Consider the following 40,568-nt stretch of genomic DNA (forward strand, 5'->3'; position numbering starts at 1 on the left):
CCCAACGGCTTCCGCGCTGTGGCCACGATCCGCAGACCGTACCCAGCCGATACGTCCGGCCCGGCTGCCCCCGGGCGAAGAACCGGCTCCGCCGCCCCCGCGCGCCCCGCCCCCGCCCGCAGCAGCTGCCGCACCAGCCACGCGCACGCGCCCGCCACCGGATCGCAGTCATCGAGCAGTACGGTCAGGCCGAGCCGGGCGCAGTGGGCGGCCAGGGCCTGCGGTGCCGTGTCGTGCGGCAGGCCCGCCGCCCGGCTGAGGGCCGCGGTGACGCCGTCCTCGGCCACATCCTCCCGGCAGCCGACCCGGACGAAGCCGCCGGGGCGGCCGCCGTGCCGCGCGGCCTCCTCCAGAACGGCACGGGCGAGTGTGCTCTTCCCCACGTTCGCGGGGCCGGTCACGGTCACCAGCGGATTCCGGGCGAGCAGCTCGCGCAGGGCGCCGCGCTCCGCCGCGCGGCCCGTGATTCCGGGCGGCGGCGGGTCCTCGGCCCCTGCGCTCATCGGTCATCCCCGTCCGCGGCACCGCACCGTGCCGCGCTGTCGCCAGTCGGAAAAACACGATGCCCGCCGCCCCGGGCGCGAATCAACTGCATCCCGACATACCGATCGAGGGAACCTGAACCCGCCTGTTCGACATCCATATGCCTGGAAGCGCACAACAGGGTGTGCGGCCGTGCCGCCGTGCCACGTGGCGGGCGGCCGGAAACGGTACTCCCCGGGGGAGCGTCGGCCGGCCGACCGGCGGATCTTATTCTGGTGTCTTTCGCCTGATGGGCGGAGGGCGGCACCCGCCGTCCCCACCCGGACATGAGTTTGCGAGGAGTTCGTCCCGATGAAGCGCCTGCGTACCAGTACCGCGGTCGTCGCCGCGGTGAGCCTGCTGGCGATGGGGCTCGCGGCCGGCTGCGGAACCAAGGACCGGGACGAGGTCGACGCCTCTCATGTGCCGCAGCTGCGCCCGCAGGCGCGCGAGGCGATTAGCGGGAACGCCAAGGTGGTCCAGCCCACCGGGCCGCGGTCGAACTTCGTGACCGCGCGCACCACCGGCGACGACGGCACGAAGATAGTCAAGACCCGCTGGCACGGGAAGAAATCCGGGTTCACCGGCGACATATGGTCCTGGGTGCCGCCGCAGTACAACCAGCCGCAGTACGCGAAAAGCGGTTTTCCGGTCCTCATAGCGCTGCCGGGCTCGTACGGCTACCCGAACAACTACTGGATCGGCGGCGACTTCAAGCTGGAGGAAAAGATCGCCGAATGGTCGCAGTCCGGCAAGACGCTGCCGTTCATCCTGGTGATGCCGGTCCTGAACCCGAAGAAGAAGTACTACGACGGCAGTGACATCCCCGGCCAGCCGAAGATGGGCACCTGGCTGACGGAGGACGTCCCGGATTTCGCCCGCGCCAATTACCGTACGTACGACAACCGTGACGGATGGGCGTTCATGGGCTCGTCCTCGGGCGGTTTCGCGGGCCTGAAGGCCGTGCTGAAGAATCCGAAGAAATTCAAGGCGGTCATCGCGAACGGCCCCGACACCCTGCCGGATTCCCCGATGTGGAACGGCCACCCCAAGGAAAAGCGCGCCAACGACCCGCGCTGGCTGGCCGAGCAGCTGAAGGCCAAGGGCGGTCCCGACGTCTATCTCGCCTTCGAGCTGGGCTCGAAGGAGGTGGCCGTGCCGTACGTGAAGAAGTTCATCAAGGAACACACCGGCGGCCCGATCCACCACACGCTGTTCGAGATCCCCGACGGCCGGCACAGCGGTCACACCTACATCCAGCGCATGCCGGAGTCGCTGCACTGGATCAGCGAGCAGATGCTGGGCCCGGTCCCGGCCCAGGCCCGCACCAAGTCCTGAGAGCCCTCGGGGGGCCTTCCCCGCGGCCCGCCTCAAGCGCCCGGTACCGCGTCGCTTAGCCTGCCACCAGGCGCGACGACCGACCCGGCGACGAGGAGTACGGCCATGGAGCAGCGAGCACTGATTGCGGGCGTGGGCGGCAAGGAGCCGGACGTCGATGCGGAGGCCTTTCTGGCGCCGACTTCTGTGGTGGTCGGCGAGGTCACCCTCGCTCCGGGTGCGAGCGTCTGGTATCACGCGGTGCTGCGGGCCGACTGCGGTCCGATCGTGCTGGGCGCGGACAGCAACATTCAGGACAACTGCACGGTGCACGTCGATCCCGGGTTTCCGGTGACGGTCGGTGAGCGGGTCTCGGTGGGGCACAACGCGGTGCTGCACGGATGCACGGTCGAGGACGACGTACTGGTCGGTATGGGGGCCACGGTCCTCAACGGGGCGCATATCGGTGCCGGGGCGCTCGTCGCGGCGCAGGCACTGGTGCCGCAGGGAATGCGGGTGCCGCCGGGGTCGCTCGTCGCCGGAGTTCCGGCCAAGGTCGTACGGCAGCTGACCGAGGAGGAGCGGGACGGTATCCGCCTGAATGCCACGATGTACGTCGAGCTGGCGAAGAGCCACCGCGCGGCGGTCGGGGAGCCGTAGGGTCGCGAGCGCTGCCCGCTCCGCCTGCGCCCCGTACGCGTCGGCACCACCATCGAAGACATGGCCCCCTCCGGCGCACTGCCCACGCTCAGCCCCATGCTCGCCACCCCCGGCCCGCTGCCCGCGGCGGGGGAGGAGCACCAGTGGGCCTTCGAGGCGAAGTGGGACGGGGCGCGCTGCCTCGGCCAGGCGCCGGGCGACGGGACGCTGCGGCTGGTCACCCGGGCCGGGAACGACGCGACGGCGACGTATCCCGAGCTGGCGCCGCTCGGTGAACGGCTGGAGGGCCGGTCCGCGGTGCTGGACGGCGAAGTGGTGGTCCTGGACACGGACGGCCGCCCGGACTTCGGGCTGCTGCAACGCCGGATGGGCGTCACCAGCAGGCGCCGCGCGACGAGCCTGGCCATGGATCACCCGGTGCACCTCGTCCTGTTCGACGTGCTGTACCTCGACGGGCGTCCGCTGCTGGAACTCCCGTACGTGGAGCGCCGCGCCGCCCTGTCGGAGCTGGGGCTCGACGAGGGGCCGCACTGGTCGGTCCCGGCGTATGTGACCGGCCACGCGCGCGAAACGTGGGAGGCGACCCTGGACGCGGGCTTCGAGGGCGTCGTCGCCAAACGGCTGACGTCGCGCTACGCCCCCGGCGTCCGGTCGGCCGAGTGGCGCAAGACGAAGCACCTGGTGACCCTCGACGTGGTCATCGGCGGCTGGACGGAGGGCCGCGGCGGCCTGTCCGGGCTGCCCGGCGCCGTACTGGCGGGCCTGGACGAGCCGGACGGACTGCGCTACGTCGGCTCCGTCGGGTCGGGGCTTTCCGGCCGCGAACGCCGGGAACTCGCCGGGTACTTGGAGGTCGTACGGCGGGACACCCCGCCCTTCGTCGACCCGGTCGACGTGGCGGGCGCCCACTGGGCCGAGCCGCGGCTCGTCGCCGAGGTCACCTTCACCGGCTGGACCTCCGCCGGACGCCTCCGGCAGCCGACCTGGCACCGGCTGCGGCCGGACCTCACCCGACTGGACTGAGAGGGCCGGACAAGGTTCCGGGACGGCGGCCGGAGACGGACCGCACACGCGCCCCGGTTCCGCAACTCGTGCAGCGGGCTTCGCGGTTGCCACCGTGACCGGCTCGGACGGAGGCGCGCGGCGCCGACCAGGCACTTCTTCGCGCGACGGGCGATGCGACCGGGGCGCGGAGGAATCCCGTCGGGCACGACCGGTGGAGTGGTCGCGCTCACCCGGTGGTTTGCCGTTTCGCCGCAGGGTGACCCGTGAAGCTACGTAAAGCTCCAGCCAGCGTGTACGACCGGCAAGGAAGGGAGCGGCCATGCCCTTGCTCGCCGCCCTCTGGCCTTTGGCGATGCTCGGACTCGTGATTGCCCTGGGCCGGTACGAAGAAGCCCTCCTCCGCCCCCGCCGTCCCCGGCGGCCCCCCTCGGCCGAGCCGCAGGCCGCGGTCGTCCGCGGGCGGCAATACCGCAGGCCGGGCCCGTACGGGCGGGCCGCCTCCATCGACCGCTACCGGCACGCCGCGTCCCCCGCCCGGCTGCCTGCCCACCCGCTGGTCTTCAAGGGCGGCGCGCCGCAGCGGCTTCCCCGGCGCCACGGCCACCAGCCGCCCTCCTGAGCGAAGAAAGGGGAAGAGCGGCGCCGGCGGCTGTGTTCTCAACCGGTCCGGCGCCTGCCTTCCGGCGGCCGCTTGCGGAAGGCTGGGGGACGGGTAACTCGCCACACCAGTTGGTAAACACCTCGTTTGTGTGACGGCACGGCCGCGTTCGGCAGCGGTCACGCGGCGGCGAGGGCGTCCGCCAGCGAGCTGTGCAGCGGGATGGTGCGGTGTACACCGGTGAGGCGGAACGCCTTGCGGACCATGGGCCGGTCAGCGGCCACGCTCAGCGTCACGCCGCGCTCCCGCGCGGTCCGCTGGCAGCGCAGCAGGGTTTGCAGCCCGGCCACGGTGATGATGGGCGCGCGCAGGTCGATGACGACGCCGTCGGCCGGGGGCGCGTGCAGGAGGCCCTGCTGGAGGCCGGCGGCCATCTGGTGGTTGTTGGCGATGTCGATGATCTCGGGGACCTCTATCACGAGGCGGTCGGCGACGCGGTAGGTCGACAGGTTCATGGTGACTCCGGCACGGGGCGCGGACGCCCGGTGTGGCTTGATGATGATGGCGGACGGGCGGGGTCCGGGCCCGGTCGGTGTGGTGCGGGCGGCGTGCGGACAAAGCCCGTACGCCGCGGTCTGGCGTCGCCGTACGGGCGGAGCGGCGTCAGTCGGCCGGTGCCCGGTCGGGCGGCGGGCGGTACGGCAGGCGGGATGCCGTACCGCCGCCGGGTCTGGTGCGGGCCGCGGAGGTGCCGTGGCGGAGCACGGCGCCCGGCCACCAGTCGTGACTGCCGTGCTCCAGATGGCGCAGCAGTACGCCTTCGCGCAGCGCCCACGGGCAGACGGTCACCCGGTCGATGCCCATCGCCTTCATCGCCTGATGGGCGACGATGGCCCCGGCGGGCGCCTGGCGGCAGCGGGCGGCGGAGATGCCGGGCAGCGCGGCCCGCTCCTCCGGGGGCAGCGCCGCCAGCTGCCGGACCGCCCGCTTCAGGTCCTTGCGGGCCAGGTGGCGCGCGACGAACGGGCCGTCGCGGCCGGGCGCGGCCCCGCACAGCCGGGCCAGCTGCTGGAACGTACGGGAGGTGGCCACGACCGTGCGCGGCTCCTCCCAGCGCACCCGTGCCGCCACGTCCTTCAGCGACTCGCACACGTAGTGGCGCAGCTCCCGCAGCGCCTCGCGGTCCGGACGGCCGTCGCCGGGCAGGAACTCCCGTGTCAGGCGGCCCGCGCCCAGGGGGAGGGAGAAGGCGAAATCGGGCCGGGCGCCGCGGCCGAACGCGACCTCCAGCGAGCCCCCGCCGATGTCCAGCAGCGCCATCGGGCCGGCTTGCAAGCCCGTCCAGCGCCGTGCCGCGAGGAACGTCAGCTCCGCCTCCACCTCGCCGGGCAGCACCGCGAGCCGCATTCCGCTCTCCGCGCGGACCGTCGCCAGCACCTCGTCCCGGTTGGCGGCGTCCCGGACCACGGCCGTGGCGTACGCGAACAGCCGGTCGCACCGCCAGCGCGCCGCCTGCTCACGGGCCCGCGCCACCGCGCCGGCCAGCCGCCGCGCGCCCTCCGGGGGCACCGTCCCGTCCCTGGTGACGTGCTCGGCCAGGTGCACCCGGTCCTTCAGGGAGTGGGCCGGCAAGGGCACGCCGCCGGCCACTTCGCTGATCAGCAGGTGTACGGAGTTCGATCCGGCGTCCAGGACGGCTAGGCGCATGTTTGTGCGGGTACCCCTTCTGGCGCGATTCAGTGCTCATGTCCCAGCCAGATCCGGCGGCTGACGGCGGACGCGGGCGTTCCGTGCAGGGGCGCTGAGCGCCATGGTGCGCGGCGCGATACGGCCGGGATGCGCCCCGGTGTGCGCCCGTACCCCTGCCGGGCGCTTGACAGGGCCGTTCCGGGATACCCGGGGCCGGCATACCGGTCCGATACCGGCGGCCGGATACGGGCCGCCGAGGGGGGAGCCCGCCATGTCACCGGCCGACAGGGAAGAACACCTGATCGCCGCCCTGCTCGAACTCGCCGACCCGGCCGGCGGACGGGAGGCGGCCGGCCCGGTGGAACGGCTGGCCGCGTACTGCCGGCGGCTGCCGGGGGTGCAGGCGGGCGGTGTGCTGCTCGCCGACGGGCGAAAGCCGCGGGTGGTGGCGGCGGGCCGGGACGACGCGGCCGAGGGACTGGAGCGGGTCCAGGTCGAACTGGACGAGGGCCCCTGCCGGGACGCCTGCCGTACGGGGGTGGGCCTGACCGATGTCCCGCTGTGCCACCCGGACGCCCGTGCCCGCTGGCCGCACTTCACCGCCCGCGCCCTGGAGAAGGGCTACAGCGCCGCCACGGCCCTGCCCGTGCGCTACCGGGACCGCCGCCTGGGCGCCGTCAACCTCTTCCACCAGCACGGCGCGCTGACCCGCAGGGAGGTCGCGGTCGGGCAGGCGCTGGCCGACGCCGTCGGCATCGGGCTGGCGTACCGGCAGGACCTGCACGGACTCCGGGACCGGACCGGGCAGCTCCAGACCGCCCTGATCAGCCGCGTTCTGATCGAACAGGCCAAGGGCGTGCTCGCCGAGCGGCTGGGCCGCACACCGGACGAGGCGTTCGTGCTGATGCGCCGGTACGCCCGCGCGCACCAGACCAAGCTGACCGAGGTCGCCCGCCGGATCATCACCGGTCCCGCGGAATCCGGCCCGTTCGCACGGGCCGGGCGCGGCTGACCGGCGTACCGGTCGCCCGGCCGGCGGTGCGCGCCGTTCGCTCTCGGCTGCGGACCTGTTTCGCGAAAGGGGCAACGGGCACTCCGTAACGCATGGCACGGGAGGGCTGAAACGTGCGGGGCGGGGACGAGGAAAAGCAGTGAGTCCTGGAGGCAGGAAAACAATGGATCACGGTACGAACAAGACCGGCCCGGCCCGGGACGACATGATGAAGAAGCAGCTTCAGGGTGAATTGAAGGCCGACCGCGCACTGCGCGCGGAAGAGGACCACGAAATGGAGCCCGCGGGCGAGGACCAGCCCGCGGTGGACCGGACCGCCGGCGGCCCGGCGCCCGGCAGCACCCCGGACGGCCTGACGCCCGAGGCCGTCGCGGTCCGTACGGAACTCGCCCAGCACCTGGGCCGCAGTGTGTATCCGGCGGACCGCGACACCATCGTCGGCACGCTCCGGCAGAACCACGCCCCGGACCGGCTGGTCGAACTGGCCGAACGCCTTCCGGGCGACGAGCGGTACGAGAACGCACAGCGCATCGTGGAATCGCTGGGCCTCGGCAGGTAACCACAGTCCGTACCGAGGAAACCCCGACCGACCGTCATCGTGCTGGAAAGAGAGCAGCCATGTCCGATGAATCGATGGGCGACGAGGTCTATCAGCCGACCGCGTCCGACAAGCAGGGAACGTCCGACGAACTCGATATGGAAGACGCTCTCGACGAACCGGACTACGACGAGATGCTGGACCAGGGCTATTCACCGCCCGAAAAGCCGCTGGCCGTGAATCAGCCGGGCACCACCGCGAACGAACAGCGGGCGGGCGAGAGCCTCGACGAGCGGCTCGCCAAGGAGCAACCGGACGTCGAGGCGCCGGACGGCGACGGCATCGGCGACCAGCCGGACGCCGAGGGCGAGCCGGTGGACCGCCAGGTGGGTGACGAGCGCGCCGGGCGGATGACCGGCAGCGACGAGGGCGACGCGCTGCGGCTGCGCGACGACGAGGTGGGCCGCGACGTCGGTATCGACGGCGGCGCCGCGTCGGCGGAGGAGGCCGCCGTGCACATCGTGGACGACCCCGACCTGTCGCGCTGAGCCGGGCGGCGGTCAGGAAGCCTTCGCGTGGCTTCGGCCGCCGCCGCTGCCGGTCAGGGCGTCGAGAAGTGCGTCACGCGTCATCGAGGACCGGCCCGGAATGCCGGCCTCGGTGGCGCGTTCGTACAGTTCGGCCTTGTTCAGCTCCGTGAGGTCCTCGGTACGCGAAGCCTTGCGGCCCGTGCCGCCGGAGCGGCCCTTTCCGGTAATGCTTCCGGTACGGCGCCGCCCACTTGTCCCCGATTCCTTTCCCCGCTTCCCCTTCTTCGTGCCCCGGGCCGAATCGACGCTGGCCTGCAAAGCGCTCATCAGATCCACGACATTGGTCGACTCCGGCGGCTCCTGGCCCTTCTCCACCGTCTCGCCCTTGCGCTTGGCCTCGATGAGCCGGCGCACCTGCTCCTGATATGTGTCGTGGTAATCCTCCGGGTGCCACTCGGTGCTCAGCGCCTCGATGAGCTGTGCCGCCGTCTTCAGCTCCCGGTCCGGAATCCTCGTACGGCCGGGCAGGTCGCCGATTTCGTCGTGCGGATCGCGGATCTCGTCCGCCCAGTGCAGGGTGTGCAGCGCCAGGATGTCGGCCTCCGCCTTCACCGCGACCAGATAGGAGCGGTTGCGCATGACGAAGGTGGCGATACCGGCTTTGTTGGTCTCCTGGAGAGCCCGGTGCAGCAGGGCGTAGACCTTGGCGTAATCCTTGCCGCGCGGGCCGAGGTAGTACGTGGTGGCGAAATAGACCGGCGCGACCTCGTCCAGGTCCACGAAACCGCCGATCTCCAGTGCTCTGGACCGGCCGGGCGCGATGTCGTCCAGTTCCTCCGGCTCGACCAGGACGTAGCTGTCGCCCGCGTCGACGCCTTTGACGATCTCCTCGGCGGGCACCTCTTTCCCGGTGCGCTCGTTCACCCGCTTGTTGCGGATCCGGTCGGACGTCCCGCGCTGGATCTGGTGGAAATGCACGGTGTGGCTCTCCGTCGCCGCGTACATGCGTACCGGCAGATTGACCAGCCCGAAGGACAGGGACCCGCTCCAAATGGCTCGTGCCATCGCCTGCACCACCTCCGGGACCATCGCACGCCGGATAGCGGCCGTCCGCATCCCGGCGGCCGGGCGGAAGCGGCCGCACGCGGTACGGAAAGGGGAAATCGCCACGTGTTCGCCGGGGCAGGACGGGTACCGCGTCAGCGTATCCGTATGTGGAGGTATCGACGATGACCGGAAACGACCAGCGCAATCCCGTGGACGAGCACCCGAAGCCGGAATTCCCCCAGCAGGACCAGCCGCATCCCGGCGCCACGGACGCCATGACGCCCCGGCCCGACCACGGCGAGACGTCGTACGAGGGCACCGGCCGGCTGCGCGACCGCCGGACGCTGATCACCGGCGGGGACTCCGGCATCGGCCGGGCCGTCGCGCTGGCCTTCGCCCGCGAAGGGGCGGACGTGGCCTTCACGTACCTGGAGCAAGAGGAGGAGGACGCGAAGGAAACCGTCCGGCTGGTCGAGGACGCGGGACAGCGGGCCCTCGCGGTGTCGTGCGACATCCGCGAGGAGGAGCAGTGCCGCGCCCTGGTGGACCGGGTGGTGCGGGAATTCGGCCGTATCGACGTCCTGGTCAACAACGCGGCGTATCAGATGGCGCAGCCGGACGGTATCGAGGGCATTTCCACGCAGCAGTTCGACCGGGTGCTGCGGACGAATCTCTACGGCATGTTCTGGCTCTGCAAGATGTCACTGCCGCACATTCCGGCAGGCGGCAGCATCATCAACACGACATCCGTCCAGGCGTACCAGCCGAGTCCGCAGCTGCTCGACTACGCGACCACCAAGGGCGCCATCGTCACCTTCACCCACGCACTGGCCGGCCAGCTCGCCGAGCGCGGCATCCGCGTCAACGGGGTGGCTCCGGGCCCGGTCTGGACGCCGCTGATCCCCTCGACGCTGCCGGACACCACCGGATTCGGCAAGCAGAGCCCGCTCCAGCGGGCCGCCCAGCCCGTCGAGATGGCCCCGGCCTACGTCTTCCTCGCGTCCCAGCAGGCCAGTTACATCACCGCGGAAATCGTCAACGCGACCGGCGGCACGCCGCTGCCGTAGCCGGAGCGCCAGGGCCCGCACGGGCCGCCCGATCCCTTACGGAGGTTCCCATGCTCAGTGCCATCGCCGATGTGCTCCGCGCCATCGGGAACGCGATCGCGACCGTCGTCACCCTCCCCTTCCGCGCCCTCGCCCGCCTCTTCGGCGGCGCTTCGCGCGGTGCCCGGTGAGCCGCCGGGACCGGGCCGGGGCGCCGACCGTCGTCGTCACGGGCGCCAGCGCCGGGATCGGCCGGGCGACGGCCCGGCTCTTCGGGGCCCGCGGCGCCGATGTCGTGCTGCTCGCCCGCGGCCGTACGGGACTCGAAGCGGCCGCCGCCGAGGTCGAGGCGCGGGGCGGCCGGGCCCTGGTGGTGCCCACCGACGTGGCCGACCCGGAACAGGTCGAGGCGGCGGCCCAGGCGGCGGAGGACGCCTTCGGGCCGATCGACGTCTGGGTCAACTGCGCGTTCAGCACGGTGTTCGCGCCGTTCACGGAGGTCACGCCGGAGGAGTACCGGCGCGCAACCGAGGTCACGTACTTCGGATTCGTCAACGGCACCCGGGCCGCGCTGCGGCGCATGCTGCCGCGCGACGCGGGCGCGATCGTGCAGGTCGGCTCAGCCCTCGGCTTCCGCTCCGTACCGCTGCAATCGGTCTACTGCGGCGCCAAGCACGCCATCAACGGCTTCACGTCCAGCGTGCGCACCGAACTGCTGCACCGGAAGAGCCGGGTGGCGGTCACCGTCGTCCAGATGCCCGCCGTCAACACGCCGCAATTCGACTGGGTGCTCTCGCGCCTGCCGAAGCACCCGCGGCCGGTGGCCCCGGTCTACCAGCCGGAAGTGGCCGCGCGGGCCGTGGTGCACGCGGCGGACCACCCGCGGCGCAAGCAGTACTACGTCGGCGCCTCCACCGTGGCGACCATCCTCGGCAACCGGATCGCGCCCGCCCTGCTGGACCGCTATCTCGCCCGTACGGGGTACGACGCGCAGCAGATGGAGGAGAGCCCGGGCACCGGGCGGCCGGTGAACCTGTGGGAGCCGGCGGACGGCCCGGACGGCCGGGACCACGGCGCGCACGGCATCTTCGACGACAGTTCCAGCCCGCACGCGCCCCAGGCGGCCCTGGCACGCCACCCCGTCCTCGTGGCGGCTGCCTCGGCGGTGGCGGGTGCCGCACTCGGCGCCGTGCTGAAGCCTGTACGGAACAGTCGGCGCCGCTGAGCCGCGGGAGGCGGCGGCCGGTCAGGACGACGGCGGGTACCCGTACTGGTGCAGCAGCCGCGCCAGGTGCACCGCGTTGACGGCGACCGTGCGCGTCGAGTCCGCCACCGCCTTCGGGCGCTCGTCCAGGTCCTGGAAGTCCGTGGTGTGCTGCGACTCGCCCACCCAGTACGTGACGGCATTGGGCGCCAGCGAGAAGCCCAGGTCGTTGAGGCCCTGGAAGAGGTCGGCGCTGACCTTGTGGGCGCCGTCCTCGTTGCCGACGACGGCCACCGCACCGACCTTGCCGTACATCAGCTGCCGCCCCTGGTCGTCGGTCTCGGCGATGTCCGCGTTCATCCGCTCCAGGACGCGCTGGCACAGGCTGGAGGGGTGGCCGAGCCAGATCGGGGTGGCCAGCAGCACGATGTCGGCCGCCATGAGCTTGTCGCGCAGCCCCGGCCAGGCGTCCCCGTTGCCCATGTCCACGGCGACGCCGGGACGCACGTCATGGTCGGCGACGCGCACGGATTCGCAGGTCACCCCCAGGTCGCCGAGTTCGGCCAGTACCTGGTCCGCCAGCAGTTGGCTGCTGGAGCGGGTGGGGGAGGGGTTCAGGGTGCAGACGAAGGCCAGGGCCCGGATCATGGCGACTCCTCAGAGGTCGGCAGGCGCGCGCACGCCGTGGTGCCCCCGGTGGGACGGTACCCCGGGTTCCCGCGCCCCGCCGTTCGACGCGGGGCGGGGCGGGCGTCACCGCGCGCCGGCGCTCACTTCCTGCCCGCGTACCGGTGCCGGGCCCAGGCCGGCAGCGCGAACCAGCACAGCAGGAACCACACCACCAGGCCCGAGACGATCCACGGGACGGCGCTGTCGTGCAGCGCGACGCGCAGGATCAGCAGGAACGCCGCGACGACGGTGGCCAGCAGGAGCACCAGGCCGACGATGGTCAGCCGGGAGGCCCAGACGACCGTCTCCGGCTTGATGTGCTGCCCGGTGACGAACCGGTGGAAGGCGACCGGGCCGACGAGCGCGCCGGTCGCCGCCGCGCCCAGGCACAGCGTCACCACGTAGATGGCCCGCTCGGTCGGCCCGAGGGTGGCGAAGCGGGGCGTGAAGACGACGGTGAGCAGAAAGCCGAAGAGGATCTGCACGCCCGTCTGGGCCACCCGTACTTCTTGCAGCAGTTCGTTCCACCGTCGGTCGGCGCGTTCCTCGGCCGACTCGTGGCGGCCTTCGGAAGCCTGCCGCTCGGGTGCCATGGACTCACGATAGGCGGACCGCCGGGAACTGTCCCGTCGGCGCCGGGCGGTGCCCGTGGGGTGAAGATCACAGGTGGGGGCGGAGCGGGCGGTGCGCGGGGCTGAGTACGGTGAGCGGGTGCCGAAAAAGCAGAACGTGTTCTCATCCGTGGTGGCCTGGCGCCGCCGGGCCGTGTCCCGCGCGGTGCACCGCGGAGCGCGCTGGGTACGGGAGGCGGGCGCCGTCACCGCCGAGCGCCCGGGGCCGTACCGCTTCCGCCGGCTGGGGAGCGGCGCCCGGCTGGCCTACCCGCAGGGCACGGTCTTCGGCGACCCGTGGATCGAGATCGGCGCGTACTGCATCATCGCCCAGGACGTGACGCTGACCGCCGGCATGATGCCCGACCTCGACCTCGGCCCCGACCCGATCCTCACCCTCGGCAACGGCGTCGTCCTGGGCCGCGGCAGCCATGTGATCGCCGACGTCCGGCTGACCATCGGCGACGACTGCTTCTTCGGCCCCGGCGTGTACGTCACGACCACCAACCACAGCTACGACGACCCCGAACTGCCCGTCGGCAAGCAGTGGCCGCGCAGTGAACCGGTCACCATCGGACCGGGCAGCTGGATCGGCACCGGAGCGGTGATACTCCCGGGCGCCCGGCTGGGCCGCAACGTGGTGGTCGCGGCCGGCGCGGTCGTACGGGGCGAGGTCCCCGACCACTCGGTGGTGGCCGGGGCGCCCGCCAAGGTCGTCCGCTCCTGGGACCCGGAAGCCGGCTGGCAGCCGCCGCTGCGCACCCCCGCGCCGGTGCCGATTCCCGAAGGCGTCACGTCGCGGGAGCTGATGGCGCTGGCGGCGCTGGAGGCGGAGCCGGGCGGCGCGGGGCCGGGGGAGCCGGGGCAGGGGACGGCGGTACCGCGGCCCGCGGACGCGCCGTGAGCTGAGGGCGCGCACCCGGGAGGGCGTGCGCCCAGGCCGCTACCCGCGCCCGGTCGCCGCCCCGCCGAACTCGCGGACCGCGGCGTCCACGACGGCCTCCAGCCGCGCGTGGTGCGCGCCGTGCCAGTACACCCGCTCGCAGACGGTGCACTGCGCGAACACGTCGTACGTACGCCGCGTACCGCCCTCCAGCCGCTCCTCGACCGTGCCCTTCTCGGCCTCCTTGAGCAGCCCGTTGCACGCCGTGCACCGGGTCCACGGCTTGAGCTCCGGCGCGAACCGGCCCAGCACGTCGCGCAGTTGTTCGTCCGGGCGGTCGCTGTAGACGAACGCGCCCGCCCAGTTCTCGCGCCGCCGCAGCAGACCGCGGTCCCGCGACAGCAGCACCCGCCGCTCGGCCGCCGACCGCGCGGCCAGTGCCGGATCGCCGATGTCCGTGCTCTCGTACGCCGCGTCCACGCCCAGCAGCCGCAGCCGCCGCGCGAGCGTCCCCAGATGCACGTCGAGCAGGAACCGCAGCGGAGCGCCCGGCACCCGCTGCGGCCGCCGCACGGCGCACACCTCCACGGACTCGCCGTCCCGCGGCACGTGCGACACCGCCGTCTCCCGCCCGTCCACGAGCAGGCGGCCCACTTCGGTCAGCGGGACGCCGAGCGATTCCACGACGTGTCCGAGGGTGGACGTCCCGTCGGTTCGCAGCGCGGTGCGGCCTTCGCGCCGCTCGGAGGGGACGAAGAGCCGCAGCTCAGGGGCAACAGTGAGGTGGATCTCGGGTCGGTTCACGCCGTCAGCATGCCACCGTGCGGCAGGGCCGCCCGCGCGGGCCCCGGGACGTCGGCGGCCTGCCCCGAGCGGCCCAGTGCCCTCTCGCCACACGGCCGTTCCTGTGGTGTCCTCGTCGGGCGGGGCGGTGCCGGACGGGAGGACCACGGTGCGGTTGACGAGGCGTACGGGGACGGCGACGGCGGCGCTGCTCTGCGCGCTGCTGGCCGGCGCGGCGAGCGGCTGTCAGCAGGGCGGGACCGGCGGGCGTTCACCGTTCACCGGGAAGGCCGCACGGTCCGCTCCGGTCCTCGCCGTGAAGATCGACAACGTACGTGCCGCACGCCCGCAGACGGGCCTCGACGGCGCGGACCTCGTCTACGTGGAGCGGGTCGAGGCCGGGCTCTCCCGGCTGCTGGCCGTCTACTCCTCCCGGCTGCCGGAGTCCGTCGGCCCGGTGCGCAGCGCGCGCGAATCCGACCTGGAACTGCTGCGCCAGTTCGGCCGCCCCGCGTTCGCCTACTCCGGTACGCAGACCAAGCTGGACCCGGTCGTCGAAGCCGCCCCGTTGTATCCGCTGCCGCCCGGCAAGGCGGGCGGCGCCTACTCCCGCAGCAAGGAGCGCACGGCGCCGCACAACCTCTATGTCAGCCCCGCGCGCGCCCTGAAGGCGGCGCCCAACGCGAGCACCGCCCGCGACATCGGCTTCCGTTTCGGCGCCGCGCCGTCGGGCGGCCGCGCCACCTCCTCGTACACGGCCCGGTACCCGTCCGCCCGCTTCACCTTCGACTGGTCGGCGGAACGGCACGGCTGGCTGGTGTCCATGGATGGCGACCCGGTGCGCGCCTCGGGCGGACAGCGGCTCGCGGTGCCCACGGTCGTCGTCCAGGGCGTACGCATCCACGCCTCCCGCTACCACGACCGCATGGGCGCCTACTCCCCGTACACCGAGACCACCGGCGCCGGACCCGCCCGCGTACTGCGCGACGGCAAGGCGTACGAGGCCCGTTGGTCGCGGCCGTCCGCCGACGGCGGCACGGACTTCACCACCGCGTCGGGCACCCGGCTCGCGTTCGCGTCCGGACAGGTGTGGGTGGTGTACGTACCTCAGGACGCGGTGGGCGGCGGGTCTGGTTAGGCGCGCTCATACCGCGACCAGCAGCTCGCGCAGCCCCCGGATCACGAAATTCGGCTTGCGTTCCGGCGTGGCGGCCAGGCGCAGGTCAGGGGCCCGGCGAAGCAACGCCGCCAGTGAGGCGGCCAGTTCGATACGGGCCAGGGGAGCGCCGATGCAGTAGTGGATACCGGCGCTGAAGGAGATGTGCGGGTTGTCCTTGCGGGCGAGGTCGAGCCGTTCGGGGTGGCTGAAGGCCGCCGGGTCGTGGTTGGCCGAGCCGAAGAGCAGCGCCACCTCGCTGCCGCGCGGCACGACCGTACCGGCGATCTCGATGTCGTCCAGCACCCAGCGTTCGAAGAGCTGGAGCGGGGTGTCGTGGCGCAGCAGTTCCTCCACGGCGGTGGGGAGCAGCGCGGTCGGGTCCGCGCGCAGGGCCGCCAGCTGCTCGGGGTGGCGGAAGAGCGCGTACCAGCCGTTGGCCGTCGCGTTGACGGTGGCCTCGTGCCCCGCGTTCAGCAGCAGCACACAGGTGGAGATCATCTCCTGCTCGCTCAGCGACTCGCCCTCGTCGTACGCGGCGATCAGCCCCGAGATCAGGTCGTCTCCGGGCGCGCTGCGCCGAGCGGCGATCAACTCCCGCAGGTAGCCGGAGAATTCCAGTGAAGCGGCCACCGCGCGCCGGGCCGTCTCCTCCGGCGGGTTCAGCTCGTACATCCCACAGATCGCGGCCGACCAGGGGCGCAGCAGCTGCCGGTCGGCCTCGGGAATGCCGAGCATTTCGGCGATCACCGCGACGGGCAGCGGCTCCGCGACCCGCGCCACGAGGTCCCCGCCGCCGTCCGCGACCAGATCCGCGGCCAGCCGGTCCGCCAGGGCTTCGACGTACGGCCGCAGCCGCTCGACCGTACGGGCGGTGAACGCCTTCGAGACCAGACGGCGGATGCGGGTGTGGGCGGGCGCCTCCAGGTCGAGCATGCCGTTGTCGTTGAGCACGTGGAACGGCTCGTGCTCCGGCGGCGGGGCGCTGCGGCCGAACTCCTCGTGCGTGAAGCGGTGCCGGTACGTACGGCCCAGCCGGCGGTCGCGGAGCAGCGCCGCGACGTCCGCGTGGTGCGGGACGAGCCACTGGTCCGACGGCGCGAAGTAGTGCACCCGGCCGCGGGCGCGCAGCTCGGCGTAGGCGGGATACGGGTCGGCGACGAAATCCGGCGACCAGGGATCGAAGACTGCCTGGACTCCTTCCATGCGCGGACGGTAGCCGCCGCCACCCCGGTGTGACCAGCCCGGCGCGTACCGTCCACGTGGACGGCCGAGGGGAAGCGCCGCAGAGATCCTTCCCGTCCGTCGCAGAGATCCTTCCCGTCCGTCCGGTCCGTCAAAGAGGTGTCGAAGTCCGGCCCGGCCGTTCTGTCCCGGTGGCCGGGCCCGTACGGTGTCAGGGGGGATGAGCATGTCCGCGATCACCGCCACGTTCATCAGGGGGACCCGATGGCTTCAGGGGACGCCACCGGCGCGAGAGCCGCGGCACCGGCCGCCCGCCCGTCCGCCACGGCACGCGAACGCATCCTGGAGACGGCGTACGAGCTGTTCTCCCGGCGCGGGATCCGCGCGGTCGGCGTCGACGAGGTCATCGCCCGCTCCCAGGTGGCCAAGGCCACCCTCTACCGCAACTTCCCCTCCAAGGACGAGCTGGTGCTGGAGTTCCTCCGGTGCCGCGAGCGGCGCTGGACGCAGGGCTACGTGGCGGCCGGCGCGCGGCAGCGGGGCACGACCCCGGAGGAGCAGCTGCTCGCCGTCTTCGACGTGTTCGACGAATGGTTTCGTCGGCCCGACTTCGACGCCTGCACCTTCATCAACGTCCTGCTGGAAATGGGCCGGGACCACCCGCTGGGCCGGGCGAGCATCACCTACCTGGAGAACATCCGCGCCTTCGTACGGTCGCTGGCGGAGGAGGCCGGTCTCCGGGACACCGACGCCTTCGCGCGCTCGTGGCACATCCTGATGAAAGGCTCGATCATCTCGGCGGCCGAGGGCGACCGGGAGGCTGCCCGGAGGGCGCAGGGGATGGCCCGGGCGCTTATCGAGCAGCATCGCTGAGGGGCTGTGGGGCTGAGGGTGCTGCGGGGGGCCGGCCGAGCGAACGGCTGACCAGGGGGCGGCGCCGGAGCGGTGCTGAGCTGCGGCGCAGGGGCGGCCGCCCGTCGCAGTACAGTGTGTTGCACGCCGAAGTGCACCACGCGCCACACCGCAGCCCCCCCGCACACCGACCCCTGGACGGACCGGACCGTGACCGACCTCGACCAGCTCACCCAGTCGCTGGCCCGCAACCTCAAGCACTGGCGGTCCGAGCGCGGCTACACGCTCGACGCGCTGGCCGCCCGCGCCGGGGTCAGCCGCGGCATGATCATCCAGATCGAGCAGGCCCGGACCAACCCGAGCGTGGGCACCACCGCCAAGATCGCCGACGCGCTGGGCGTCAGCATCACCACCCTCCTCGACTACGAGCAGGGCCCGGACGTACGGATCGTGGCGCCGGGTGACGCGGTCCGCATGTGGTCCACCGAAGCGGGCAGTTACACCTCCCTCCTGATCGGCGGGGAGGCCCCCGGCCCCTTCGAGCTGTGGCAGTGGCGGCTGATGCCCGGCGAGCAGAGCGCCTCCGACCCGCACCCGCCCGGCTCGGTCGAACTGCTCCACGTCACGGAGGGCGAGCTGACGCTCGTGGTGGACGGCGTGGAGCACACCGTGCCCACGGGCGGTTCGGCGACGTTCGAGGCCAAGGTGGCGCACGGCTACCGCAACGACGGTGACCGCCCGCTGGTGATGACGATGGCGGTCCTCATCCCGCTCACCGGCTGAGACGGCACACCGTACGGCCCGGACGCCCTGTTAGCTTGGGCCGCATGCCCGTGCCCATGGATGCCTTCGACGCGGTCCGCCCCGCCCTCGACTGCCTGGACCTGCTGCCCGAACCGGTCGCCGCCGCGCTCCGCGGCTGGCGGGGGACCGTGCCGGTCGAGCAGTTCCACTACGTGGACACCGACCCGGCGATCGCGGACACCGCCGTCCTCGTGGAGCATCACGGCGCGTGGCTCCTGGAGCAGTCGGCGAACTGCGTGGTCGTGGCGGGCAAGCGGGGCGGCGCCGTCACCCTCGCCGCCTGTGTCGTCCTCTCGCACACCCGGGTCGACGTGAACGGGGCGGTACGCCGCCAACTCGGCGCCCGCAAGGCGTCGTTCGCTCCCATGGACACCGCCGTCGGCGAGACCGGCATGGAGTACGGCGGCATCACCCCGATCGGCCTGCCCGCCGACTGGCCCCTGTTCCTGGACGCCGACGTGGCGGACACCCCGTACGTACTGATCGGCAGCGGCGGCCGGCGCGGCAAGCTCATCGTCCCGGGCAAGGCGCTGGGGGAACTGCCGGGAGCGACGGTTGTCGAAGGGCTGGGCTGTCCGAAAACAGCCGCGGAAGCGGGCTGAACGGCGGTTCGCCCCCGCGCCGTGTCCGGTACTGCCGGAACGATGTCCGGCCTGATGAGCATCCCTGGCCCGAGTGTGTCCGGTCGTTGTCCGATTGCTGTCCGGCCGCTGTCCGGCCGCTGTCCGGAACCGCGCACAGTTGGCGGGTTCTCGTATAGCCGCACCGGGCCGGGTGCCCGATCATTCGCGCCATGGACATCAGGGGGAACACGGATCCGGCCACGGCCCGTGACGTAACGGAATTTCTCGCCATGCTGCGGGACCTCAAGGAGCGCCGCGGCCTCACCTACCGGCAGCTCGAACAGCGCGCCGCCGAGCAGGGCGAGGTGCTGGCGCGCAGCACCCTCGCGGACGTCCTGGGCGGCCGGCGGCTGCCGCGCCCGGAAGTCCTGGCCGTCTTCGTACGCGCCTGCGGGGAGGAGGAGCGGCTGACGGCCTGGCTGGAGGCCCGCGAGAACGTGGCGGCACGGGCCCGTAACCCGATGGGACCGGCGAGTGAGTCAGCGACGGTCAGTGAAGCGGCGTCGACCGAACCGGCAGTGGGTGAACAGGCAATGGCCGGACCCGCGACGGCCCCCAAACGCATCGGCCGCCGCACCCCACTCCTCTTCGCAACGGCGGCCGCCCTTGCCGCGATGGGCGTCACGGCCTGGGCGCTGACTTCCGGGGACGGGGGCTCCCCTGCGGATTCCGCTGCCGTTACGCCCGGCAAGCACGGAACCACGACCGGAGCCCCCACGCCGGACCAGCGGCAGTCCGGACGCGGTGGCGACACGGCAACCGGCGCGAAGGCGGGTGCCCGGCGGGCCGCTCCCGCGGGCTGGATACGAATCCGTCCCGCCGTGGCACCCACCCTCTGCGTGACCGAAGGCCCGGCCCAGGAGGGTCGTTACGGTGGCGTGGTGGCCGTACAACGGCCGTGCGGGGACGTCGCACCGCAGCGCACCAAGCTGGAACCGGCCGGTGCGCACACCTACCGCATCGCCTGGGTGCACCCCGACCCCGCCCGCGGAAAGGGCTGCCTGAAGGCCCTGTCCGGCGGCCCGGCGGACGGGCTGCTGGAACCGCGGAACGCCTGCGGCGAGGCGAGCAGCTTCCGCGTCGAGCGGGAACCGTCCGGTACGGGCGGGGAACACGGCCGGTACGTCTTCCGCGCCGGCGGACAGCGGTGCCTGGGCGTAAGGGACTCCCGTACGGCCGTGGGCGTCGAAGTCATGCTCCAGCGCTGCACGGGGAGCACCGCCCAGAAGTTCCTGATCGACGCCGCGTCCTAGAGGAGCCGACAGGGCACTACCGGCGGACCAGCGAGAGAAAGATCGTATCGACGATCTCCTCGGTCTCTCTCGGTCTCCCCCGATCTCCTCGATCTCCTCGGGACCCGCCGGTCGCAGCGTCATCATCATCTCGCCCCTGAGCAGCTCGAAGGGGAGGTTGGCGATGCGCGGCGTGAGCTTGGCCGGATCGAGTTCGGCGCGCTCGATCGCGCGCCGCATGATCTCGTCGCGTTCGGAGCGGCGGCCGCGACGATCATCTCGCGCAGACCGGCGAAGCTGGGATCGGTCTCGGCGAAGTAGCCGGCGAGCAGCAGGCTGAGTTGAACGAGGAGAGGAACGGTCCCTGTCGCTCGCTCGTCTCGGTGAGGGTGGTGATCAGGTCGCCGCGCAGGGTCCCGGTGTCGGCCGGTGGGACCATTTGATCGGCGTTGCGGCGTACGACTGCGGCCTCGACCAGCTTCTGCTTGTCCGCCCAGCGCCGGTGGAGCACCGGTTTGCTGGTTCCGGCCCGCCGGGCGACGGAGTCGACGGTCAGGTTCGCGTAGCCCCGCTCGCGCAACTCGTCCCAGGCCGCTTCGAGGATTGGGGGAATCAACAGCTTGATGCCCGGCTGACGACATCGTGGCCCGTCCACCGCGGCGGACGGGCCGGTCCACGAGGCCGCCGGACGAGCTACGGCAACGTCTGGACCAGTAGATCTTCTTGCGTGAGCGAGCTGGCGGCCGTGGGGAACCGCCCGTACGGAGACGCGCGTTGAGCGGCTTTCCCGGCGCTCCTACCCTGTTAGGGCCTGCCGGGTTCCTGGCAGGATTGTTCCGGCTGTTCGCCCGGCTGTTCGCCCGGCTGTTCGTACGGCCGAGTGGCCGGAGACGCTCGCGCAGGCTGCCGGATCCGCGCTTCCAACAGCGGACACATGGATCCGGCCGGTGCCCGCCCGTCCCGGGGGCACACTCGCAACCCCGGCCACGACCGGCGCGGCACCCGCCCGGGACGTGGAGAGGAGCCGCGTCCCGGGACGCGAGTCCGCCGACCGGCCACGACGCCGCGTCGGCGCTCCCCGTCCTTCACCGGTACCCGTATGCCCCGGTCTCACGCGCGGAGCCGGACGGATGGGCCGGTCACACCGGCCGAGCCATCCAAACCACGCCCACCATGAGGGCTCTTCGCCATCACGTCACCGCTGTCCCACTCGGCGCGTCACCGTCCCGATGGTCCTTGGGCTCCGCCGCCGGATTCTCCAGCAGGCCCCTGGCCACCAGCCGCTGGCGCGACAGCATGACGACCAGGGCTTCGGATACGAGGCCGCACGCGGCCTGGACTTCACAGGCGGCCGTGAAAGCACCCCGGAGGTCGTCGACCTCCAGGCAGCTTCGGGCCCGCACGGCGGCTTGTGTCATCAGCGCGGCGTGCTCGGCGGCGACCTCGTCGAGCGGCCGCTCGTTCTCGTCCCCGGGCCCGGCGGCAGGCGGGTGGTGGTCCTGCAATGTCATACCGACGGTATGCCCCACGCCTGTTTTCCCTAGACCAGCACTTCGATGAACGGCCACCGAAGCCGCCGTACCTTCCCCGGCGGTAGCAGACGATGCCGGTGCCACAGGGATTCCGGAGTGCGGCAGTGCACGGATGTGCCCCGCGCATCGGTGAAGAGCGTGTGTCCGTTGCGGGGTGACGGTGCGAAAGGCGCACTGCGTGCGACCGATGTCCGGGCCAAGCAACGCCTCGGCTCGTACGCTGCCAGTAACACGTGTCAGGCGTGCGGTGTGCCGGGAAGTCTGGTCGGCGTCGGGTGGGCTGTGCCCCGATCAGCGCTCGGAGGATGCCGGTGGACCTTCATCACGCAGACACGCCATGCGCTGCCGCCGCGCCCCGGGCCCCGCACACCGACGCCGGCCCCGTACCGCCGTACGGGACGTACGTGACACTGCATCACGAGCCCCACCCCCGAAACGGGTACCGCAGCGCACCCTCACGCCCCCCGCCTTCCACCCGGCCCCGGTCCGCACGGGCACGCCGTGCCGACGCCACTCGCCATCGCCCGGGGAAAAGAGGTGACGCCCATGCGACGGCAGCCGCCGCAGGGCCCTCAGCTGGCCGAACCGTCCGACTCACGCCTGGTCATCGACGTGAAGCGCACCCCCGACGGCAGCACGGCCCTGCTCCTCACCGGTGAGTTCGACGTCCACACCGTCAACAGCCTCAGCGACACCATCGTCACCCTGATCGAGTCCGACACCCGCTGCCTGCGACTCGACCTGTCCGGCGTCACCTGGTGCGACAACGGCAGCCTCTACACCCTCCTCGGCCTGAAGGAAGCCGTAGGCGCCGCCGACGGATACCTGGCCCTGTCCTGGACCGGCTGGCCGGTGGCCCAGGCCATCGCACGCAACCGGCTCTGGCAGTTGCTGCGGCGGTGACGTGGGAGCGGACAGGTCGGGTGCCCCGATGCTCAGCCCAGGCGCGGTATTTCGATGGCCGGGCAGCGGTCCATCACCATGTCGAGGCCGGCTTCTCGGGCCTTGGCGTAGGCGGTTTCGTCGATGACGCCGAGTTGGAACCAGAGAGCTTTGGCGCCGATGGTCATGGCCTCGTCGGCTACGGCGCCGGCCAGCTCGCTGTTGACGAAGACGTCCACGACGTCGACGGGGAAAGGGGATGGCGGCCAGGGTCGGGTAGCCCTGTTCGCCGTGGACGGGTTCGGCTTTGGGGTGGACGGGGACGATGCGCTTGCCGTAGCGCCGGAGTACGTCGGCTACGCGGTATGCCGCGCGGTTGCGGTTCGAGAACCGGCTGTAGGGGTTACAGCGTAGGACGGGTCAGGCTGCGGAACCATGGGCAAGCCTTGAACAACTACGGCGAGATCCGGGTGGGGGAGCCGCTCGCGGGGCGTTCACTCGTGCTGACGGGGCGCCGGGTCTGCTCGTGCCTCGCTTTGACCTTGTTCGGGCAGAGGGCCGTCAACGAGACCGGCTCCCCGGCGCCGCTGGGCGGTTCGGGCTGGCCCCATTTGGGTGATTGGCGCTGCGTGAGGTGTCGGCTGCCTGCGGGGGCGGGCAGGTTCACCCGGTTCTTGCTATGCCGAGGCGAGAGGGGCGCAGTGTCCACCATCGAGGAGCGCGTCAAGAAGATTGTCGCTGAGCAGCTGGGCGTGAAGGAGGAGGAGGTGACCAATGAAAAGTCGTTCGTCGACGACCTGGGGGCGGACTCCCTGGACACCGTCGAGCTGGTGATGGCCTTGGAGGAGGAGTTCGAGACCGAGATCCCCGACGAGGAGGCAGAGAAGATCACCACCGTTCAAGCTGCCATCGACTACGTCAAATCCCATCAGGCGTGACCCGGAGACCAGCCATGAGTCGTGTTCAGGAACATGTCACCCGCATCGTCGCCGACCAGCTGGACATCCCCGAGGAGGCTGTCAGCGCCGAGTCCTCCTTCGTCGCCGATCTCCACATCGACGCCCGGCAGTCCGCCCGCCTGCGTCGGCAGATCGAGCAGCAGATGGACATCGAGCTGCCTAAAGGGGACGCCAAGGACCTCACCACCGTGGGCGACATGATCGCCTATGTCGAAGAGCACACCAGCTGACATCGGGCCGGCGGGCCAGGAGCTGGGTGTCGAGAATGCCGGTGCCTGCAAGAGGAAGGGCATGGCCGCGGTGGCGGGTCTTGCGCTGGGTGCTCTTCGCGGGCCGCCTCACGTAGCGGCCGGGGAGAGAACCTCACCAGCCGGCCCGTCGCCGTCCTCACGGATCGTGCCTGTTCCCGGCACCGGTCTCCCCCTCTCCAACGCCGTCCTCGTCATCCGGTCTCGGCTTTGGTGTGGGCGAGCCGGTAGGACTCGGTGCCGGTCTGTTCGACTGCGAGTTACCCATGAGGCCCCCAAGGACAGCGGCTCACCTCACAGTCCCATCGCAAGCCCCTGACTGACGTCAAAACTCGGTCAGAACGTGACGCCTACGCTCACCGCGAAACTACTCCCCAACTCGCCTCCATAGCCGGGAGGGTGTTGATCTCGGAGCGCGCACATTGGCGCGATTTCTGGCTCATGCGATGACGGTGACACCTTGCGAGGAACTTGTCTGAGCCGCATTGCCCCGGAGCTTCCAAAGCACAGGTCAGGCCGCAGCGGCGATGTTCTCGCTTACAGCCGCGAGGCTTGCTTTCGGGATTGCTCGTACTCTTCCTGCTTCTCCGGCCACAGCGGACACCCCGTCTTCGGTGTCACGAAGCCGCACGTCGTGCAGTTCGCCTCAGCCACATTCTGCGGCATGCCGGAGGCATCCTCAGCCGCCCATTGCTGCCCCGACCGCTCTCTGAGCCGCGGGGAGTTCCAAGACCATGGCGTCGTAGTACGGGGCGTCCTCCCAGGGGTGCGACACACCGACCGTGCGGTACCCCCACGCCGCGTATGCGGCTTGCGCCGGAGCTGCCTCTGGTTCGGGCCGGACGGTCAGGGTGACGCGCTCGGCGTCGAGGCCGTCCAGGAGGTGGGCGTGGAGGCCGGCGGCGATGCCGCGGCGCCGCCACGGGCTTCGGACAGCCAACTCGATGATCACGTACGTGCGGTGGCCGTCCTCGCGAGTGAAGTCTTCGGGCAGTGGTTTCTGGAGGTTCTGCCACCAGCGTGTGTCGGCGGCCAGGAGGTATCCGAAGGCGAACCCCACCACCTCGTCGTCATCGCGGGCGAGCACCAACCGCATCCCCGGACGCTGGGTCTGTACCTGGTAGCGCTCGATGAAGTCCTTCACGTCCCGCGGGGTCTCGCAGTACGGCGGCTCCGCGTATACCTCTTCGTACGCGGGAAGGAAAGCATCGAGCTGCTGTGCGGCCTCTTGGCCCTCGTACCGTTGGAACGTCGGCGTCACGCTGTTCCCCTCGCGTGGACGTACTCGGTCAGGCGGTCGGCTGCGTCACGGGCACAGGTGGCGTCCACCGTGCTCAGGATGCCGGCCACCTCTTTCAGACGCCGCACTACACGGCCCGACTCGACTTCTTGGAGATGATCCAGGCTCTCGATGGCTTGTGCGGCGCCCTCATCGACCTCTCCGGACTTGGCCAGGCCGCGGCTGAGCGTGAGCCGGTACAGCGCGCGGTTGCGGCCGTAGATGCGGTCCTGGTGCGCGAGTGCGGCGCGGAGGAAGCCGACCGCGGCGTGGTAATGGCCGGTCTCCGAGTACAGCAGCCCCTGGGCATAGTCGAGTTCGGCCTGCCCGTGGAAGGCCGCCCACTCCGGTGCCGGGCGGCGCCGCAGTACGCCCGCGGGGTGTCCGCGTAGTGGTTGCAGTCGCTGAAGGAGCCCAGCGGTACGGGAGTGTCGAAGTCGTCGGCGAACACCGGCACCCAGCGCGGCGCCGCTTCGGTGGGAGGGCTTACGACGCCGAGCAGGCCGACGGCCAGCGTGGTGGTCAGTGCCAGGCGCCGTACGGCCGTCCAGGCAGGTGAAGCCATGGCACCCCCTGTCGTGATCGGGGCGCCACGGCGGCGCGGAGAGAACTGGGTGGTTGGGAGCGGCGTGGCTCCGTGCAGGGACCTGCGCCGCCCTCCGCTGAGGCGGTTACGGCTCGAACGCGACGAGCTTGAGGCCGCTCGTCTCCACGTCGACGGGAACGTTCGTGCCGTACAGGGCGCGGCTGAGGTCCCCGAATGTGCGGGTGCTGGTCGCCGGTACGGACACCACGGTGTCGGCGACGGCTTTGCCGCCGACGGTGACCGGGGTGACGAGCGTCAGGGTGCGCGCCAGGGTGGCGTGCGCGTTGCGCACACGGAGCACCGTCTTCCCGGTGTTGGCCAGCGCGTGCTGGTTGACCGGGTCGCCGTTCTGCTCGACGGGGTCGACCACACCGGCGTCGCTCAGCTTGGTGACGGGGATGCTCGTACGCGGCACGGCCGCTCTCCTCTCACGGGGGCGGACATGCGAAAGCCCGGCTCTCCGGCCGGGCTCGGGGCGCACTTCGTGCACCGTAGGCGGTGAAGCGTGCGCTGCTGGTCAGGGCGTTGTCAAATCGCCGTGTGCGCGGTGTACGGCGTCGGCGATGGCGCTGAGGGACCACAGGGCTTCGGGATGGCCCGCACGACCTGTTCTCCGATAGCACGCCGGAGCGATGCGTCGGCGCCTGGCCCACGCTCGGAAGCCTACGGGCGAGGTGCCGATACTGTAAGCGGCTTGCCGGGTGGTAGCGAGGGGGACGGCCGTCGCGATCGTAAGCCTGAGACACCATTCAAGTGTGTCTCACATGGTGAGCAGCTTGCTGACGGCCACGGCAGCATTACGGAGGGCACGTGGCGATCGGGTCACCGCGTCCTTGCCCCAGCCGAGACGCTTCGGCCGCCCTTCAGTGTGTGACCACCCGCGAGAACTTCCTTCAGCCGTCCGGTCGGCGAGCTCTTGTTGATGACGAACGGCTGGTACTGGCCGTTCGTCGACAGCGACTCGGCGAACGCATCGAGATCACCGGTGCGCGGGTTGCGGCGGTAGGCGGCAAGCTGATCGACGGGTACGGCCAGGTCCGCGAGCGAGGCCGGGATACGAGAGATGGACACGGAACTTCAGTACCACGCCCGCATCCGAGCCTAGGTGACCAGCAGCAGAGCCCATCACAGGGGCAGCTGTGAATTGGGGGGCTGGGGGACCTAGGAGGGGCAGTAAGGCGGGCGGGCTGGAACCTCAACCGCAGCAACGATCGTCTACCTTTCCACGACTACTGACTGGGGGTGCGCATTGGGCGTCACACTGCCGACGGCGCTGGACGAAGCTTTGGACCTCATAGGCGTTTCATGGCCAAATGTGGACGAAGATGACTATCGCGAAATGGCCACTTCCATGCGCGAGTTCGCTGACCAAGTGGATGACGGCGCCACGCAGGCGCATCGTGCACTGGCGGACCTGGTCGGCGGCGCGGGCGGTTCGATGGCCATGGCAGCCCTGGAAGAACACTGGGGGAAGGTAAACGGCAAGCACCTGAAGAATTTGGCGGAAGCTGGTCGTGTGTCAGCTACCGCCATGGATGGTGTGGCGACGCTCATCGAAGGAGCCAAACTCGCGGCTATAGTGCAGTTGGGCATCCTAGCCGCAGAGATCATCGCAACTGCTGCGTCAGCACCGTTCACCCTGGGCCTCTCGACTCTAGGAGGGTTGGCCGCCACTCAAGTGACCCGTATCGCCGTAAAGCGCATCTTCAAAGAAGTGTGTGAAGAGATAGCCCGCCATGTAGTCGATGTCGCGATGGGACCTGTGTACGAAGCCCTCGGTTCCATGGCGGGCGACTTGATCGTGCAACTGGGCACAAACGCGATGACGGGCAAGGAAGGCATCGACCTCGGCCGTACAGCCCGTGCCGGTAAGGACGGGCTGAAAAGCGGAGCTGCGCAGATGGAACTGCTGTCCGCTGGCAGTGGCAGTGGCAGCGGAGGAGCAAGCGGAGGGTTCAGTTTTCAGCCTGGCGACTACGACCGGGCGGTAGCGGGCCTGGAGCGGGGCGGCGCTACCCTTGGTGACGGTGGGCGGGGACGGATCGACCGGGCGCGGGCTCATCAAAGGCGCACGCGGCGAGGGGATCCCATCGCTAACGCGGCGAATGTCGCGCTCGATCGGGTGACGGACGGAATCCGGGACGCCACGGGCACTGCTGCCAAGCACCTGCGGAAGCAGATGACTGATGGCCTGCGGCAGATGAAACGTAACCACCTCGACAATGATGCCGGGCTGGCTCGCCACTTTGACGGCATCAACAAGGGCAAGAAGCCTGCTACCAGGGGCCCGCAGCCGGGCGCGACTCCGTCCGTCAACATGGAGTTGGAGAAGCTGAACAGGAGCACACGCCCAAAGCTGCGCAAAAAGACACAGTTCGCCGTATTTCGGGATGCGAAGCGGGCGAGTAACGGTGAGGATTTCATATGCCCCAACTCGGGCAAGACCATTAAGTGTGAGCGGGATGCTGCGGGTAACGCAATTAAATATAATGAGAGGGGGCGGCGCGTTACGGACGGGAGTGGCTTCACTCGTCCAGCCCCCAACCCTCCGAGCAGTTCGGGGAAACCGCAGAATTTTCACTTCGGGCATGTGTCTGACAGTGAGTACCGTCGCTTGAAGAATATAGTTGAAGACCACCCCGGTCAGTTCAAGTGGAAAGAAGTGCTAAACGAATACAATGACCCCAAGCATTATCAAGTTGAGGATCCGTCGACGAACGTCGGTCATGGATCGGAGTCCACGGCCCCCGGCTACGGGCACTACGGCAAGAATATGCTGAACGACCCGAATTTCGGAAGCCCGGGTGGAAATTCCAACTCGCCGAACGGGTCTGGTCACACCTCCAGTGGCCGAAGTGTCCGCCATCATAGAACTAACCCCTTCGGCTGAACCATCGCGAACTTGGAGAACATCGTATGAGCACGCCTGAGCCGTACGCCGGTTTCATCGATCACATCGAGGGATTTCTGGGCAAGGTTTATGACGCCGAGCCGCCCGTGATCGAGGGAAAGAACCGCGGCTTCGCCCTCTTCTTCTGCAAGACGCCCGCAGAAGACCTGGTGTCCGTAGTGACTAACGGCCTTCGCTTCCAAAAGATCACCACCATCATGCCGATGGAACTAGCCTGTACGGTTCTTCCGGAGCAGCGCGCCTACGCCCGCGCGCTCGTCGCCCTCACCGCCAACCTCGTCATCAGGATGGGAGAGGCTGTGCAACTCGACCAAGTGATTCCGGCTCCAGAGCCGTTCTGGGATGACCTCGACATGGCAGGTGTCATGATTGTGAACCACCCTTACATCGAGGACGGATTCGAATCGGTCCAGAACGCCGAAGGCCGCACCGAGATGCAGATGCTCACCGTGGTCCCGGTGACTGCCGCGGAGATCGCGTACGTCAACGAGCGTGACGCCGATGCTCTGTACGAAATCTGGGAAGAGGAAGAAACCGATCTGCTGGACGTCACACGGGCGTCTGCGGTCTGATCCTGTCGTGCCCGAGGCTCCGCCGTATCCGGGCTGTCTGCCAGTTACACGACCTCAAGCGCGTCGGGTAGCAGAGCCCCGTTGGCCGCATGCAGGTGATTGCCGGACCTGGGTGTCGGCCGTATGGGGTGCGGCGATGATGCTGTCGGCGGGGACGGCGCGGCCGGCGAGGGTGACGCCGCTGGCGATGCGGCAGCGGGGGCCGATGGCGATGATGCCGGGGCCGAGGCTGATGTTGTTGCCGGTCTGGCAGCGGTCGCCGAGGATGCCGCCGAAGCGCGGGGTGCCGTAGCGGTAGAGGCCGTCCGGCACGCGGAAGATGATCTCGCGGTCGGGGTGGCGCAGGTCGGTGTTCCACAGGCTGATGGCGGCGACGGTGAGGGTGGCGGACAGGTGGGCGTCGGCGCCGACGAGGGTGCGGTTGATGCCGATGCGGTGGCCGAGGACGGCGTGTTCGCCGAGGAAGCAGCGGGTGACCTCGCAGTTGAAGCCGACGCGGGCGCCCGCGCACAGCACGCTGGCGTCGCGGACGGTGGAGAACTCGTGCACCCGCGCGTGCGGGCCGATGATCACGTCGTCGCCGATGATCGCGGACGGGTGAATCTGCGCGGTGGGGTGGATGCGGTCGCGCAGCCCGGTCAGGGCTTGGCGGTGCAGGCCGGTCCAGTGCCGGAGGAACTCTGCCAGGTCGGCCTTCTCCAGTTGCCCGTAGGGACCATGGGCGAGGTGCCCGGTGCGCGGCGCACTGAGGTAGTCGCCGAGGATCAACTGCGGCATAAGTCCTCCGTCAGTGAGGTGGAGCGAGGCTGGGATCGGGCCGGTTAGCATCGCGGGCAACCGGCCAGCAGAACGGAGTTCATCGGTGCGTCATCCCCGTATCGGCGTCGCCGTGTTGACCATGGGCAACCGCCCGGCGGAGCTGCGGGCCCTGCTCGACTCGGTCGCCAAACAGGACACTGCCGCGCAGCGGGTGGTGGTCGTCGCCAACGGTGCGCCGCTGCCGGAGCTGCCGGAGTGGGTGACCGGCGTGGAGCTGGACGAGAACCTGGGCGTCTCCGGCGGGCGCAACGTCGCGCTGCGCACGCTGCGCGAGTTCGGCGATGTGGATGTGCTGGTCGACCTGGACGACGACGGGCTGCTGATCGCTGCGGACGTGTTCGCCCGTATCGCCGAGCTGCACGCCGCCGATGAGCGGCTGGGCATCGTCAGTTTCCGGATCGCGGACGAGACCGGCTTCACCCAGCGCCGTCATGTGCCGCGGCTGCGGGCGGGGGATCCGCTGCGCGGCGGGGAGGTCACCACCTTCCTCGGGGGCGGGCACAGCCTGTCGATGCGGATGCTGGACGAGGTCGGGGGCTGGCCGGAGGCGTTCTTTTTCGCCCATGAGGAGACGGATCTGGCGTGGCGGGCGCTGGATGCCGGCTGGCGCATCGTCTACGCGCCGCAGTTGGTGCTTCAGCATCCGCGGACCTCGCCGACCCGGCACGCGGTCTTTTACCGGATGGTGGCCCGCAACCGGGTCTGGCTGGCCAAACGCCACCTGCCTGCCCTCCTCGTTCCCGTCTACCTGGGGGTGTGGACGGGGCTGACGCTGGCGCGGACCCGGTCGCTGGGCGGGCTGCGGGCGTGGTTCGGCGGGTTCGCCGAAGGCGTGCGCACCCCGTGCGGCCCTCGGAAGCCGATGCGGTGGCGGACCGTGTGGCGTATGACCTGTCTCGGTCGTCCGCCGGTCATCTAGGCGCCCACCGGGTGGTCGTCCGGGCTCTGCCACTGCTCGGGCACGGCCTGCGGGTGCTGGTCCAGCCACCGCGTGTACCGCCGTACGCCGTCGGCGAGCGGTACGGACGGCCGCCATTCCAGGACGTTGGTCATCCGGTGGGTGCTGGCATAGCCGCTGAGCGGGTCGCCGGGCGGCATGGGCGTTTCCAGGAAGGTGGTGGCCGGATAGTGCCCGCGCACCAGCTCAGCCACCTTCCGCACACTGGTGGGAATGCCGGTGCCGACGTTGACCGTCTCCTGGTGCGCGCGTGGAGCGACCAGCGCTCGGACGGTGGCCGCGGCCGCGTCGTCGACGTGGACCAGGTCGCGGATCTGGTGGCCGCCGCCGTTGAGGTGCAGCGGCAGGCCGCGGGCGGCCCGGGCGGTGAAGTGGGCCACCACCCAGGAGTGGCTGCCGGGCTTCACCACCTGCGGCTCACCGCAGATGCTGAAGTACCGCACCACACACCAGGACACCCCGGCCGGGCGCAGCACGAGGTCGGTCTGGGTCTCGGCCCATGCCTTGGTGTTGGCGTACACCGACAGCGGGCGCGGCGGCGCCTGCTCGTGGAAGCGGGGCGGGGTGCGGCCGTAGACGGCTTCGAGCAGTTCGCGCACGGTGTGCAGCTCGGGGCAGGGGGAGGACCAGTCGTCGGGGTTGCCGTTGCCGTAGACGCTGGCCGAGGACGTCAGCACGAAGCGCCGGATACGATCGCTGGCGGCCACCGCGTCGAGCAGGACCTGGGTGCCGGTGATGTTGGTGCGCAGCGCCACCATCGGCTCGCGGGTGCAGGCGGCGATGTCGGCCAGGGCGGCGTGGATGACGTAGTCCGAGCGGCGCACCAGATGCCGCACCAGCTCGGTGTCCTGCACGTCCCCGGTGATCACGTCGGGGCTGTCCGGGTTGATGCCGAACAGGTCGCGGTAGACGGGGCGGGGGTAGGCGTCGAGGGTGCACAGCGACAGCGGGCGGGCGCCCAGGGCGTGCAGCAGGCCGGTGATGCGGCTGCCGATCAGCCCGGCCCCGCCGGTCACCAGCACGGTACGGCCGGCGAGCAGCCCGGACAGGTCGTAGCTGGGATGCACGAGTCCTCCTTGCGAGGGAGCGGAGCATGATCGAGGGAGGGCAGGCGCGGTCACTCGGGCATCGCCCGCTGGGCTTTGGTGCGTTGCGCGATGGCCTGCTCGATCTGGATGGCGAGCAGCTCCGCCCGGCCCGGTCCCAGGCGCAGTACGGTCTCCTCGGTGGTGCCGTCGGTGAAGTGCACGGTGACCGGGAGCCTGATCTGCCCGGCGTCCGCGTCGTAGGCCAGGTCGCGGTCGGCAGGAGCAACGTGGCTGACCGCAGCCCGCTGCCCGGCCGGCTCCGACGGGCGTTTCACTGTCGAGTCCATGCTCGGTCGCTCCCGTGTCCGTGTGCCGACAACTCCACTGTTTGTGCGTGCAGTTCAGTGAAGGGGCGGGTAGACCGCCGGGGGAGAGGCCCGGGCGTAGTCCCGTGTAGGCCCGCGTAGTCCAGGAAGGGGCCGGGATGCCGAAGAACCCCGCGGTGGCGCAGCTCATCCGGCACGCCTGCGCCGAGCGCGGGTGGGGCCCGACCGACCTCGCCCGCGCGGTGGGCAGGGCCGAATCCGGCGACCCGGCCCGGCTCCAGCGCCAGTACGCGCTGCGCTGGCTCAAGGGCGACCGCACGCCCGAATACTGGTGGCCCTACATCGCCCAGGTGTTGAATCTGGATGTCCGCGTGATCGACCCGCCGCGCGCGCAGCCCCCAGCGGATGCCGGCCCCGATACCGTGGCCTCAGCCCTGGAGTTGGGAAGGAGCGACGTGGACCGCCGGAACTTCGTCACCGCGTCCAGCGGATACGCCCTCGCCGCCCTCGGCCTGCCCGATCCGGACAGCATCACCCGCCGCACCAAGAACCCGCCCGCCGGCGCGGTGCGCGTCGGCAAGGGCGAGGTCGCCGCCGTCCAGCGCATGGTCATCTCGCTCGGCGACTCCGCCGCCGAACTCGGCGGCGGCCACGCCCGCCACCTCGCCGTGCGCTACCTCACCGACGACGTCGCCCCCTGGCTCAACGGCACGTTCACCCAAGCCACCGGCCGCGCCCTGTTCGCCGCCGCATCCCAGCTCATGCACCTGGCCGGATGGATGGCCCAGGACGAAGGCGACACCCCCGAACTGCGGGGCCTGGCCCAGGGCTACTACGCGCACGCCTTCCGCCTCGCCGCCGAAGCCGACGACCCCGAACTGTCGGCCACCGCCCCGCGCGGCCTGGCCGTCCAGTGCGTCGACCTCGGCTTCAGAGCCGAAGCCGTCCAGCTCGGCGAAGCCTGCGTCGACCACGGCAAACACCTCGACAACGCCCGCGCCATCGCCTACTACGAGGCAACCCTCGCCACCGCCGCGGCCCAGGACAACGACCGACACCTGGCCACCAGACACCTCGCCGCCTCCGAAACAGCCATCGGCCGCCCGGCCGCCACCCCCGGCGACTCCTGGGCGGCCCACTACTCACCCGGCCGCTGGGCCCACGAATCCGGCATGATCCTCTCCCGCCTCGGCGACCTGCCCGCCGCCGAAGAACACCTCCACCTCGCCCTCGACATCCACGGCCTCGACCGCCGCCGCACCCGCGCCATCGTCCACGCCGACCTCGCCGGCGTACGACTACGCCGCGGCAACCTCGACGGAGCCCTTGCCTCCTGGAACACCTTTCTCGACTGCGCCGACGGCATCCGCTCGGTCAAGGTCCAGGCCGCGCTGCGGGACATGCGCGTACGACTGCGCCGCTTCGAGGGAATGAGCGAAGCACAGCAGCTACGGCAGAAGGCAGCCCACCTCCATTAGCTGAAACCGTCTGGGCCTCGGCGGAATGTGACGCCAACGGACCGCCGCTGCTGCGGGGCCCCAGAATCAGAAGCGTTCTGTTTAGTCGATGGCCAGCCGTGCCCGGGCGAACACAACAGCTACCTGCGTAGTGCCTGGGAAGCAGGCCCTGCATGCAAGTCCGGGTCGCATTCCTGGCTGTTGCTAACCTTATTCTTCGTCGGCATCCCCGTAGTCGATCTGTGTGAGACGCGGTTGGGAAGTCGCGGGAGGCCCGTCGGCTTGGTTGGTGGAGTCGGGCTGTGAATGGTCCCGGGATCGAACGTAACTGACACTGCCGCGGCGCGGTACGCAGCGGCTCGGGTCGCGAATGTCGGTATCCGCTGGGTCGGCCAGGGCGCGACGCAGGAACGGGAGGATGCCGTGCTCCATGAGCGCCTTCTGCCAGGCGTCCCGGGCAAGAGCTACTTCCACCGCTCGTTGCCGTGTCTCACTGGCCTGCAAGTAGTTCAAGTCTTCGGCGAAGCTTGGGCCACGTCGCAACAGCGATCCGTTGTGCCGGGCCGTGCGAAGCAGTCTCGCCATGGCGGCGATCACCCCCACGGTGGTGAATGCCGCGAAGGCCCAGCCCGTGCTGATTGCTGCCCGGGCGACGGACGGGGCGACGTCGACCGCGCGCAGCACGACCCCGATGAGGAGGAAGAACAAGGTGAGGATGCCCGCCAGCAGCGGAGTTCGTCTTGCAGTCGTTGCAATCGACCCGGTCTTTGATGATGAGGCAGGTGTTTGGCGCGGCGTGAGCCTCATGGAAGGCCGCTTCAGCTGGCGTTCTTCCTCAGGCGGCGAGGTCGGGGCTTGGAGAGATGTGTCATACCTTGCTTCATGGACTCGCTCGTCCGAAACCCGTACCGCGTGGTGGTATTCGTGCGAGTCGTCTGCTGGAGTGCCTCTTCCCACTTGCCCTTGCCTATCGTCAGCGCCCCACGCGGGTGCCGGATTGTGCAGCTCGTGGCGGAGTCGTACGTAGTGTTGATATTCGGCCGTCGCACACGCGGCGATGGCGGTGCTAGCGCTGAGCGCCATAGTGCGCAACTGCTCCGTGTTGAGCCGCGCCTCCGCAGCGGACACCGTTCCCAGGCGGGGGCGCGTGATGCGCAACGCCTCGTCGAGGAGCTGCGAAAAATCTGCGCGGTCCTCGCTCAGCAGGTGCGAAGGCTTGGCTGCCGGCCGGATCCGTGGTGCGGCGGGCGGGCTCGGCGGGGCTTCGGGCGCCTGATGGGTATGCTGGCCCGTCTCCGGTCCGGTCTCCGACAGCTGGACGGTGGGTGAGGGGGCCGAGGTCCGGGCAGGCTCGGCGATGACAGTAGGTCGGGGGCGTCGTAGCGGGATGCCGAGAACCGCCGACGTGATGCGCCGTCCGAGCGCCATATCTTTCGGACGGACCCAGCGGGAATCCGAGACGGCGCTGTGGCTGACCCCGAGTACTGCGGCTGTGATGCGGCGTCGCTCGAAAGCTCGGGTTTTCATGCGAGCTCCTCCTGACCGCTGACGGAGTCCGGTGGCGCGATGCGCGCTCTCCTGGGCTGAGCGCCGGAGGGAGGCGCGGACTGGCCGTCGACTCGCCGCGGCTCCCCGCGCCTGGGTAGGTTCTCCGGCTCCGTGATCTCGCCGTCCGTGCGGTTGGCGTCCGCCCTCACCGCGCCGGATCGCGCTTCACTGGCTTGAGGGGAAGCGTGTGCCGCAGGCGGCATAGGCGGGGTGTCGGCCGGGCCGGCTTCGGCGTTTGTGACGGCTCCGCTGGTTGGCTGCGGCGCTCCGGCGACCGCTTCGCTGACGAACCGCAGCTGGGCCATTTGGGTCAATAGCACGGGTGCCGACGCGCCTACGGCAAAGGTCGCGTACACGCCGTCGATCTGCCCGGTCATACCGAACAGCGCTGCGGCGCCGCCTCCCATCACTGCGTGAACAACGAGTGCGATCGGATCGGCAACTGGATCGAAATAATCGCTGAACCGGAGTGTCCCGGTCCCTGTTTCAGCATCACCAGAGTGTTGACGTTGAAGGCGTCGGGCGTCCTGCCACGCCATGAGGCAGTTGTACGCATCGATGAGCCCACGCAGAGTGCCCCCTGCGGCTCCCACCAAAATCAGTATCCCGGTGCCCACAGCTCCTCCATCACACGCGGAGTCACGCCTCGCATGGAGCCTCGGGGCAAGCGTAGGGTCGGGCAGTTGCACAGCGGAAGGCCGGAGCTTCGCAGTGGACGCCGTGCCCGCTACGTGAGACTGATGGCGGCGTTGATGGTTGTGGGGCCAGGCGTGTTCGCTCTCACGCCGGCAGCGGATGCGATCTCTTCTGCCAGCTCCGTCGGCACCGGCACCCGCGACGTCACCGCATCCGTGTGGGCCGGCAACGTCAAGCTTTTCTGGAGGCAGAACCGGGCGCGAGCATCACAGATAGGAGCGCGCCATCTGGGGCGCTGCCCCAGTTCCCTACTCGAACCGCCTGACCGCTGCGGCGAGCCAACCGCTGGCCCGCGCCGTCCTTGCCATGATCTCGTCGGGCGGAGAAGACGATGACGCCCCCAGCCCTCAGCCACGGAGGGGCGCCGGAGGATTACCTGCCGCCGCTCATGGCTTCGGCGCGAGCGGCGCATGTCCAAGGGCGCCAGTCACCCGCCTCGCTCGCTGGCCACCACCCGGTCCCGGTCTGTCAGGAGCCTTGACGCGGCCGTGCTAGCTGCCAGCGGCACTGTGACAACCAGCCAGTGCCGGGACGGACGTTGGTGTTGGTCGCCGCGCCATGAGAAATCGACTCAAAAGGCACTCTCCTCTTGAGTGGCCACCGCATACATTCCCACATGCTTGGTACGGCACAGTTGGGTATCCACAACGAGAAATACGAGGGAGGTGACCACCGTCAGTCGCCCGCGGGTGCCGTTACCGGTGATGCGCCCCGTCATTAAGACCCCTGTCTGCACCGCTTTCTCGGCCATTCAAAAGAAGGAGGAATTGTGAGGCGAAAGAGCAATATGGCCGCGTTGGCTGGAACCGCCGCTTTGGCCAGCTTGTTCACCTCCGCGTCTGCCGCGTCAGCCGAGCCGGACCCTCCCGGCTGTTTCAAGGGGTATTTCTGCATGTACTCCGGGGAGAACCTGACGGGAGTGATGCTCAGCAGGACCCGTGCCAACTGGGACGGCAGCATCGGTGGCGTTCGGTCGGTCTTCAACAACGGGTACCGCCTTCCCGGCGCCGACCACGTGCAGTTCGACTATGACGCCGCCGGAACAATGTGCATCCACTACAATCCAGGCCCCGGCCAGTACAAGGTTAATTTCGCGTACCCTGTAAGGGCCGAAAAAGTGATCTGGAGAGGAGAGTGCTGACGTAGCTGGCCCACATCCGGACGGCCGCCATCTGCGGTGCTGTGTGCCTTGGCCTTGGCGACAATTGCTGGCCGGAAGGCGGCGAGTTTACCAGTACGAGACGCGATGGAACTGGTCGGGTACTTGGTCAGCACGCGGACCAAGGCGGTTCTGGCATCGCCACGTTGGTCGTCAGCAGATACACTCGCTCGCCCTCGTACCGGGCCGGCCGGTGTACTCGTCCACGCAGGCGTCGTTGACGCACCAGGCGCGCGGCCGGTCCTCGTCGGCGCGGCCGTAATTGGTGCGCTCCCCGCACACAAGGCAACGCACGTAGGCGAAATACACCGACGGGCTGCGCAGGCCCAGCACCGTCTGGGCGGTCGAGTACCACAGGCCGACGAGGTGGGCGGTCTCGCTCGCCCGGTCGCTCGCCTCGGCGTTGGGCGGGAGGGCGCGCAGTGCCTTTTCCCAAGGCTGGGCGTGCGGCGAGCCGCGCAGGTCCATGCCGAGTGCGATCGCCTCCGTCTTGATGCGCTGGGACCGGTGGACGGCCTCCAGCGGGGTCGGCGGCCGGGAGCCGGGCGGTGCGTGCCCGCCACTCTGGCGGGGCTGGCTTGTGCGCAACGCGGGGTCGTCAAGGCGCCGCAGCAGTCCCGGGCCAGCGCGGCCGTCGTCCTCGGCGTACCGGTCGAGCAGACCGCGGATTAGTTCGTCGAGTGTTGCCATGGGGCGCGATGCAGCGTCCGGGCACAACTTCACGGTGCACCGCGAGTCAGGAGGCGTTCCGCGGTGTTCCACACCTCGCAGGGCCAGGCGACGAGTGTCCCGTGGGGGGAGCACGCCGCGCACAGGGCACTCGGCGTCTCCGGAGCGGCGTGCGGCTGCGGCCGGTGGGCGTCGCGGAGGCCGGGGAGCCGCCCCTCCCATAGGTTGTACGGCTCCCAGGGGGAGCGCAGCGCGGCGCGGATGAGGGCCAGAATGGCGGTGTTGATCGTTTCGTGGGCGGTGTCCAGGTCGAACGCGGCGGGCGGGTTGTCGTCAGGTACGGGCGGCCTCCTCGGACGAGTCGGCGGGAAGGCGCGGCCGTCCGGCCGGACGGCCGCGGGGCGGTGGGGCGCTGGGGCACCGGATGCTCGCGGTCCGGGACGTGACGCGTTTGCTGATGGAGGCCGTCCGGGTCCGGCGGCCGTCACGTACCAGGGCGGCGAAACGGGGGGGCGACGCGGAAGTCGACGACGTTCCGGGCGGGGACCGTGACCCGGCCGCCCGTCTGCGGGTTGCGGGCGCTCCGCCGTTCGCGCCGCACCCGGCGGAAGGCGCCGAAGTTCGTGACCATCACCGAGTCGCCGCGCACGACGGCCCGGGTGATGACGTTGAGAACGCCGGTCAGGACGCGCTCTCGCGGACGCTGCGGGCCTTCCGCTTCGGATCGACGCTGTTACGGCCGTAGAGGAACGCGTAAAAGGGGCCGCTGTACACCAGATGGAGGTACTCGGGTGCGACGGACATGGGAACTTCCGCTTCCCGGTCGGTCACGCCAAGGAGAGCGCAGAGTACCCGGCGTTGAGTGCTAGCGGCGGTTCTCGTTGGTCGACATCCCCACGATTGCTCACCTGCCGCCGGTTTCCTTGAGGATCCTGCGGTAGGCGGCCATCCGCACCCGACAACGTGTGCGAGGGGTAGAAGATTCCCTTCGGGGGCGGTGTGCCGGTGGTTTGGGTGGTGCAGGCGGGGGCCGTCAGGCTGCCCAGGATGAGGCCCGCGGTGAAGAGGGCTGCTGCCAGGGCGGTGCGTGCGGCCCGGGGGGAGCGGAGACTCAATGTGCTGGTCAGGTGGAGGGCGTGGAGGGAATGGAGGGCTGCGGAGGCGGGTCTCTTTCGGGAGGTTGGTGGTGGGGGTGTGGAGTAGGCGGTCGAGCGGGTCAGTTGTTGTTGCAGGAAGGGCGGGTCCAGGGGCGGTACGGTCACTGACGCCTTGGTTTTGCGGTAGGTGTCGCCGGGCCACCAGCCCAGCAGCCGGGCGGGCAGTCGTTCGCGCAGGCGGGTGTCGAGGTCGGCGACGTCCTCGTACACCGCCCGGCACTTCGGGCAGCGGCGGAAGTGCGCCGCGCCGCTCTCGTCCAGCGGCGCCGCCGCGCTCAGCCCCAGCCGGGCCACCGCTTCGCGGCACTCCTGGCGGTCCAGCCGTTCCAGGTACAGGTCGGTACGGGCCTGGCGCAGCATGGACCGGGCCTGGTCGCAGCTGCCCGGCAGCAGCCGCCGGGGCACGCCGCTGATCAGTGCCGTCGCCTCCGGGCCGTCCTGCTCCACGACCAGGTGCCACAGCAGGCACCGCGCGGCGGAGGGCAGTCGCAGGAACGCGTCGGCCAACTGGTCGTCCTCGCCGATGGGCCAGGCCGCGCCCGCCGCCGTCCAGGCGCGGAAGCCGGGCGAGAGGGCCTCGGCGGCCCGGTACGAGCGGGCGATCGCCCCGGCCCGTACGTGGTCCAGCAGTTCCCGCCGCGGGGAGTCGTCGTCGCGCGGTACGACGGACACGGTGGGCGACACGAGCTGCTGGAGCAGCTGGTCGAAGGCGTAGCCGGTCAGTTCCTGCGCGTCCAGGGGAGCGGGCATGCAGGCGGCGGCATAGGCGTACACGGCCGCGTAGTGCCGGTGGTACAGCTCCCGGAAGTGCCCCACCCGGCCTCCGCGTACCGCGCGTATCAGAGCGGCGTCGGGCAGGTCGTGGCGCGGTGACCGCGGGCCAAGGAGGTCGGGCACGGAGAACACCCCTCGCTTCCGGTGACGGGCCGCCCGGGGCCGCCGGGGACGCACGCCGCTCGTACGGGCGCGGCCGGCCGCCGGGCACAGGGGCACGATGGTGCCCCGTCCATACCGGCGGACCGCGGAATCTGTCCGGAGAGGACAAGAAAAGACGCCGTTCACCGGCCGCTCCCCGCGCCGCATAGGGTGGCCGGATGCAGGAGCAGTACCGGACTCTCGCGCGCGAGGGTGTTCACGAGATCGAGATCAGCAAGTCCCGCTTCATCTGCTCGCTCGCCCCGGTGGCGACCGAGAGCGAGGCCCAGGACTTCATCGCGCGCGTCCGCAGGGAGCATCCCACCGCGCGGCACAACTGCTTCGCGTACGTCCTCGGGGCCGACGGCGGGGTGCAGAAGGCCAGCGATGACGGTGAGCCGGGCGGTACCGCGGGGGTGCCGATGCTGCAGATGCTGGTCCGCCGTGAGGTCCGGTACGTCGTCGCGGTCGTCACCCGCTACTTCGGCGGCATCAAGCTGGGCGCCGGCGGTCTGATCCGCGCGTACGGGGGTGTGGTCGGCGAGGCCCTGGACGCGCTGGGCACGGTGACCCGGCAGCGCTTCCGGCTGGTCACCGTCACGGTCGACCACCAGCGCGCGGGCCGGGTGGAGAACGATCTGCGGACCACGGGGCGCGCGGTGCGCGAGGTGACGTACGGGGCCGACGTACGGATCGAGGTGGGGCTGCCGGAAGCCGACCTGGACGCGTTCCGCGCCTGGCTGGCGGATACGACGGCGGGCACGGCGGGGCTGGAGGTGGGTGGGGAGGCGTACGGGTAGGCGTACGTGCAGGTAGGTGTACGGATTGGCGTACGGACTGGCGTACGGGTGGGCGTCCCTGGGCTTCGCCCCCGCCCCGTCCCCGGTCCTCAGCCTTGGCC

At 70.5% G+C, this 40,568-nt stretch carries 47 protein-coding genes and 1 pseudogene; 25 read left to right on the top strand and 23 right to left on the bottom strand.

Annotation, left to right across the window (positions count from 1 at the left end):
* Positions 1-503 (bottom strand): ATP-binding protein (locus tag ADK86_RS36540; protein WP_199834541.1); only part of this gene is annotated, 503 nt, incomplete at its 3' end.
* Positions 504-834: 331 nt separating this feature from the next.
* Between ADK86_RS36540 and ADK86_RS36545 the strand changes: the two genes are divergently transcribed.
* The 4 genes from ADK86_RS36545 to ADK86_RS36560 all read left to right on the top strand — a co-directional run bounded on the left by ADK86_RS36545 (position 835) and on the right by ADK86_RS36560 (position 4,123).
* Entirely contained in the window at positions 835-1,860 is a 1,026-nt protein-coding gene (locus tag ADK86_RS36545) for an alpha/beta hydrolase (RefSeq protein WP_053700494.1), read from the top strand.
* 105 nt (positions 1,861-1,965) lie between these two features.
* Complete coding sequence (locus tag ADK86_RS36550) at positions 1,966-2,499, top strand: gamma carbonic anhydrase family protein (protein WP_053700495.1); 534 nt, start codon at positions 1,966-1,968, stop codon at positions 2,497-2,499.
* Positions 2,500-2,559: 60 nt separating this feature from the next.
* Complete coding sequence (gene ligD / locus ADK86_RS36555; RefSeq protein ID WP_053700496.1) at positions 2,560-3,522, top strand: non-homologous end-joining DNA ligase; 963 nt, start codon at positions 2,560-2,562, stop codon at positions 3,520-3,522.
* A 301-nt stretch (positions 3,523-3,823) separates the two neighbouring features.
* Positions 3,824-4,123: a hypothetical protein gene (locus ADK86_RS36560; protein ID WP_053700497.1), complete on the top strand. Its 300-nt coding sequence runs from the start codon at positions 3,824-3,826 to the stop codon at positions 4,121-4,123.
* A 158-nt stretch (positions 4,124-4,281) separates the two neighbouring features.
* Here ADK86_RS36560 and ADK86_RS36565 read toward each other — a convergent pair whose 3' ends face one another.
* Together ADK86_RS36565 and ADK86_RS36570 are read right to left on the bottom strand one after the other, a co-directional pair.
* A complete protein-coding gene (locus ADK86_RS36565; protein WP_053700498.1) occupies positions 4,282-4,617 on the bottom strand; it encodes an STAS domain-containing protein in 336 nt (111 codons plus the stop codon).
* Positions 4,618-4,765: 148 nt separating this feature from the next.
* Positions 4,766-5,809 (bottom strand): Ppx/GppA phosphatase family protein, encoded by a 1,044-nt coding sequence (locus ADK86_RS36570; RefSeq protein ID WP_053700499.1) that lies wholly within the window; start codon positions 5,807-5,809, stop codon positions 4,766-4,768.
* A 253-nt stretch (positions 5,810-6,062) separates the two neighbouring features.
* Between ADK86_RS36570 and ADK86_RS36575 the strand changes: the two genes are divergently transcribed.
* The 3 genes from ADK86_RS36575 (at position 6,063) to ADK86_RS36585 (ending at position 7,889) form a co-directional block, all read left to right on the top strand.
* Positions 6,063-6,803, top strand: a complete 741-nt coding sequence (locus ADK86_RS36575; protein WP_053700500.1) for a GAF and ANTAR domain-containing protein — start codon at positions 6,063-6,065, stop codon at positions 6,801-6,803.
* Positions 6,804-6,966: 163 nt separating this feature from the next.
* A complete protein-coding gene (locus ADK86_RS36580; RefSeq protein ID WP_053700501.1) occupies positions 6,967-7,362 on the top strand; it encodes a DUF2795 domain-containing protein in 396 nt (131 codons plus the stop codon).
* Between the two features lie 59 nt (positions 7,363-7,421).
* On the top strand, positions 7,422-7,889 hold the full coding sequence (locus ADK86_RS36585) for a DUF5709 domain-containing protein (protein WP_053700502.1): 468 nt from the start codon (positions 7,422-7,424) through the stop codon (positions 7,887-7,889).
* Between the two features lie 12 nt (positions 7,890-7,901).
* Here ADK86_RS36585 and ADK86_RS36590 read toward each other — a convergent pair whose 3' ends face one another.
* A complete protein-coding gene (locus tag ADK86_RS36590; protein WP_053700530.1) occupies positions 7,902-8,936 on the bottom strand; it encodes a Ku protein in 1,035 nt (344 codons plus the stop codon).
* A gap of 164 nt (positions 8,937-9,100) precedes the next feature.
* Here ADK86_RS36590 and ADK86_RS36595 point away from each other — a divergent pair, with 164 nt between their 5' ends.
* Genes ADK86_RS36595 through ADK86_RS36600 form a run of 3 tightly spaced genes read left to right on the top strand, consistent with a single transcriptional unit; the run spans position 9,101 to position 11,189 of the window.
* Entirely contained in the window at positions 9,101-9,985 is an 885-nt protein-coding gene (locus ADK86_RS36595) for an SDR family oxidoreductase (RefSeq protein ID WP_053700503.1), read from the top strand.
* A gap of 50 nt (positions 9,986-10,035) precedes the next feature.
* A complete protein-coding gene (locus ADK86_RS45345) occupies positions 10,036-10,155 on the top strand; it encodes an LPFR motif small protein (protein ID WP_003985963.1) in 120 nt (39 codons plus the stop codon).
* Complete coding sequence (locus ADK86_RS36600; protein ID WP_053700504.1) at positions 10,152-11,189, top strand: SDR family oxidoreductase; 1,038 nt, start codon at positions 10,152-10,154, stop codon at positions 11,187-11,189. The genes ADK86_RS45345 and ADK86_RS36600 overlap by 4 nt, the downstream gene beginning before the upstream one ends.
* A gap of 21 nt (positions 11,190-11,210) precedes the next feature.
* Here ADK86_RS36600 and ADK86_RS36605 read toward each other — a convergent pair whose 3' ends face one another.
* Complete coding sequence (locus ADK86_RS36605) at positions 11,211-11,816, bottom strand: flavodoxin family protein (protein WP_053700505.1); 606 nt, start codon at positions 11,814-11,816, stop codon at positions 11,211-11,213.
* A 122-nt stretch (positions 11,817-11,938) separates the two neighbouring features.
* Entirely contained in the window at positions 11,939-12,430 is a 492-nt protein-coding gene (locus ADK86_RS36610; protein WP_053700506.1) for a DUF6328 family protein, read from the bottom strand.
* 136 nt (positions 12,431-12,566) lie between these two features.
* On the opposite strand from ADK86_RS36610, the gene ADK86_RS36615 reads away from it, so the two are divergent.
* Complete coding sequence (locus ADK86_RS36615) at positions 12,567-13,352, top strand: acyltransferase (RefSeq protein ID WP_324611443.1); 786 nt, start codon at positions 12,567-12,569, stop codon at positions 13,350-13,352.
* A gap of 39 nt (positions 13,353-13,391) precedes the next feature.
* On the opposite strand, the gene ADK86_RS36620 is transcribed toward ADK86_RS36615, so the two are convergent.
* Positions 13,392-14,135 (bottom strand): Mut7-C RNAse domain-containing protein, encoded by a 744-nt coding sequence (locus ADK86_RS36620; protein WP_053700507.1) that lies wholly within the window; start codon positions 14,133-14,135, stop codon positions 13,392-13,394.
* Positions 14,136-14,289: 154 nt separating this feature from the next.
* Between ADK86_RS36620 and ADK86_RS36625 the strand changes: the two genes are divergently transcribed.
* Positions 14,290-15,252: a DUF3048 domain-containing protein gene (locus ADK86_RS36625; RefSeq protein WP_053700508.1), complete on the top strand. Its 963-nt coding sequence runs from the start codon at positions 14,290-14,292 to the stop codon at positions 15,250-15,252.
* A 6-nt stretch (positions 15,253-15,258) separates the two neighbouring features.
* Here ADK86_RS36625 and ADK86_RS36630 read toward each other — a convergent pair whose 3' ends face one another.
* Entirely contained in the window at positions 15,259-16,476 is a 1,218-nt protein-coding gene (locus tag ADK86_RS36630) for a cytochrome P450 (RefSeq protein WP_053700509.1), read from the bottom strand.
* Between the two features lie 243 nt (positions 16,477-16,719).
* Between ADK86_RS36630 and ADK86_RS36635 the strand changes: the two genes are divergently transcribed.
* The 4 genes from ADK86_RS36635 (at position 16,720) to ADK86_RS40290 (ending at position 19,987) form a co-directional block, all read left to right on the top strand.
* On the top strand, positions 16,720-17,328 hold the full coding sequence (locus tag ADK86_RS36635) for a TetR/AcrR family transcriptional regulator (protein WP_053700510.1): 609 nt from the start codon (positions 16,720-16,722) through the stop codon (positions 17,326-17,328).
* A 189-nt stretch (positions 17,329-17,517) separates the two neighbouring features.
* Positions 17,518-18,090, top strand: a complete 573-nt coding sequence (locus ADK86_RS36640; protein ID WP_053700511.1) for a helix-turn-helix domain-containing protein — start codon at positions 17,518-17,520, stop codon at positions 18,088-18,090.
* A 44-nt stretch (positions 18,091-18,134) separates the two neighbouring features.
* Positions 18,135-18,713 carry a YbaK/EbsC family protein gene (locus ADK86_RS36645; RefSeq protein WP_053700512.1) on the top strand — a complete coding sequence of 193 codons (579 nt, stop codon included), beginning with the start codon at positions 18,135-18,137 and terminating at the stop codon, positions 18,711-18,713.
* 191 nt (positions 18,714-18,904) lie between these two features.
* Positions 18,905-19,987, top strand: coding sequence for a helix-turn-helix domain-containing protein (locus tag ADK86_RS40290; RefSeq protein ID WP_063789177.1), 1,083 nt, complete (start codon positions 18,905-18,907; stop codon positions 19,985-19,987).
* Positions 19,988-20,240: 253 nt separating this feature from the next.
* On the opposite strand, the gene ADK86_RS45070 is transcribed toward ADK86_RS40290, so the two are convergent.
* Complete coding sequence (locus ADK86_RS45070) at positions 20,241-20,582, bottom strand: helix-turn-helix domain-containing protein (protein ID WP_234346282.1); 342 nt, start codon at positions 20,580-20,582, stop codon at positions 20,241-20,243.
* A gap of 574 nt (positions 20,583-21,156) precedes the next feature.
* Positions 21,157-21,477, bottom strand: coding sequence for a hypothetical protein (locus ADK86_RS36655; RefSeq protein ID WP_159394047.1), 321 nt, complete (start codon positions 21,475-21,477; stop codon positions 21,157-21,159).
* A 567-nt stretch (positions 21,478-22,044) separates the two neighbouring features.
* Here ADK86_RS36655 and ADK86_RS36660 point away from each other — a divergent pair.
* Positions 22,045-22,401 carry an STAS domain-containing protein gene (locus tag ADK86_RS36660; protein ID WP_053700514.1) on the top strand — a complete coding sequence of 119 codons (357 nt, stop codon included), beginning with the start codon at positions 22,045-22,047 and terminating at the stop codon, positions 22,399-22,401.
* Between the two features lie 32 nt (positions 22,402-22,433).
* Here the strand turns inward: ADK86_RS36660 and ADK86_RS36665 are convergent.
* Positions 22,434-22,767, bottom strand: a pseudogene (locus ADK86_RS36665) (CoA-binding protein); the annotation flags it as partial.
* A 314-nt stretch (positions 22,768-23,081) separates the two neighbouring features.
* Here ADK86_RS36665 and acpP point away from each other — a divergent pair.
* Positions 23,082-23,318 (top strand): acyl carrier protein, encoded by a 237-nt coding sequence (gene acpP / locus ADK86_RS36670; protein ID WP_053700532.1) that lies wholly within the window; start codon positions 23,082-23,084, stop codon positions 23,316-23,318.
* Between the two features lie 14 nt (positions 23,319-23,332).
* Positions 23,333-23,569 (top strand): acyl carrier protein, encoded by a 237-nt coding sequence (locus ADK86_RS36675; RefSeq protein WP_053700515.1) that lies wholly within the window; start codon positions 23,333-23,335, stop codon positions 23,567-23,569.
* A 697-nt stretch (positions 23,570-24,266) separates the two neighbouring features.
* Here ADK86_RS36675 and ADK86_RS36680 read toward each other — a convergent pair.
* From ADK86_RS36680 to ADK86_RS36695, 3 genes are all read right to left on the bottom strand, one after another.
* The gene (locus ADK86_RS36680; RefSeq protein ID WP_053700516.1) at positions 24,267-24,848 is read right to left on the bottom strand and encodes a GNAT family N-acetyltransferase; all 582 of its coding nucleotides are present in this window, start codon (positions 24,846-24,848) and stop codon (positions 24,267-24,269) included.
* 689 nt (positions 24,849-25,537) lie between these two features.
* Complete coding sequence (locus ADK86_RS36690) at positions 25,538-25,867, bottom strand: hypothetical protein (RefSeq protein WP_053700518.1); 330 nt, start codon at positions 25,865-25,867, stop codon at positions 25,538-25,540.
* Between the two features lie 407 nt (positions 25,868-26,274).
* Entirely contained in the window at positions 26,275-26,523 is a 249-nt protein-coding gene (locus ADK86_RS36695; protein WP_053700519.1) for a ParB N-terminal domain-containing protein, read from the bottom strand.
* A 244-nt stretch (positions 26,524-26,767) separates the two neighbouring features.
* Here ADK86_RS36695 and ADK86_RS45075 point away from each other — a divergent pair, with 244 nt between their 5' ends.
* Together ADK86_RS45075 and ADK86_RS36705 are read left to right on the top strand one after the other, a co-directional pair.
* Entirely contained in the window at positions 26,768-28,342 is a 1,575-nt protein-coding gene (locus tag ADK86_RS45075; RefSeq protein ID WP_234346284.1) for an HNH/ENDO VII family nuclease, read from the top strand.
* Positions 28,343-28,368: 26 nt separating this feature from the next.
* Entirely contained in the window at positions 28,369-28,935 is a 567-nt protein-coding gene (locus tag ADK86_RS36705) for a suppressor of fused domain protein (protein ID WP_053700521.1), read from the top strand.
* A gap of 54 nt (positions 28,936-28,989) precedes the next feature.
* Here ADK86_RS36705 and ADK86_RS36710 read toward each other — a convergent pair whose 3' ends face one another.
* Positions 28,990-29,712 (bottom strand): transferase, encoded by a 723-nt coding sequence (locus tag ADK86_RS36710; protein ID WP_053700522.1) that lies wholly within the window; start codon positions 29,710-29,712, stop codon positions 28,990-28,992.
* An 85-nt stretch (positions 29,713-29,797) separates the two neighbouring features.
* Here ADK86_RS36710 and ADK86_RS36715 point away from each other — a divergent pair, with 85 nt between their 5' ends.
* Positions 29,798-30,673, top strand: a complete 876-nt coding sequence (locus ADK86_RS36715; RefSeq protein WP_053700523.1) for a glycosyltransferase family 2 protein — start codon at positions 29,798-29,800, stop codon at positions 30,671-30,673.
* Here ADK86_RS36715 and ADK86_RS36720 read toward each other — a convergent pair.
* Both ADK86_RS36720 and ADK86_RS36725 read right to left on the bottom strand, forming a co-directional pair.
* Positions 30,670-31,779, bottom strand: a complete 1,110-nt coding sequence (locus ADK86_RS36720) for an NAD-dependent epimerase/dehydratase family protein (protein ID WP_234346285.1) — start codon at positions 31,777-31,779, stop codon at positions 30,670-30,672. The two genes, ADK86_RS36715 and ADK86_RS36720, sit on opposite strands and share 4 nt — an antisense overlap.
* Before the next feature lie 50 nt (positions 31,780-31,829).
* Positions 31,830-32,087, bottom strand: a complete 258-nt coding sequence (locus tag ADK86_RS36725; protein WP_053700524.1) for a hypothetical protein — start codon at positions 32,085-32,087, stop codon at positions 31,830-31,832.
* Between the two features lie 137 nt (positions 32,088-32,224).
* Here ADK86_RS36725 and ADK86_RS36730 point away from each other — a divergent pair, with 137 nt between their 5' ends.
* The gene (locus ADK86_RS36730; RefSeq protein WP_234346286.1) at positions 32,225-33,544 is read left to right on the top strand and encodes a tetratricopeptide repeat protein; all 1,320 of its coding nucleotides are present in this window, start codon (positions 32,225-32,227) and stop codon (positions 33,542-33,544) included.
* A gap of 189 nt (positions 33,545-33,733) precedes the next feature.
* Here the strand turns inward: ADK86_RS36730 and ADK86_RS43555 are convergent, their stop codons facing one another.
* Both ADK86_RS43555 and ADK86_RS41875 read right to left on the bottom strand, forming a co-directional pair.
* The gene (locus tag ADK86_RS43555; protein WP_159394048.1) at positions 33,734-35,050 is read right to left on the bottom strand and encodes a hypothetical protein; all 1,317 of its coding nucleotides are present in this window, start codon (positions 35,048-35,050) and stop codon (positions 33,734-33,736) included.
* Positions 35,047-35,610: a hypothetical protein gene (locus tag ADK86_RS41875; protein WP_199834542.1), complete on the bottom strand. Its 564-nt coding sequence runs from the start codon at positions 35,608-35,610 to the stop codon at positions 35,047-35,049. Before ADK86_RS41875 ends, ADK86_RS43555 begins: the two co-directional genes overlap by 4 nt.
* Positions 35,611-36,536: 926 nt before the next feature.
* On the opposite strand from ADK86_RS41875, the gene ADK86_RS36740 reads away from it, so the two are divergent.
* The gene (locus tag ADK86_RS36740; RefSeq protein WP_234346288.1) at positions 36,537-36,908 is read left to right on the top strand and encodes a peptidase inhibitor family I36 protein; all 372 of its coding nucleotides are present in this window, start codon (positions 36,537-36,539) and stop codon (positions 36,906-36,908) included.
* A gap of 171 nt (positions 36,909-37,079) precedes the next feature.
* Here the strand turns inward: ADK86_RS36740 and ADK86_RS36745 are convergent, their stop codons facing one another.
* The 4 genes from ADK86_RS36745 to ADK86_RS36750 form a co-directional block, all read right to left on the bottom strand.
* Positions 37,080-37,616 (bottom strand): hypothetical protein, encoded by a 537-nt coding sequence (locus tag ADK86_RS36745; RefSeq protein ID WP_053700527.1) that lies wholly within the window; start codon positions 37,614-37,616, stop codon positions 37,080-37,082.
* A 463-nt stretch (positions 37,617-38,079) separates the two neighbouring features.
* Positions 38,080-38,244 carry an HU family DNA-binding protein gene (locus ADK86_RS45850; protein ID WP_420718905.1) on the bottom strand — a complete coding sequence of 55 codons (165 nt, stop codon included), beginning with the start codon at positions 38,242-38,244 and terminating at the stop codon, positions 38,080-38,082.
* Positions 38,245-38,276: 32 nt separating this feature from the next.
* Positions 38,277-38,399: a hypothetical protein gene (locus ADK86_RS45350; protein ID WP_267888833.1), complete on the bottom strand. Its 123-nt coding sequence runs from the start codon at positions 38,397-38,399 to the stop codon at positions 38,277-38,279.
* A 23-nt stretch (positions 38,400-38,422) separates the two neighbouring features.
* A complete protein-coding gene (locus ADK86_RS36750) occupies positions 38,423-39,649 on the bottom strand; it encodes a hypothetical protein (protein ID WP_159394049.1) in 1,227 nt (408 codons plus the stop codon).
* 197 nt (positions 39,650-39,846) lie between these two features.
* Between ADK86_RS36750 and ADK86_RS36755 the strand changes: the two genes are divergently transcribed.
* Positions 39,847-40,467: a YigZ family protein gene (locus ADK86_RS36755; protein ID WP_053700529.1), complete on the top strand. Its 621-nt coding sequence runs from the start codon at positions 39,847-39,849 to the stop codon at positions 40,465-40,467.
* Positions 40,468-40,568: the final 101 nt, after the last annotated feature.

It is taken from the genome of Streptomyces sp. NRRL F-5755, assembly GCF_001279365.1.
Taxonomy (GTDB): domain Bacteria; phylum Actinomycetota; class Actinomycetes; order Streptomycetales; family Streptomycetaceae; genus Streptomyces; species Streptomyces rimosus.

Excerpts from the sequence above, each read along its gene's own strand:
- ADK86_RS36545 (WP_053700494.1), top strand. The coding sequence starts at position 835 with ATGAAGCGCCTGCGTACCAGTACCGCGGTCGTCGCCGCGGTGAGCCTG.
- ADK86_RS36550 (WP_053700495.1), top strand. The coding sequence starts at position 1,966 with ATGGAGCAGCGAGCACTGATTGCGGGCGTGGGCGGCAAGGAGCCGGAC.
- ligD (WP_053700496.1), top strand. The coding sequence starts at position 2,560 with ATGGCCCCCTCCGGCGCACTGCCCACGCTCAGCCCCATGCTCGCCACC.
- ADK86_RS36560 (WP_053700497.1), top strand. The coding sequence starts at position 3,824 with ATGCCCTTGCTCGCCGCCCTCTGGCCTTTGGCGATGCTCGGACTCGTG.
- ADK86_RS36565 (WP_053700498.1), bottom strand. The coding sequence starts at position 4,617 with ATGAACCTGTCGACCTACCGCGTCGCCGACCGCCTCGTGATAGAGGTC.
- ADK86_RS36570 (WP_053700499.1), bottom strand. The coding sequence starts at position 5,809 with ATGCGCCTAGCCGTCCTGGACGCCGGATCGAACTCCGTACACCTGCTG.
- ADK86_RS36575 (WP_053700500.1), top strand. The coding sequence starts at position 6,063 with ATGTCACCGGCCGACAGGGAAGAACACCTGATCGCCGCCCTGCTCGAA.
- ADK86_RS36580 (WP_053700501.1), top strand. The coding sequence starts at position 6,967 with ATGGATCACGGTACGAACAAGACCGGCCCGGCCCGGGACGACATGATG.
- ADK86_RS36585 (WP_053700502.1), top strand. The coding sequence starts at position 7,422 with ATGTCCGATGAATCGATGGGCGACGAGGTCTATCAGCCGACCGCGTCC.
- ADK86_RS36590 (WP_053700530.1), bottom strand. The coding sequence starts at position 8,936 with ATGGCACGAGCCATTTGGAGCGGGTCCCTGTCCTTCGGGCTGGTCAAT.
- ADK86_RS36595 (WP_053700503.1), top strand. The coding sequence starts at position 9,101 with ATGACCGGAAACGACCAGCGCAATCCCGTGGACGAGCACCCGAAGCCG.
- ADK86_RS45345 (WP_003985963.1), top strand. The coding sequence starts at position 10,036 with ATGCTCAGTGCCATCGCCGATGTGCTCCGCGCCATCGGGAACGCGATC.
- ADK86_RS36605 (WP_053700505.1), bottom strand. The coding sequence starts at position 11,816 with ATGATCCGGGCCCTGGCCTTCGTCTGCACCCTGAACCCCTCCCCCACC.
- ADK86_RS36610 (WP_053700506.1), bottom strand. The coding sequence starts at position 12,430 with ATGGCACCCGAGCGGCAGGCTTCCGAAGGCCGCCACGAGTCGGCCGAG.
- ADK86_RS36630 (WP_053700509.1), bottom strand. The coding sequence starts at position 16,476 with ATGGAAGGAGTCCAGGCAGTCTTCGATCCCTGGTCGCCGGATTTCGTC.
- ADK86_RS36635 (WP_053700510.1), top strand. The coding sequence starts at position 16,720 with ATGGCTTCAGGGGACGCCACCGGCGCGAGAGCCGCGGCACCGGCCGCC.
- ADK86_RS36645 (WP_053700512.1), top strand. The coding sequence starts at position 18,135 with ATGCCCGTGCCCATGGATGCCTTCGACGCGGTCCGCCCCGCCCTCGAC.
- ADK86_RS40290 (WP_063789177.1), top strand. The coding sequence starts at position 18,905 with ATGGACATCAGGGGGAACACGGATCCGGCCACGGCCCGTGACGTAACG.
- ADK86_RS36655 (WP_159394047.1), bottom strand. The coding sequence starts at position 21,477 with ATGACATTGCAGGACCACCACCCGCCTGCCGCCGGGCCCGGGGACGAG.
- ADK86_RS36660 (WP_053700514.1), top strand. The coding sequence starts at position 22,045 with ATGCGACGGCAGCCGCCGCAGGGCCCTCAGCTGGCCGAACCGTCCGAC.
- ADK86_RS36675 (WP_053700515.1), top strand. The coding sequence starts at position 23,333 with ATGAGTCGTGTTCAGGAACATGTCACCCGCATCGTCGCCGACCAGCTG.
- ADK86_RS36705 (WP_053700521.1), top strand. The coding sequence starts at position 28,369 with ATGAGCACGCCTGAGCCGTACGCCGGTTTCATCGATCACATCGAGGGA.
- ADK86_RS36710 (WP_053700522.1), bottom strand. The coding sequence starts at position 29,712 with ATGCCGCAGTTGATCCTCGGCGACTACCTCAGTGCGCCGCGCACCGGG.
- ADK86_RS36725 (WP_053700524.1), bottom strand. The coding sequence starts at position 32,087 with ATGGACTCGACAGTGAAACGCCCGTCGGAGCCGGCCGGGCAGCGGGCT.
- ADK86_RS36730 (WP_234346286.1), top strand. The coding sequence starts at position 32,225 with ATGCCGAAGAACCCCGCGGTGGCGCAGCTCATCCGGCACGCCTGCGCC.
- ADK86_RS43555 (WP_159394048.1), bottom strand. The coding sequence starts at position 35,050 with ATGAAAACCCGAGCTTTCGAGCGACGCCGCATCACAGCCGCAGTACTC.
- ADK86_RS41875 (WP_199834542.1), bottom strand. The coding sequence starts at position 35,610 with ATGGCGTGGCAGGACGCCCGACGCCTTCAACGTCAACACTCTGGTGAT.
- ADK86_RS36745 (WP_053700527.1), bottom strand. The coding sequence starts at position 37,616 with ATGGCAACACTCGACGAACTAATCCGCGGTCTGCTCGACCGGTACGCC.
- ADK86_RS45350 (WP_267888833.1), bottom strand. The coding sequence starts at position 38,399 with ATGTCCGTCGCACCCGAGTACCTCCATCTGGTGTACAGCGGCCCCTTT.
- ADK86_RS36755 (WP_053700529.1), top strand. The coding sequence starts at position 39,847 with ATGCAGGAGCAGTACCGGACTCTCGCGCGCGAGGGTGTTCACGAGATC.